Source organism: Methylomonas lenta, assembly GCF_001644015.1.
GTDB lineage: Bacteria > Pseudomonadota > Gammaproteobacteria > Methylococcales > Methylomonadaceae > Methylomonas > Methylomonas lenta.
Map to the genome: position 1 here is coordinate 1 of NZ_LUUI01000117.1, position 57,671 is coordinate 57,671.

Annotated in this window: 56 protein-coding genes (1 of these 56 running past the window's edge); 24 read left to right on the top strand and 32 right to left on the bottom strand. The window is 45.8% G+C overall.

Annotated elements, in window-relative coordinates; all coding sequences use genetic code 11:
* Positions 1–574 precede the first annotated feature (574 nt).
* The 6 genes from A1359_RS13715 to A1359_RS13740 form a co-directional block, all read right to left on the bottom strand.
* Positions 575–1,018, bottom strand: coding sequence for a YccF domain-containing protein (locus tag A1359_RS13715; protein ID WP_066983986.1), 444 nt, complete (start codon positions 1,016–1,018; stop codon positions 575–577).
* A 504-nt stretch (positions 1,019–1,522) separates the two neighbouring features.
* Positions 1,523–2,056, bottom strand: a complete 534-nt coding sequence (locus tag A1359_RS13720; protein ID WP_066983989.1) for a hypothetical protein — start codon at positions 2,054–2,056, stop codon at positions 1,523–1,525.
* 206 nt (positions 2,057–2,262) lie between these two features.
* Complete coding sequence (locus A1359_RS13725) at positions 2,263–3,771, bottom strand: hypothetical protein (protein ID WP_066983992.1); 1,509 nt, start codon at positions 3,769–3,771, stop codon at positions 2,263–2,265.
* A gap of 90 nt (positions 3,772–3,861) precedes the next feature.
* The gene (locus A1359_RS13730; RefSeq protein ID WP_066983995.1) at positions 3,862–4,785 is read right to left on the bottom strand and encodes a 5'-nucleotidase; all 924 of its coding nucleotides are present in this window, start codon (positions 4,783–4,785) and stop codon (positions 3,862–3,864) included.
* A gap of 16 nt (positions 4,786–4,801) precedes the next feature.
* The gene (locus A1359_RS13735; protein ID WP_066983998.1) at positions 4,802–5,305 is read right to left on the bottom strand and encodes a YgjP-like metallopeptidase domain-containing protein; all 504 of its coding nucleotides are present in this window, start codon (positions 5,303–5,305) and stop codon (positions 4,802–4,804) included.
* A 1-nt stretch (position 5,306) separates the two neighbouring features.
* A complete protein-coding gene (locus tag A1359_RS13740) occupies positions 5,307–5,507 on the bottom strand; it encodes a hypothetical protein (protein ID WP_066984001.1) in 201 nt (66 codons plus the stop codon).
* 413 nt (positions 5,508–5,920) lie between these two features.
* On the opposite strand from A1359_RS13740, the gene A1359_RS13745 reads away from it, so the two are divergent.
* Positions 5,921–7,543: a mechanosensitive ion channel family protein gene (locus A1359_RS13745; protein ID WP_083960640.1), complete on the top strand. Its 1,623-nt coding sequence runs from the start codon at positions 5,921–5,923 to the stop codon at positions 7,541–7,543.
* A 574-nt stretch (positions 7,544–8,117) separates the two neighbouring features.
* Here A1359_RS13745 and galU read toward each other — a convergent pair.
* Positions 8,118–8,999, bottom strand: coding sequence for a UTP--glucose-1-phosphate uridylyltransferase GalU (gene galU, locus A1359_RS13755; RefSeq protein WP_066984011.1), 882 nt, complete (start codon positions 8,997–8,999; stop codon positions 8,118–8,120).
* Positions 9,000–9,104: 105 nt separating this feature from the next.
* On the opposite strand from galU, the gene A1359_RS13760 reads away from it, so the two are divergent.
* Both A1359_RS13760 and A1359_RS13765 read left to right on the top strand, forming a co-directional pair.
* The gene (locus A1359_RS13760) at positions 9,105–10,457 is read left to right on the top strand and encodes a TolC family outer membrane protein (protein WP_083960641.1); all 1,353 of its coding nucleotides are present in this window, start codon (positions 9,105–9,107) and stop codon (positions 10,455–10,457) included.
* A 48-nt stretch (positions 10,458–10,505) separates the two neighbouring features.
* Entirely contained in the window at positions 10,506–10,904 is a 399-nt protein-coding gene (locus A1359_RS13765) for a hypothetical protein (RefSeq protein ID WP_066984014.1), read from the top strand.
* A 52-nt stretch (positions 10,905–10,956) separates the two neighbouring features.
* Here A1359_RS13765 and A1359_RS13770 read toward each other — a convergent pair whose 3' ends face one another.
* From A1359_RS13770 to tusD, 8 genes are all read right to left on the bottom strand, one after another.
* On the bottom strand, positions 10,957–12,135 hold the full coding sequence (locus tag A1359_RS13770) for a flagella assembly protein FlgT middle domain-containing protein (RefSeq protein ID WP_066984017.1): 1,179 nt from the start codon (positions 12,133–12,135) through the stop codon (positions 10,957–10,959).
* The gene (locus A1359_RS13775; RefSeq protein ID WP_066984020.1) at positions 12,125–12,805 is read right to left on the bottom strand and encodes a hypothetical protein; all 681 of its coding nucleotides are present in this window, start codon (positions 12,803–12,805) and stop codon (positions 12,125–12,127) included. The genes A1359_RS13770 and A1359_RS13775 overlap by 11 nt, the downstream gene beginning before the upstream one ends.
* Positions 12,806–12,999: 194 nt before the next feature.
* Positions 13,000–13,848, bottom strand: a complete 849-nt coding sequence (locus A1359_RS13780; protein WP_066984023.1) for a hypothetical protein — start codon at positions 13,846–13,848, stop codon at positions 13,000–13,002.
* Positions 13,845–14,585 (bottom strand): type III pantothenate kinase, encoded by a 741-nt coding sequence (locus tag A1359_RS13785; RefSeq protein ID WP_066984027.1) that lies wholly within the window; start codon positions 14,583–14,585, stop codon positions 13,845–13,847. The genes A1359_RS13780 and A1359_RS13785 overlap by 4 nt, the downstream gene beginning before the upstream one ends.
* Positions 14,582–15,574, bottom strand: a complete 993-nt coding sequence (gene birA / locus A1359_RS13790) for a bifunctional biotin--[acetyl-CoA-carboxylase] ligase/biotin operon repressor BirA (protein ID WP_066984030.1) — start codon at positions 15,572–15,574, stop codon at positions 14,582–14,584. Before birA ends, A1359_RS13785 begins: the two co-directional genes overlap by 4 nt.
* Positions 15,575–15,613: 39 nt before the next feature.
* Positions 15,614–16,198 carry a pilus assembly protein PilZ gene (locus A1359_RS13795; protein ID WP_066984033.1) on the bottom strand — a complete coding sequence of 195 codons (585 nt, stop codon included), beginning with the start codon at positions 16,196–16,198 and terminating at the stop codon, positions 15,614–15,616.
* A gap of 76 nt (positions 16,199–16,274) precedes the next feature.
* A complete protein-coding gene (gene tusC / locus A1359_RS13800) occupies positions 16,275–16,631 on the bottom strand; it encodes a sulfurtransferase complex subunit TusC (protein ID WP_066984036.1) in 357 nt (118 codons plus the stop codon).
* 4 nt (positions 16,632–16,635) lie between these two features.
* Positions 16,636–17,025, bottom strand: coding sequence for a sulfurtransferase complex subunit TusD (gene tusD / locus A1359_RS13805; protein WP_066984039.1), 390 nt, complete (start codon positions 17,023–17,025; stop codon positions 16,636–16,638).
* Positions 17,026–17,154: 129 nt separating this feature from the next.
* Here tusD and A1359_RS13810 point away from each other — a divergent pair, with 129 nt between their 5' ends.
* The 5 genes from A1359_RS13810 (at position 17,155) to recG (ending at position 24,028) form a co-directional block, all read left to right on the top strand.
* A complete protein-coding gene (locus A1359_RS13810) occupies positions 17,155–18,606 on the top strand; it encodes a M48 family metalloprotease (RefSeq protein ID WP_066984042.1) in 1,452 nt (483 codons plus the stop codon).
* A 450-nt stretch (positions 18,607–19,056) separates the two neighbouring features.
* Positions 19,057–19,296 carry a DNA-directed RNA polymerase subunit omega gene (gene rpoZ / locus A1359_RS13815; RefSeq protein WP_066984045.1) on the top strand — a complete coding sequence of 80 codons (240 nt, stop codon included), beginning with the start codon at positions 19,057–19,059 and terminating at the stop codon, positions 19,294–19,296.
* A gap of 8 nt (positions 19,297–19,304) precedes the next feature.
* Positions 19,305–21,485: a RelA/SpoT family protein gene (locus A1359_RS13820; protein ID WP_066984048.1), complete on the top strand. Its 2,181-nt coding sequence runs from the start codon at positions 19,305–19,307 to the stop codon at positions 21,483–21,485.
* A complete protein-coding gene (locus tag A1359_RS13825; protein ID WP_066984051.1) occupies positions 21,482–21,877 on the top strand; it encodes a RidA family protein in 396 nt (131 codons plus the stop codon). Before A1359_RS13820 ends, A1359_RS13825 begins: the two co-directional genes overlap by 4 nt.
* A 30-nt stretch (positions 21,878–21,907) precedes the next feature.
* A complete protein-coding gene (gene recG / locus A1359_RS13830; protein WP_066984195.1) occupies positions 21,908–24,028 on the top strand; it encodes an ATP-dependent DNA helicase RecG in 2,121 nt (706 codons plus the stop codon).
* A 75-nt stretch (positions 24,029–24,103) separates the two neighbouring features.
* Here the strand turns inward: recG and A1359_RS13835 are convergent, their stop codons facing one another.
* The 3 genes from A1359_RS13835 to A1359_RS13845 form a co-directional block, all read right to left on the bottom strand.
* A complete protein-coding gene (locus A1359_RS13835; protein ID WP_066984054.1) occupies positions 24,104–24,439 on the bottom strand; it encodes a DUF2956 domain-containing protein in 336 nt (111 codons plus the stop codon).
* A 164-nt stretch (positions 24,440–24,603) separates the two neighbouring features.
* The gene (locus A1359_RS13840; protein WP_066984057.1) at positions 24,604–25,857 is read right to left on the bottom strand and encodes a glutamate-5-semialdehyde dehydrogenase; all 1,254 of its coding nucleotides are present in this window, start codon (positions 25,855–25,857) and stop codon (positions 24,604–24,606) included.
* A gap of 214 nt (positions 25,858–26,071) precedes the next feature.
* Positions 26,072–26,263, bottom strand: coding sequence for a hypothetical protein (locus A1359_RS13845; RefSeq protein WP_066984060.1), 192 nt, complete (start codon positions 26,261–26,263; stop codon positions 26,072–26,074).
* A gap of 752 nt (positions 26,264–27,015) precedes the next feature.
* Between A1359_RS13845 and A1359_RS13850 the strand changes: the two genes are divergently transcribed.
* Positions 27,016–27,423 (top strand): thiol-disulfide oxidoreductase DCC family protein, encoded by a 408-nt coding sequence (locus A1359_RS13850; protein WP_066984198.1) that lies wholly within the window; start codon positions 27,016–27,018, stop codon positions 27,421–27,423.
* 258 nt (positions 27,424–27,681) lie between these two features.
* Here A1359_RS13850 and A1359_RS13855 read toward each other — a convergent pair whose 3' ends face one another.
* From A1359_RS13855 to A1359_RS13880, 5 genes are all read right to left on the bottom strand, one after another.
* Positions 27,682–28,134 (bottom strand): hypothetical protein, encoded by a 453-nt coding sequence (locus A1359_RS13855; RefSeq protein ID WP_066984063.1) that lies wholly within the window; start codon positions 28,132–28,134, stop codon positions 27,682–27,684.
* Positions 28,135–28,454: 320 nt separating this feature from the next.
* The gene (locus A1359_RS13865) at positions 28,455–29,093 is read right to left on the bottom strand and encodes a hypothetical protein (RefSeq protein ID WP_066984068.1); all 639 of its coding nucleotides are present in this window, start codon (positions 29,091–29,093) and stop codon (positions 28,455–28,457) included.
* A gap of 331 nt (positions 29,094–29,424) precedes the next feature.
* Complete coding sequence (locus A1359_RS13870; RefSeq protein WP_066984071.1) at positions 29,425–30,552, bottom strand: sodium ion-translocating decarboxylase subunit beta; 1,128 nt, start codon at positions 30,550–30,552, stop codon at positions 29,425–29,427.
* Between the two features lie 62 nt (positions 30,553–30,614).
* The gene (gene oadA, locus A1359_RS13875; RefSeq protein WP_066984074.1) at positions 30,615–32,423 is read right to left on the bottom strand and encodes a sodium-extruding oxaloacetate decarboxylase subunit alpha; all 1,809 of its coding nucleotides are present in this window, start codon (positions 32,421–32,423) and stop codon (positions 30,615–30,617) included.
* 90 nt (positions 32,424–32,513) lie between these two features.
* A complete protein-coding gene (locus tag A1359_RS13880; RefSeq protein ID WP_066984202.1) occupies positions 32,514–32,753 on the bottom strand; it encodes an OadG family protein in 240 nt (79 codons plus the stop codon).
* A gap of 182 nt (positions 32,754–32,935) precedes the next feature.
* Between A1359_RS13880 and A1359_RS13885 the strand changes: the two genes are divergently transcribed.
* Positions 32,936–33,841: a carbohydrate kinase family protein gene (locus tag A1359_RS13885; protein WP_066984076.1), complete on the top strand. Its 906-nt coding sequence runs from the start codon at positions 32,936–32,938 to the stop codon at positions 33,839–33,841.
* A gap of 10 nt (positions 33,842–33,851) precedes the next feature.
* Here A1359_RS13885 and A1359_RS13890 read toward each other — a convergent pair whose 3' ends face one another.
* Positions 33,852–34,736: a LysR family transcriptional regulator gene (locus A1359_RS13890; RefSeq protein WP_066984079.1), complete on the bottom strand. Its 885-nt coding sequence runs from the start codon at positions 34,734–34,736 to the stop codon at positions 33,852–33,854.
* A 265-nt stretch (positions 34,737–35,001) separates the two neighbouring features.
* Positions 35,002–37,302: a penicillin-binding protein 1C gene (pbpC, locus tag A1359_RS13895; protein ID WP_066984082.1), complete on the bottom strand. Its 2,301-nt coding sequence runs from the start codon at positions 37,300–37,302 to the stop codon at positions 35,002–35,004.
* Between the two features lie 254 nt (positions 37,303–37,556).
* Here pbpC and infA point away from each other — a divergent pair, with 254 nt between their 5' ends.
* Positions 37,557–37,775: a translation initiation factor IF-1 gene (infA, locus tag A1359_RS13900; RefSeq protein WP_013819653.1), complete on the top strand. Its 219-nt coding sequence runs from the start codon at positions 37,557–37,559 to the stop codon at positions 37,773–37,775.
* Positions 37,776–37,812: 37 nt separating this feature from the next.
* Here the strand turns inward: infA and clpA are convergent, their stop codons facing one another.
* Together clpA and clpS are read right to left on the bottom strand one after the other, a co-directional pair.
* On the bottom strand, positions 37,813–40,092 hold the full coding sequence (clpA, locus tag A1359_RS13905; RefSeq protein WP_066984085.1) for an ATP-dependent Clp protease ATP-binding subunit ClpA: 2,280 nt from the start codon (positions 40,090–40,092) through the stop codon (positions 37,813–37,815).
* Positions 40,093–40,102: 10 nt separating this feature from the next.
* Complete coding sequence (gene clpS / locus A1359_RS13910; RefSeq protein WP_066984089.1) at positions 40,103–40,426, bottom strand: ATP-dependent Clp protease adapter ClpS; 324 nt, start codon at positions 40,424–40,426, stop codon at positions 40,103–40,105.
* A 125-nt stretch (positions 40,427–40,551) separates the two neighbouring features.
* Here clpS and A1359_RS13915 point away from each other — a divergent pair, with 125 nt between their 5' ends.
* The 6 genes from A1359_RS13915 to mtaB all read left to right on the top strand — a co-directional run bounded on the left by A1359_RS13915 (position 40,552) and on the right by mtaB (position 46,792).
* On the top strand, positions 40,552–41,007 hold the full coding sequence (locus A1359_RS13915; RefSeq protein WP_066984092.1) for an NUDIX hydrolase: 456 nt from the start codon (positions 40,552–40,554) through the stop codon (positions 41,005–41,007).
* A complete protein-coding gene (mnmA, locus tag A1359_RS13920) occupies positions 41,004–42,098 on the top strand; it encodes a tRNA 2-thiouridine(34) synthase MnmA (protein ID WP_066984095.1) in 1,095 nt (364 codons plus the stop codon). The genes A1359_RS13915 and mnmA overlap by 4 nt, the downstream gene beginning before the upstream one ends.
* A 32-nt stretch (positions 42,099–42,130) precedes the next feature.
* Positions 42,131–42,772, top strand: a complete 642-nt coding sequence (locus A1359_RS13925; RefSeq protein ID WP_066984098.1) for a GIY-YIG nuclease family protein — start codon at positions 42,131–42,133, stop codon at positions 42,770–42,772.
* A gap of 60 nt (positions 42,773–42,832) precedes the next feature.
* Positions 42,833–44,194 (top strand): adenylosuccinate lyase, encoded by a 1,362-nt coding sequence (gene purB, locus A1359_RS13930; protein ID WP_066984102.1) that lies wholly within the window; start codon positions 42,833–42,835, stop codon positions 44,192–44,194.
* A 17-nt stretch (positions 44,195–44,211) separates the two neighbouring features.
* A complete protein-coding gene (locus A1359_RS13935) occupies positions 44,212–45,441 on the top strand; it encodes a nucleoside recognition domain-containing protein (RefSeq protein WP_066984206.1) in 1,230 nt (409 codons plus the stop codon).
* A 61-nt stretch (positions 45,442–45,502) separates the two neighbouring features.
* Positions 45,503–46,792, top strand: a complete 1,290-nt coding sequence (gene mtaB, locus A1359_RS13940; RefSeq protein ID WP_066984209.1) for a tRNA (N(6)-L-threonylcarbamoyladenosine(37)-C(2))-methylthiotransferase MtaB — start codon at positions 45,503–45,505, stop codon at positions 46,790–46,792.
* Positions 46,793–46,907: 115 nt separating this feature from the next.
* Here mtaB and A1359_RS13945 read toward each other — a convergent pair whose 3' ends face one another.
* Positions 46,908–47,693, bottom strand: coding sequence for an MlaA family lipoprotein (locus A1359_RS13945; RefSeq protein WP_066984105.1), 786 nt, complete (start codon positions 47,691–47,693; stop codon positions 46,908–46,910).
* A gap of 94 nt (positions 47,694–47,787) precedes the next feature.
* Between A1359_RS13945 and rnt the strand changes: the two genes are divergently transcribed.
* On the top strand, positions 47,788–48,414 hold the full coding sequence (gene rnt / locus A1359_RS13950; RefSeq protein WP_066984108.1) for a ribonuclease T: 627 nt from the start codon (positions 47,788–47,790) through the stop codon (positions 48,412–48,414).
* Between the two features lie 108 nt (positions 48,415–48,522).
* Here rnt and grxD read toward each other — a convergent pair whose 3' ends face one another.
* From grxD to leuS, 4 genes are all read right to left on the bottom strand, one after another.
* Positions 48,523–48,831, bottom strand: a complete 309-nt coding sequence (gene grxD / locus A1359_RS13955; protein WP_066984110.1) for a Grx4 family monothiol glutaredoxin — start codon at positions 48,829–48,831, stop codon at positions 48,523–48,525.
* An 87-nt stretch (positions 48,832–48,918) separates the two neighbouring features.
* Positions 48,919–49,932 carry a DNA polymerase III subunit delta gene (holA, locus tag A1359_RS13960; protein WP_066984113.1) on the bottom strand — a complete coding sequence of 338 codons (1,014 nt, stop codon included), beginning with the start codon at positions 49,930–49,932 and terminating at the stop codon, positions 48,919–48,921.
* 2 nt (positions 49,933–49,934) lie between these two features.
* Positions 49,935–50,435: an LPS-assembly lipoprotein LptE gene (locus A1359_RS13965; RefSeq protein WP_066984116.1), complete on the bottom strand. Its 501-nt coding sequence runs from the start codon at positions 50,433–50,435 to the stop codon at positions 49,935–49,937.
* Between the two features lie 25 nt (positions 50,436–50,460).
* On the bottom strand, positions 50,461–53,097 hold the full coding sequence (gene leuS / locus A1359_RS13970) for a leucine--tRNA ligase (protein ID WP_066984119.1): 2,637 nt from the start codon (positions 53,095–53,097) through the stop codon (positions 50,461–50,463).
* A 90-nt stretch (positions 53,098–53,187) separates the two neighbouring features.
* On the opposite strand from leuS, the gene A1359_RS13975 reads away from it, so the two are divergent.
* From A1359_RS13975 to A1359_RS14000, 6 genes are all read left to right on the top strand, one after another.
* Positions 53,188–53,676 carry a zinc ribbon-containing protein gene (locus tag A1359_RS13975; RefSeq protein ID WP_066984122.1) on the top strand — a complete coding sequence of 163 codons (489 nt, stop codon included), beginning with the start codon at positions 53,188–53,190 and terminating at the stop codon, positions 53,674–53,676.
* A 58-nt stretch (positions 53,677–53,734) separates the two neighbouring features.
* Positions 53,735–54,508 (top strand): ParA family protein, encoded by a 774-nt coding sequence (locus tag A1359_RS13980; RefSeq protein ID WP_066984125.1) that lies wholly within the window; start codon positions 53,735–53,737, stop codon positions 54,506–54,508.
* Positions 54,509–54,726: 218 nt separating this feature from the next.
* Positions 54,727–56,259: a tetratricopeptide repeat-containing sulfotransferase family protein gene (locus A1359_RS13985; RefSeq protein WP_232322250.1), complete on the top strand. Its 1,533-nt coding sequence runs from the start codon at positions 54,727–54,729 to the stop codon at positions 56,257–56,259.
* Between the two features lie 100 nt (positions 56,260–56,359).
* A complete protein-coding gene (locus A1359_RS13990; protein ID WP_083960642.1) occupies positions 56,360–56,761 on the top strand; it encodes a TraX family protein in 402 nt (133 codons plus the stop codon).
* Between the two features lie 46 nt (positions 56,762–56,807).
* Positions 56,808–57,203, top strand: a complete 396-nt coding sequence (locus tag A1359_RS13995) for a hypothetical protein (RefSeq protein ID WP_066984134.1) — start codon at positions 56,808–56,810, stop codon at positions 57,201–57,203.
* Positions 57,204–57,452: 249 nt separating this feature from the next.
* On the top strand, positions 57,453–57,671 hold the 5' portion of the coding sequence (locus tag A1359_RS14000; RefSeq protein WP_066984137.1) for a CopG family ribbon-helix-helix protein. 24 nt of this gene lie beyond the right edge of the window; 219 of the gene's 243 nt are visible here — the first part of the coding sequence; it begins with the start codon at positions 57,453–57,455; its stop codon lies off the right edge, out of view.

Here is a 57,671-nt window from a genome sequence, read left to right on the forward strand (position 1 = left end):
ACTTAATGGCAGTGATGCGAAGCTTAGGAACGATGCGCTTGGATTTCGGGATGTTATTTCCAACCATATCCTAAGCATCTGTTGTTAATCAGACCCTTAAATGCATACTTTTACACAAAAGCAGTAAAGTCTTTATAAATAAATGATGTTTCCGGTAGCAACAATGTTGATTCCATTGGATTTTTCTGACTCATGTATCAGTGTTGCGAGCTAAACGCATGCCTGAAACAGAGTTTATGCAATGGCATTTAGTCTGCTGTAAGTAAGCATGCCAACTAAGGAGCAACTATTTGTGCTTGATGCGAACAGAGACAATCAGATGGCTTAAACCATTCAGATTCAACCTATCATCACGCAGTAGATAGAAACACTTCACGAAATCTATTTTGCCGATCAGAATCGACAGCATTGTTCTAACGAATCTACTCTGCTACAGACTTCAGCCTTCCAAAATAAACATCCCAAAGACGTTTTACAAATTTGAGGTTGACATAAAATTAAGGCGTCAAAGTAAGCCACCACCTAGTTTTACCAATCAATACGCTGGCTTTCCCACCAACCAATCCAAAGTCATCTACCAACCACCTCTTCCGCGATTTGCACTTCGTGTAATAACTGCCGCTTCAGAGCTCACAATAGTCATCCCTATAGGTGCGAGTGCAACTACTGCTAATTTCAAATGCTGAATCCCAAACGGTATCCCAATAATCGTTACAAAACAGGCCAATGCAGACATGATATGTCCAATCGCTAACCATATGCCGGCAAATACGAACCAGATGACATTACCTATCGTACCCAATAAACCAGTACCGATATCATCTTCTTGATGAAGTTCTTTCCTACTTATGGCTTCCTTTCCGAATGGAAAGAAAGAAAACTGGCCAATCACAAAACAAGCTTTAGCCCATGGAATGCCGACAATGGTTAAAAAGGCAATCAGACCAGCAAGCCACCAAGCTAGTCCCATGACCACCCCACCTAAAATAAACCAAAAAAAATTACCAATTGTTCTCATACTGAAATTCGTTATTGAGTCTAGAATTCATTTTATAGAGTTTTCTAACCAAACGCATGCCTTATATCCAACATGGTTTACGCCTATGATGTTATCCCCAATTCTTGTGGATAAGTTTGTGACAAAACAGTGACAACTAGCTATAAGTTACTGTCACACATCAGAAAAACTTAACTTGTCTAAAAACTGGCCAACACAAAATATAACCACGTCAAATAAACCGGAAATACATAGTAGCCGCGCTCGGCCAACCGTTCGGATGGTTGGGATCGATCTCACTCAATAGCTTCGAAACAGTGGCAATACCGCCACGACCTAGTTTGGTCGATTTTATGCCTGCATAGCGGTTTATCCTTTTCCGATAGCGTGCTAAACCGTCGCTGCATTTTGATTTCAACAGCTTGCTCGTAACCGATCACTTGTTTCTAATCTTGCGCTGGTTAAAGCGCTTGATTATCGTCGATTCTCTTTGTTAATTCGCGGCAGTTGTGTTTAGCGACATCCTTAACGTTTCTTCCGTTCCACTTCCAGTGCTTCATGACGTAGATCAATATAATTGCTGCCAACCAGTTTCCAAAACATGGCCGCTGACTCCGGGTCGCTGCTTAAAAGCTTGACGGCTATTGCTCCATTGTCGCTGATGTCGGTGATTTCTGCTTCCACATCGACGCTGTCTTTGTTTTTAACTATACGTTTATCAGCTTCAAAGCGCATGGTCACCGTTTCCCCTTTACGAAATACCATGGGGCTTTTCAGGCCGCCAAAAAACGCCAGTTTATACTCAGGTACGGACAGATAGGGAATGACGAATTCTGCATGCCAGCGAAAAGGTGGGCAGTTAATCGGGCCGCTTTTTTTCGGAAAATGGATGGTGTACCCATCGTCAACTTGAGTTTTGACGTTGCCTTTAGTGTAAATCTGATGGCAGTTGGTTAATACCGTATCGCCGGGTTCGAATTGATACTTGCCGGCTGCTTGAGCGGATGCGTTAATTAGGCAGAAAATACTCAGAACAAAAAACAAATAAGTCAGTCTCATGGCACACCTCTTTATTGTAGTTATGACATCGGAGTCTGGACGGGCCGCTGGCTATTGTCAAGACTGACGCATGTCTGCAGTCAATTTAAATAGTTTGGGGGTAGGAGGATTCCAGCTTCAATGATTTTATGCGTTGATGATGCATATCTCGACTAGTCACAAAGCCCCATTTTTGTTGGTAATTTGACAGTCGATCTCCTGTTTTATCATGAAAAGCTGAATTTAAACCGGGCGAAAAAGTTATTGCTCTCAATGCAGGCGATCAAATGCAGCGACTTGCCTATCGTCAGAGGAATTTTGCTATCGATGACGTATTTGCCAGCGGCTAAAAAAACCTGCGGGTTGTCGCTGTTTTCGCCTACTAAGAGGGCGTTTGTATCGATGGAGCTGTTAACAATACTATAGATATTACAGCTGCCGGAGAGATGTTCCAGCAAAAAATGATTGGCATTCGAGAGCTCGCTGAAACTTTGTTGACGAATGATGGCTAAAGATACCGGGTGCTGTTCCTTGTAAAGCAGAACAATATCACCAGTCCAACATTCCAGGCCACGGCTTTCGGCAATTAAGTAAGATTTATTGGGAGTTTTTAGCAAATTAACCCCTTTACCCAGATTTTGTTGCTTGGTGAATGGTCTGCGGTCAGCATCAAAAACATTGCGTTGATGTTCCAAGGGGACCAATGATAAGTTGAAATCATGGTTTGAGGTTTCTGGTAGCTGGGAACTCAACTGACTAATTTTTGATAACTTGTTTTGCTCTTGTAGATAGGCGCAGATACTATTAAAGCCTGCAATCAGCTTTGAGCTAGACGGTAAACCCGGGATGATCGAGCCAAAGACTTGACGATAACCACTTAACATCAATGCCAGTTTGTTTTGTGTGCTGGGACTAAGCTGGGTGGAAATTGTCCCCAGCTGTAATTCATGGCTGATACGTGTAGTGTTTAGTGCCATGAAGTTCTCGGGTAAAGATCGATAGTTTTTCTTGGCTGGACAGGGCGGTATATCGCTTTTTAGGTCCCAGTAAAAGCCGAAGTCATGTGTGTCGCGATTGACAGAAATTTCCAATAAATGGGCGGAATCGTTAGCGAGCTGAAAAAAATGGCTGATTTCATCAGTTTTAAACAGCGTGGGCGCCAAAATAGTGAATAATAAATTGCGTTTGAGGACTGATTCTATGGTTAATTGGGCTTTGAACTCAGCTAATTTTGTGGTTTGCGGCTGAGCCAAACAGTCGTTTTCTACTGCAAGTTTGTAAAGGCTGGCGGATTTCTTCCATAAGCTGGTAGAAGGCATTTCATAAAACAGGTTGTAGCAGCGCAAACTATAACCCATCAATTGAAAGGCGTAATAAATGCAAGTCTGTAATACACCGGCTGCAAGCCCTTTACTTTCAACCAACTGACAAAACAACAAAGCTAATTGTCTTGGCAGTTGCATTGACAATTTAGCGAGTTTGAAAACCTTATCCGAATGCTGCGTGTCGCTGGATAGTATTGAGGAAAGGCTGGTGGAAAAATGTAAAGTCAACGGTGTTAAATTGATCAAAACCGGAAAAAGTTCGCTCGCTGGGTATTTTTGTTCTTTTAACTGCTTCAAGGCCTGACCCAATTGATGCGCTGCCTGTGTGTTTGGCAGGGAGCTTAAACTCTGTAGCCAATCATTCAGAGCATCGGTGGTCATTTCAAAAGGTAAGTTGTTGTCGGTTGCCATCGGATTTTGTATTTGTTTGGTATTTCCCTACGAGTTTAGCCGAAATTGGCTCGGTATTGAAAAATTAGGCTACAGCCCAGTGATCGCTTGTTAATCATTGGCAATCCCAAATGGAATATGCACCATCGGGATGTCACCGGCTTCAGATGCCAGATGACTTTTTTGGTCATCGAAATAGATATGTGGCCGCAATATCGACAGGATGCGCTCTTTTTGCATGCCGCCCAAGAAAAATGTTTCATTGGCGCTGACCCCCCAATGTTCAAGCGTTGTGATGACGCGTTCATGTGAAGGCGCGCTACGAGCCGTGACAATGGCTGTCCGAATGATGCGTTGATAATCCCGGTTTTTCGCTTGCTCTTGGTCTTCCAGAGCTTGCAAATAGGATAATTTTTTAAACAAGTCGGCCAAAGGACCGGGGTTATGTGGAATGTGGGAATTGGCAGCTTCGTAGTGACGGAACTCCGGCAAATCAGCGTTTTTGTAGATGGTTTCGGATTCGTCATCGGCAATAACCCCATCAAAATCAAATGCAATCACTAGTTCTTCGTTAGCAGATTGATCAACGACTTTGCTCGGCAAAACAGTGCCGGCCGGATAGCCTGAGGCGATGGCTTTTTTAACATCATCCTCATTAGCTGTCAGAAAAAGTGAGGCATTGAATGCGGGGATATATTTGTAAGGCGACTTGCCTTCGGTAAATGCCGCCCTGGAAATAGTAAGCCCGTAATGGGCGATAGAGCGAAAAACCCGCTGACCGGTTGCCGCCGAATTTCTAGACAGCAAGACGACTTCAACCGGGGATTGGGCCGTAAAATGGCTGTTAATGTTTAGAAATCGACGAATAAACGGGAAGGCAACGCCTTTTCCGAGTACTTGATTCAGATGTTCGGTTTGAAAGGCCTTGTAGGCTACCGGCCCCTGTTTCATGAATACTGCTTGCGATTCAGTAAGATCGAAAAGAGCGCTGGATGAAACCGCAATTACTAGTTTTTGTTCAATGGGATAAGACATGGTAAGGTCGATTTACTCAATATAAGGGGCCGACACGATCCAAATAGGTCATGTAAATCCGGGTATCCAATTCCAGCTGATGATAGTTGGGCTCCATGTATACGCATAATTTATAGAATGCCTTGTTATGCTGCTTTTCCCGCAAATGTGCCAATTCATGTGCAGCGATCATGCTTAAAAATTCAAGCGGTACTGTTTTAAATACCGAGCCGATGCGAATTTCATTTTTTGCCTTCAGATTACTGCCTTGAACTCTGGATACAAAAGAGTGCAGACCTAAGGCTTGATGGAGTAGGTCGATTTTATCATCGTAGACGATTTTGCTAATTGGGCTCGATTGACGCAGATATTGGTTCTTCATGTCCATGATAAAAGCATAGAGCGCTTTATCGGTCTTAACCTGATGGGGTGCTGGATATTTTTTTAACAGCATCTCGCCCAATTTTTCATGATCAATCAGCCGTTGAATTTGATCGGTTAGAGTTGCCGGATAACCCGTCAGGTATTTTAATGTGTGCATCTTACTGATAATGCTGAGTCATCTTGCCAAATGTAATGGCTTGAGGGCAGAGGTTGTGTGGGCGCGCATGATGCCTGTGCATGATGGCCGAACTTTGCTTGATAGCTTGAACTTGTTCCATTTTACTGCCATTGAATGTGGAGACGACAAAGCTAGGCGCCGGGGTAAAATCCAAAAGTTGTCGCAATGACAATAAAGTCATCAGTGACTCTCCTTAAAGTTGTTGTATTGTTAGCTCTATATCAGCATAGGCAAAGTAATGTTATTTACGTCAGTTTGCCTAGCTGTGGATTGCATGCTTTTCCATTCAGGTTAGGCTAGATTTAGATTTGTTTTCGCCTCTGATTGTTGTGATTGTCTTGCTATATTGCAGCAGTTAGCAACCGATATTCCGCGATAAATGGTTGAATATAAATTTTAGCGATACTTTTGTGCAACATCTTTTATCAAATAAGGTGATTTATGAATAATGCGTTTAAAGGATTAAATAATCACGGATTACCAAGCGTGATTAATCAGCCCATTTTTTGCATGAACGCACAAGATGCTTTTTTAGCTGACCAAATATTATCCGACAAGAAGCTATCCCGGTTAGCGTAAATTCCATTATTACTGTTGCTCTGCTTACTGATTGGCGCAATCTGGACAATACCGGTTTCTGCTGAAGAGAATCAAGCGACCGATCTGAGTATTATTTCCGCCCAATCCAAACAAGATTTGCCTGAGACATTTCCGCTTGAATTCATGAATCGGCATATCTTTACAATTCGCTCAGATGTCGCGGGTTTTAGTCAACAAGAACAAGCCACAAGCATTTTGAACCGCATTAAATTGGCCATGGAAAAAGGCGGTGACGATAAAATATCAACGCATCCTGCACCTAAAGGCGGGCGATTTATCGAGCTGAACGGCTTGCGAGTATTCCAAATAAAACCCGACGATACGGATATTATTACAGGTGAATCCGTAGATGAAGTAGCCAAAAATGCTGCGGAGAATCTGCAGACGGCTGTGCATGATGCCAGAGAGCAAAGCAGCAAACAGTTCATGATTAAAGGCGCCGGATTTGCCCTACTCGCCAGCTTGGTTTTCTATCTGGTTTGCCGGATTATTTATTGGGGTGAAAGAAAGCTCATTAGCCGTTTCCAAAAATGGATTCAAGCCTGGGCAGACAAGCTGGCGGTTGCCATTCATCCTGAGCAAGCCATGAACTCATTAATTTTCCTGGTTAATCTTGCAAAGTGGGCCTTGGTTAGCATGGCAGGTTACCAGTGGGCAACCATTAGCTTGAGTCAGTTTCCTTATACCAGGCCATGGGGTGAAAAACTGCATAGCTACTTAATTGACACCGTAACTGAAATCTTGTTGGCTATCGTAAATGCCTTGCCTGGCCTGGTGGTGATTTTCATTATTGTTCTACTCACCCGTTTCGCATCGCAGTTGATAAAAGCATTCTTTGCCAGAATTGAGTCCGGAGAGACTAGCGTACCCTGGATGGCTGAAGAGACTGCCAAACCAACCCGTAAAATTTCTCAGGGCTTACTTTGGTTATTTGCTTTTGCTATGGCTTACCCCTATTTGCCGGGTAGTGAAACCGAAGCATTTAGGGGCTTGAGTGTATTAGTCGGCATCATGCTTTCTATCGGGGGGTCCGGGCTTGTAGGCCAGGCGGCAAGTGGTTTAATTATGATTTATTCTCGCGTATTACGCGAAGATGAATATGTCAAAATAGGCGAAACCGAAGGCGTGGTTACCACAGTTGGCGTTTTTTCAACCAAGATCAGAACAGCTAGCGGTGAAGAGGTTAACGTGCCCAATTCCATGATAGGTAACGCTATAACGGTGAATTCATCCCGTTTGATCGAGGGTGATGGCTTGGTTGCACACACTTGCGTAACGATAGGTTATGACACCCCCTGGCGTCAGGTTCATGGCATGCTGCTGCAGGCCGCAAAAAACACCCCCGGTCTCCGCTCTGAACCCAAGCCATTTGAAGCGCAAACTGCACTGTCTGACTACTATGTTGAATACCGATTGACCGCGCAGGTAGAGCGTCCCGAAATTCGTAGAATCACAATGACAACGCTGCATGCCAATATTCAGGATGTGTTTAACGAGTATGGCGTACAGATCATGTCACCGCATTATAAGGGCGATCCTTTAGAAAAAATCTGGGTTCCGAAAGAGCAGTGGTTTGAAGCGCCTGCGGCAGAGGCCGTGGAAGCTAAATCAATTTAGGCCATTTTTAACACTTATTTCACAAAGCCAGACAACCTTGAATTAGCGGCACTCACGATCACCAAGCATCCAACACGGCTTGAGTTGCCATTATTTGGGTCAACAATTCCGACCGCCACGTTCTTTGAGCTTTACAAGGTCATTCAATGATCAAATGTTATCCATTACGGCGATATGCGGGTAGTTGACCAGCCTCTAGAAGCCAAATCAGACTCGATTGTGATAGCAGTAGTAATCGGCTCATCGACAAGAATGACGAGGGTGCTTGGTGAATGTCGGATAATCCTGACTATCCCCCTGCAAATCAAAGATGAAATGGAACTGCATGTCTGGGTTGACCTAGCGCGTGTCATTCATTTGTTTCAGCCATAATTGTTTGCCATTGCAGACTACAACAATTTTTACGTTTCATGTGAGAGAGTCTCCCAGACACATTTGAATGATAAACCGATAAAACTTGAGCGGATAAAACCAACTGATTGCATCATTAGTCCCGTTAGAATTTTAGCGCTTGCTTGGACCAGGATGCCCAAGCAAGCCTTGCAAAAATAGCGTCTAACTGACTAAATAAAGCTTAAATATTATTAACGCGATTTTTTAGATAATCGGCAAAATCATCTTTGATTTCCGGGTGCAATAAACCGTATTCCACATTAGCCAGCAAAAATCCAAATTTGGAACCGCAATCGTAACGATTGCCAGCAAATTCATAAGAAAATACTGCCTCATCCTGCATCAAAGCTGCAATTGCATCCGTCAATTGGATTTCTCCACCTGCACCACGACCTGTATTTTCAATTTTGTCGAAAATAGCCGGTGTCAGGATATATCGTCCGACCACAGCAATGTTGGAAGGCGCCACTTCTGGTTTGGGTTTTTCGACGATAGATTTTAAGCGTCCCACACCTGGCGCGGTTTCGCTGTGCTCAACAATACCGTATTTATGAGTTTCCTTAGGGTCGACGCGCTCAACCCCCAAAATACTGCTTTGTTCCCGATTAAACAAATCCACCATTTGCTTCATGCAACCCCGCTGACCATCTTCAATCAAATCATCTGGCAGAATTACAGCAAATGGTTCATCACCAACGATAGGCTTGGCACAATGCACTGCGTGACCTAAACCTAAGGCCTCGGCCTGGCGCACAAATACGCAAGACACATGCGGCGGCAACAAATCGCGCAACATTTTTAATAGTTCGGTTTTACCGCTTTTTTCCAGCTCTTTTTCCAGCTCGTAAGATTTATCGAAATGATTGGGTATAGAGTCCTTATTACGCCCGGTGACGAAAATCATAGTATCAATACCAGCAGCAATAGCTTCTTCCACTGCATACTGAATCAGTGGTTTATCTACTACAGGCAACATTTCTTTCGCAACCGCTTTAGTTGCTGGAAGAGAGCGGGTACCAAGACCTGCAACAGGGAAAACCGCTTTGGTAACTTTTTTACTCATAATTGCTCTTTAGTTTAGGTTTTAATTTTGACGAATCGATAATGAGGGCCTAACCTTATACAAAACTTAAATTAAGCTGCAGAAGTAGCTGTATATTAGGCCATAATGCCTATTAATTTTGACACTATCGTACGAGAATTTACAATGATAAAACTGTTGGCGACGCTCTGGCTAGGGTTAGCTCCACTTCAATCAGCGTTTGCAGACGATTTAATAGAGATATATCAACTGGCTAAACAAAATGATCCCGAGTACAAAATCAGCGATATAAACCAGCTAGCCTCTACAGAAATCAGATCTCAAAGTATTGCGCAAATGTTGCCCAGCCTTAGTATGACTGCTGGCAGCAACCGTAATCGCTTAGAGAATACAAAATCAGGCTTCAGCATATCTGGACAAGGCCTTCAACATTACTGGGACAGTGCACTAGCTTTCAACTTAAACCAACCCGTTTTCAACTGGAGCCACTGGGTACAATTGGACCAGTCCGACAACAAAATTGCCCAGGCTGAAGCTGAATTTCAAGCTAAGCAACAAGCCTTGATGACGCGTACATCCGAAGCTTACTTTAATGTGCTAGCTTCTCAGGACAATTTAACTTTCATTGTAGCGGAAAAAAATGCCATCGAAAAACAGCTGGAGCAAGCCAAACAACGTTTTGAAGTAGGCATCATAGCCATCACTGACGTTTACGAAGCTCAGGCTGCTTTCGATCGAGCCCATGCAGCAGTCATTGAAGCCGAAAAATTATTAGACAATAGCAAAGAAGCCCTCAGGGAAATTATTGGCGACAATCCAGTCGATTTAAAAATACTTGCTGGCGAAGTCCCTCTGACCTCACCTATGCCCGAGGATATATCTGCTTGGGCCAATACCGCAGAAAATAACAATTTTTCGATAGTCGCTCAATTCAATCAGGCTGAATACGTGCGGAAAAACATCGAACTGCAAGAATCCCAACACTTGCCAACCCTCGATATTGTGGCCCAATACAGGCAGGCTGATAACGGCAACTCGTTCGGGTTTCGCGGTAACAACGAAAGCGTTGGCTTGCAATTCAATCTGCCGATTTACGAAGGTGGCGGCATAATGTCACGTACCCGTCAGGCACAATATGAATACGAAGCCGCCAAAGAAGAATTAATCAGAGTCAAACGCGCCGTCATTCGTCAAGTTAAAGATGCCTATCGTGGCGTGATTTCCAGCACCAACGAGGTGAAAGCACTCAAATCAACCGAGCAATCCGGTGAATTAGCTGTCGAAGCAGCGGAGGCCGGCCTGGAAGTCGGTACTCGCACCATGGTTGATGTACTGGCTATTCAACGTAATCTCTACAGGGCTAAAAGTGAGTACGCACGCTCTCGCTATAACTACTTGATCAACGGCATTAAGCTCAAAGAAGCCGCTGGCAGCTTGAACGAGGAAGACTTGCAACTGGTTAACCAATACTTGCAATAATAACTCTCAATCCAATGACCAAATTAACAACTCTTTTTGGAGATACACATGCTTAAAGTTTTAGTTTCCAGCCTACTGTGTTTGCCACTTGTTGCATCTGCCCAAAATGCCGGCGACATGCAAATAGATGAAGCAAAAATGCAGCAAATGATGCAACAAATGCAAGGCGTGCAAGACTGCATGGCAAACATAGACCCAGTAGAACTGGAGACTTTTCAGAAACAAGCCGAAGATATGGATGCCGAAGTTAAAGCACTTTGCGCCACCGGAAAACGTGATGAGGCCATGAGCCGAGCTATGACATTCGGTAAAGAAGTGGTAAGCAGTAAAGTCATGCAAGACATGAAAAAATGCGGAGAAAGCATGAAAAATATGATGCAAAACCTACCTAAAGTGGCTCAATCTCAGGATGAAAATGGCACACCACGACATATTTGTGACGAATAACTGCTGACTTAATTCTGAAAAACCTTGTTTTAGCAGAATACAGCTATTGAGTTCACCCACCCGGCAGGCGAGAGTTGGTAACAGAAAAACTGCGCACCCAATCGCCTGCGCGTACTCGGCTTTGACCGGTTAAATCTTGCAAATTACCGGATGACATCGACGGACCGACTTCAGAAACCACCAGCACGCCAATCGAATCGGTAAAGCCCATGCCGGCACTGCCTGCTGAATAGACCATAAATTGATCACCAACCCTGACCTTATCCTGCGCACCTGCCGCTATCACAATCCGGTTGTTATCAACTTTTACCACACGTGCAGCAAAGGGATGGCAGGAAAATAATTGCTGAATATCATCGCTGGCTTGATGAATGATTTGACTAATTGCATGCCCGGCAGAACTTGATTCGAACCTTTCGCTACCCACGTTATATCCAGAGGGTAATGATACATCTCCCAGAATTGAATCGGTATAACGTTGCTGAAATATCAAAGCCCCCGTAAACCCATCATAGACGTATACATCGATACCAATACTGCGCCTAGCGATGAAATCACGCATAGATGATTTCAACTGAGCCAACACGCCGGAGCCGCGGACATATTCAGTCGATTCAATTGTAAAATCGCGTATCACACCGGACAATACCAATTGCGCATCGCCACGTTTGGCAATATCCAATAACATGGAACCCGAATAACCGTTAATAGCAGTAATTTCCGGCGCTAAATCCGGACGACTATAGAGCACAGTTGAGGTCATGTTGCGGGCAATAAAATCGCCAGTTTCCATTAATTGATTACTAATTTCTCTAGGAATGCCACTAAATAAATCCTGGCTTTCCGAGCCACTAATCTGCCCAGAAGTCATCAAAGGAAAACCTGTGGCAACAATTTTCTTGCGATAGTTCGATAGGCAGGACTTCTGCTCGGAACGAACAGTCAAAACCTGAACATAATAGGTATTGCCATCCTGCCATTCGTCGACCACTTTAATATCGCCTATCTGAATAGGGCCGGAATTGCTGGATTTAAGCTGCAGAGAGGCGTTGGCAATGGCGTCATCAATTGCCATCTGCCGTGCCCTATCAACACCCTCTGTTGCGATTGGAGCACTCCCTTGAACCGTCGTTTGTCTGCTGGAAATAGCTGACGGGTTAACTGAGTCTGTATTCGCGCAAGCTGACAATAACCCTATCAGCAATAGCCAAAGCCCATTTTTATAAGGCATTAATAAATCCATTGATTAACAGATAGTTGAAAAGTGTACGGGCACCGGTATTCACCGTCCATTGCACATCATATAATCCAGCCTCCAGTAAAAAACCATCTACTGGATTAGATTCTTTAGAGAATCCACTAACATAAAATTGGTCACTGCAATCTACTCTATCACAAGCCAGATTGGCAGTTGTCTTGGCAGCGGTTTTATACCCCAAACGGGTAAATGCCAATTTATCCTCTTCTTGAATACATTGACTAGCCAAGGTCACGTCGCCACTCATACACTGATAAAACCGGGGCGTCAGAGTTAATTCTAAAGTGGTTTTTAAATTGTTCTGAGCCGTACGATAATCAGTGGCTCGCGCACCTCGTAAATAGATATCTAGATACACCCGATAAACTTCATGACTAATAACCTGTGAACCTACGGTTTTATTCCCGCCCAAGGGCTCGTAATACAACTGATCGGCTAAGCCGCGATAGGCATTCAGTTTAGCCAATTGCTGAGCAGACAACCAACGATTATTGACACTGAGCTGACCAGAGTTATTAAACTGACTATCTCCGCTAGCGACTAATGTTTTACTAGTGCCGACCTGTTCATGAACATTTACACTGGCACAACCTGACAATGCCAGCATTAGTAGCACAATTTTAAACCCAGTCGTCCCATTCATAACCACCCCCTGCTCATAATAAAATAGTCATCGACTGCTTAGGCGTTTTCTTGAACGCTAAAAACTAAAAACACTATGGCAATCAACTATTTTTGTAACTACTGCTTGAATTCACGCCCCTGGGTTCTAACCTAACAAGCCCGATAGGTGGCGTGGGGTGAAACCTGCTTATGGCGATTTTCTACGAAAAACAATCAATTGACTGAGCAAACAGACCAAGCATTGCCTGCTGCTTCCAGCTTTTTAAGACTAGCTTTATCCAGCATGACACTGACAAACCATTGCGTTTGAGTCCGTTTACGTTGCAGAATTTCAGCCTGAATGCCACGCGCAGCTAATTGAGCTTTGAAAACGGTAGCACGCTGCTTTTCTTTAAAAACACCCAACGAAATCCCCCCTTTATTTTCGCCAGCAGAAATCAACCAAACATCTTGCAAACCTTTATCGATGAGCATCAGTTTGTTATTACGTGCCTGTTCAGACGATTTGGCGGCCGGATAATAAACCTGAAAATCGCTAGGTGTTGCTACTTCTGTTTGAAAAATTTGGTTACTAATAATACCGTTACTAGCCAACCATTTTTTAACGACAATTTGATCTGAAAAGGGTCCAATATCGTAACACTTACGCTGCACGGCAGGCGTAACCGGCTTTTCTATCTCTTTGGATTTTTCAGAAGATTGCAATGCAAGCTTTTTGCTATCTGAGCTTTTTTCTGCCGATGATTTTGCTTCTGTTAACTTGGCAATCTGCGGCTTTTCAAGCTGAACAACCACTGGAGTTGGCAATGGCTTCATCTGCCATTCCACCTGATGCACTTTATCTAAGTATCGATCTGTTGCTTGCTGTTGCAAATGGTTGATTGGCTGATCGATAACACCTGATATGACGGCACCTCGTTGTGCCCGGGCAGACTCGCTAACTAGTAATATAGATGACTGCGTAATTGGTTTGGATGCTATGGGATTAAATTTCCCTGTGTGGAATTGCCAAAATAAAAACCCCAGATTCAACAAACACAACAAATAAAAAAAAGCTTTCATGCCGTTTGCGCTCCCTGACAAAAAACTGACAGCCCTTTCAGCACTAAGTTTTGATCGAGTAAAACAGATCCGGATACAGCCTCAGCAACCGTCATTGCATCGCCGCCGGTAAAAATCAGCTGGTAGGAATCATCCAACTGCCGTATTGCCGCTTCAACCAAACCCGTCGCCGCTAATAAAACTCCGTTGGCAATTGCCGGCTTGGTTGCTATTGCCAGATTCGTTTGGTATGGCTCAGCATTGAAGGTTAAATCTGCGGTATTGCTGGCTAAAGCCTGTTTCATTAGATTTAAGCCGGGGCATATTAAGCCACCTAAATGCTTGCCGCTAGCCTGCAAAGCATCGATAGTAATAGCTGTACCGCAATCAACCACACACTTATCACCCGGATAGTGAACATGTGCTGCAATCATTGCCAGCCAACGATCAACGCCCAATTTTTCCGCTTGGATATAAGCATTTTTTACCCCATAAGCGCATTGGGTTGACTTTGGAACCAAAGTTTTCGCCTGTGGCCACAGACTTTGACAGAGCGTAAGCAAACCACTGAATACGCCCAGTTCGGAAACCGAGGCAATAGCAACTGTATTGGGAGATTCAACCAGCTGCCAAAGCAAATTAATATGATGCATAAAATCGGCCTGCCGATAATCCATCTGTGTAACCGGCCCTATCTGAGCATCGATTTCAATCGCCCATTTCAGGCGTGAATTACCTAGATCAATCAACAAATTCATACGGTTCTGAAACTAACCTCGCCAGAAGCAAAAGCACGCAGTTGACCGGTGGCATCTGCCAACAATAACAAGCCTTGATCATCAATGCCTTTGACGACGCCATCAAAGCGTTGCTGACCAATAAAAATCGTCACCTGTTTACCCAACATGCAATCAAAACTGCGCCATTCCTGTAAATACTCCGGCAAACTTTGGTTTTCAAAATCGGCAATCACCGGTAGCAATTGATTCAGCAATGCTGCTACCCACAGATTACGTTGCAGCATCACTTGCTCACCCAATATTTGCTGCAAATCTACCCAAGCCTGATCAATGACTTCAGCTTGTTGCGGCGGTAAATACAGATTCATGCCTAAGCCTATCACCGCATGACAAGGCCCACTACTTTCGCCGGATACTTCGATCAGAATACCGGCTAATTTACGCTCCTTCCAATAAATATCATTCGGCCATTTCAAGCCTACATCGTCCACACCCATTTGCTGTAAAGCTCGCACGACCGCCACACCCACCGCCAAACTCAAACCGGCAATGGCTGCTGGCCCGTCCTGATAACACCAGAGTATGGATAAGTAAATATTGTGTCCGAAAGGCGACACCCAAGTGCGGCCCCGACGACCTTTGCCCGCAGTTTGATATTCCGCCAGACAAACCCAGCCACTGACTTGAGTTTTTTTAGCCAGGTCCAGCAAATAAGTATTCGTAGAGCTAATGACAGAATGTATTTCAATCTGATGCAGCAATGCGCGGGCTGCAGGTGTTAGGTTGGCTTCTATTTGTGACTGATCGAGCAGTTGCAAAGGCTGTTCTAATTTATAACCTTTGCCGCTAACAGCGTTGAATTCCAGCCCCAGTTCAGCCAATGACTGCAACTGCTTCCATACCGCAGAGCGACTGACATTTAATAATTGTGCCAAGGCTGTACCGGAATGAAACCGACCATCGGCTAACACAGATAGCAGCATGTGCAAATTTTCTGAAATCAGCATGTTGACGATATAACCTGATAAAAAATCAAATTAAGCGGTTCAATTGGCGTTTTTGTCACGCAGCTGCTGCATTTGCTTTTTGATGACATGCTTGATCAACAATTCTCGATCCTCTTCATTCATATTGATATATTCCGCACTGATCACAAATGGAAAAGCCGCATTATCTTGGCTAATATCCTTGCACTGCATCACGCGGGCAAAAGCCACAATCACCGCTAGGCAAGAAGTTAGTAACATTCTTAACTCCAACAATGTACCCACTGGTAGCGCTATTTCATTAGTAAAAGCCACGCCAGCGGCGCTCAAACTAACCTCGTGCATGTCGTGCTCGGAAAACGCCTCCTCACGAGGATTTAATGCCGAAGCAATCAAGTTGATTTTATTATCAATGATTTTTAGGTATTCCAACACTTCTGGGTCGCGGCGCTCCAGACGTGATGAGACAGCTGCCGCCTCCTGGTTTAATACCTCCAACGCTGCCGACAAGCTACAACTACTCAGCACATCCATAGAAACATGACTTCGTTGGCTTACCTTACTTTCATCCACCACCCTGAGAAGCAGATTAATCTTGTCGTTTACCCGAAAATAACGTCGTTTTTCTTCAAAGTCCTCTGCCATAATCCCATTCCTAACAGGTGTTGCACTGAGTCGATTTTAGCTTATGCACGACCAAAACCAGCAAAAATAAAATATCTCAATCCGGTATCAATACATCATGTTGCTGCATCAAGGCATTCACATCTGCGCGATTGATGATTTTAACCGGCAATATCAAATCTGATTCCTGCAACCCTTTGGCAGATAATGATTCGGCTTCTACATACAGATCATTAATATCGTAAACATCCAAAACCTGAAAAATGGCGGCGGTATTTTTTAAAAGCCTACCTTCAGCGTTTTGTTGTGACTTTAATTGACAAACCCCATCATCAACAAACAATAACGATACTTTCTGATCGAAAGCGGCTGTAGTTAATAATTGATCAAGGGTTTCTTGCACATGACTACTGAAATGCGGGAAATGTCGCATGACAAACAAATAGGTTTTCATAGGCTTAACCAAATACCATGCAACGATCAGCAATCAGGGTTGCTTGCAACCATTGCCCCAAGCCGGCAATCCGAAATCCATCGGCCAGATCATCATCTTCTGCGCCTTGCCGCCTGGCTTCATCACCACAAAGCAATCCGCGTCGTTGTGCTGCAGAGATACAGACCACTAAATCGATACCCTGCTCACGCGCCAAAGCTGACCATTGCTGGGGTAAGTTAATTTCATCATCGGGTGGTAATGCATATCTCATGGCATTTTGAATGCCTTCCTGATAAAAAAACACCTGTAAAACCTGATGATTAGCTTGTAAGGCTGCCAGGATAAATTGATAGGCCACCCAACTAACATTGGACACATAGGGACTGGCATTGATTTGAATAGCATATTTCATGATGCGGAGAAGTACAGTTGGTAAATATCTTATAATTGGATCATTCTAATATCTGTACAGCATGCTGTCCCGGTTTTCCTTGTCGCAGACTGTCTGAAACCAAATTGCCCCATCACTGTCCGATACGCCATGAAACTTAAAACATTATCAATTGCTATTGCCTTGAGTTTATTGCCTGTAATGCCTAAGGCAATCGAGATTGATAAACTGCAATTGCCAGACATGGGTGATTCCTCCGGAGCATTAATTTCTCCCGCTGAAGAAAAAGAATTTGGCGCAGCTTTTTTTCGAAACTTACATTCTCAAACTGAAATCAGCCAGGATTTGGAAATTCAGCAGTATATTCAGTCTATAGGCCGGCAATTAGCCACCAACAGTGATAACCCCTCTACCCCATTTTACTTTTTTGTCGTCATGGATCCGGACATTAATGCGTTTGCCGGCCCAGGTGGCTACATAGGCGTCAACTCCGGCTTAATATTGCTAACAGAAGCAGAAAGCGAACTGGCATCGGTCATGGCGCATGAGATTGGCCACGTCACCCAACGCCACCTTTACCGCCAAATCGAAGCGGCCAGCAAAATGTCCATTCCCATCGTTGCGGCAACCCTGGCGGCAATTTTGATCGGCACCCAGTCGCCGCAAATGGGTCAGGCGGCGTTGATGGCTGTACAAGCCGGTAGCGTACAATTTCAGATTAATTTCACCCGCGACAATGAAAAAGAAGCTGACCGGGTGGGCATGCAAACCTTAGCCAATTCCAGCTTCGACCCTCGTAGTATGCCAACTTTCTTTGAACGCTTACAGCAATCTACTCGCTATTACGGCAAAGGCGTGCCTGAGTTTTTAAGAACTCACCCGGTTTCGGAAAGCCGTATCGCCGACACCCGCGGTCGAGCAGAAACCTTTCCATACCGTCAATATCCGGACTCCATGGGCTATTTGCTGACAAAAGCAAAATTGTATGTTCTAGCCACCGCCAATAAGGATGCCGCTATCAAACATTTTTCCACGCTGGAACAGCAAGGCACGGACGAACAACGCGCTATCGCCCGTTATGGCATGGGATTGATCTATTTGCAAAATTTACAATATCCAGCAGCCAGTGAGATCTTTCAAAAACTGCTCGAGAAATACCCCAACCAACCTCAATACATTGCTGCTCTGGCTCGTACAGCCATGGAAAGTCGAGACTACAACAAAGCCAATCAATTGTTTGCCCGCGCAGCACAAAGCTTTCCAAGCAACGATGCCATCAAAATCGAATACACCCGCTGCTTATTAAAAAGTGGCAAACCGGAACAAGCCAAACAGGTACTACTTGGATTGCCGAACGATCAAAAAGAGCGGGCATTTTATTTTCAATTGTTGGCGCAAATTTATGCCGACCTGAATCAAGCTGGCGAGTCTCATCGCTATATGGCGGAGTATTACTATGCCAGCGGTCAAACAGAAGATGCCATTATGCAAATCCGTCTGGCTACGCAGGAAAAAAATCTCAGCTATCAGCTTCAGGCTATTTTGGGTGAACGTTTAAATTTCTTTCTAAGCGAAGAAGAAGAAAGACAGAAAAATAGATAGCCAAACATTAGAAATTACCCATATTGCCAAGTTTTTGATTCAGAAGATTAATTTCGGCCCGAAACTACTTTTGCAAAAAAAACCTACTTTTTTGATGGACATCACATTTTATTTTACTTAGACTGTACCCACCTTATTAGGAGTGCACTCGGTCATTAGACCAAGGCTTTGAGGGGAGGGAAGCGGCCTGTAGCTATGGCGCATAACAACAATAATAACAGTAACTGCTTGACTAAATTGCCTTAACCGGCAAGCGTCCAACATAAAATAACAATAACAGGACGAGCCCGCTTCATGCGGGCTTTTTATTTTGTATTATTTTCTGCAGCATTTCCAAGTCGCTTAAGTGGCTAACACAGCCATTTTTCAATTATAATAGCGACTTACCGTTGTTAGCTATTGCAGCTAACGCAGCATGACTTACCCATCCACCCCACAAAAGGCTCAAAAATGGCACGTGTTACCGTTGAAGATTGTTTAGAGAATGTTGAAAACCGTTTCAAACTGGTTTTATTAGCTGGCAAACGCGCCAGACAATTGGAAAAAGGTGCTGACGAGTTTTTGCCGCGCGGCAGGGATAAAGACACTGTCTTGGCATTACGTGAGATTGCCGCAGGTTTTGTCAACGAAGGAAACATAGACCAACTTCATCGTGGCGGCAACGTATCTGACAGCTTTCTGGAAATTTAAACTTCCTTATGGTCGAAATAGCTGCTTCAGCCCCATTACCTGATGTAGAACATCCTGAAGAAAAGCTGCTTCATCAGCTTTGCGGCATTCTTAGCAGCTATCTCGACCAAGACAACATCAATAATATTGTCCGCGCTTATCATTTTAGCGCGGGCGCTCATTCCGGCCAATTTCGCAAAAGTGGCGAAGCCTACATTTGCCATCCGGTTTCAGTCGCCATTTCATTGGCAAGCATGCACATGGATGCACACGGCATCATGGCCGCCATCCTGCATGATGTTATTGAAGACACACCTATCAGCAAGGAAGAATTAGCTGAACAATTTGGTCCGGAAGTCGCTGTATTGGTCGACGGCGTGACCAAACTCTCCAAAATCGACAGCCGCACTCGAGCCGAAGCACAAGCCGAAAATGTCAGGAAAATGTTCCTGGCCATGGCCCAAGACTTACGCGTCATCGTGGTAAAACTGGCCGACCGTTTACATAATATGCAAACCTTGGGCAATATGCCCAGCGACAAAAAACGCCGCATTGCCAAAGAAACCTTAGAAATTTACGCCCCTATTGCCAATCGTCTGGGCATGAACGATATCCGCCATCAACTGGAATCTTTAGGCTTCAAAGCGCTGTATCCAAACCGCTATACTGCTATCAGTAATGCCGTAAAAAAATCCCGTGGCAACCGCAAGGAAATTGTCGATACAATTTTAAGTACCGTCCAAAATCGTTTATTGGAAAACGGCATGGACTGTACGGTCGCAGGCCGCGAGAAAAACATCGCCAGCATTTATCAAAAAATGCTGAGCAAAAAAATCTCGTTTACCGATGTGTTTGATGTCTACGCTTTCCGAATTTACTGTATTCAGGTGGATGATTGCTATCGAGCCTTGGGTTGCATGCATAATTTGTTCAAACCCATTCCCGGTCGCTTCAAAGATTACATAGCCTTACCCAAGGCTAATGGCTATCAATCCCTGCACACTATTTTGATTGGCCCTTATGGCGTGCCTATTGAGGTTCAGATACGCACCCACGAAATGCATCGTTTGTCGGAATCGGGCATTGCTGCTCACTGGCTGTATAAGTCCGATCACGAAAAAAGCGAGACCATACAAGCCCGCGCCAATGAATGGCTGCGCGATTTGCTGGAGATTCAAAAATCCGCTGGTGACTCACTGGAGTTTATCGACAACCTTAAAGTGGATTTATTTCCGCAGGAAGTGTTTGTATTCACCCCCAAGGGCAAAATCATCAAGCTGCCACGCGGCGCCACCATTGTCGATTTTGCTTATTTAGTGCATACCGACGTTGGCAACGCCTGCATTTCAGCCCGTATCGATAAAAAACTGGTACCTTTGCAGACCAAGCTGGAAAACGGCATGACAGTAGAAGTCATTACCGCCAGCTGGGCACGACCAAACCCGCTCTGGCTGAATTACGTGGTAACGGCTAAAGCCCGCAGTTGTATTCGTGCCTATTTGAAAAACTTTAACCAGCTGGAAGCCATCAACCTGGGCCGCCGCCTGCTGGAAAAAGAATTACTCAGTCTGAACATTCAGCTTGATCAAATTGACGATAGTCAATTCGTGCATGTTTTACATGCTCTGAAAAAACATTCGCTGAATGATTTAATGGAAGACATTGGCCTGGGTAATCTGATGCCGTTTTTGGTGGCCAAACGCATCAACCAGACCGACATCAATGCCGCCGTTAAGCTGGACGATAACGAACAACAACATCACAAAAGCCCACTGATTATCAAAGGCACCGAAGGCATGGTCGTCAGCCTGGCAAAATGCTGCCACCCCATTCCGGGCGATCACATCATAGGTTTTTTCAATCCGGGCAAAGGCATCGTGGTGCATCATCATGAATGTCGAAATAGTAACGACGTCAGAAAAAAACAAACCTCTTGGCTGGATGTGGAATGGAGCCCGGAAGCCGTCGGCGAATTCTCTGCCGAAATCCGTATCGAACTGCTAAACCAACGCGGCTCACTCGCCACTATCGCCTCTACCATTTCTCACATGGATTCGAACATTGAGAATATTCATGTTGTCAGTCAGGATGATCGAGTCTCGGTGGATTTATTGACACTTGCAGTACGCAATCGCGTGCACTTAGCCAGCGTGATCCGTAAACTGAAAAAACTTTCTCTTGTTTTAAAAATCACTCGTATCAAAGCATGAAAAAAATCATTATCTCTACTCCCTTGGCTCCACAAGCCATTGGTACATACTCTCAAGCCGTCAAAATTGACAATACAGTCTATTTGTCCGGTCAAATCGCGCTTAACCCGGAAACCATGGAAGTGGTGGCTGGCGATATTTCAGTGCAAATTCGCCGCGTGTTTGACAACCTGAAAGCAGTTGCCGAAGCTGCCGGCGGCAATTTCTCCGATATCGTCAAACTCAATGTATTTTTAACCGATCTGAGCAACTTCCCTATCGTCAATGAAATCATGGCCGAATATTTCACACAGCCCTACCCTGCCCGCGCCGCTATCGGCGTAGCTGCTTTACCCAAAGACGTCGGCGTCGAAATGGACGCAGTGATGGTGATAGAAGAGCCTTACTACTGAACTCTCACACACTTCTAGTGCGATATGCCGATGGCAATATCAACTGAAGACCCGCAAAACCTGCCTGTCACCAAACTGACAGGCATTGGCGCTCAAACCGCCGTCCGCTTACAAAAACTGGGCATACAAAGCCTGCAAGACCTGCTATTCCACTTACCGCAACGCTATCAAGATCGAACCCGCACACATCCCATCGGCAACCTAATCCCCGGCTTGTCCGCCTTGGTTTGCGGTACGGTTGAATTTACAGATGCCTCACAACGCGGTCGCAACAGCGTGATTTGTCGCATCAGCGACCACAGTGGATTATTGTCGTTACGCTTTTTCCATTTTTCCGTACAACAAATGCAACAACTGAAGCCTGGCGTACATCTCAGTTGTTTCGGGGAAATTCGACAAGGCTACAATGGTTTGGAGATGATTCACCCCGAATACCATATCATCCAGCCTGGCGAAACCCCAACCGAAGCCACCTTGACCCCAGTGTACCCACTTACAGAAGGCTTAGCCCAATCAACCTTGCGTCGGGCTATAAAGCAGGCGTTGACACTCTGTTTGAACCACCCCAACTCACTCAGCGAGTTTTTACCTGAAAACATCCGCCTGGCCTTGCACTACCCATCAATCGCAGAGGCCTTGGAAACCTTACACAACCCACCCGCCCACATCTCAACAGAGACTTTGTTAAATGGCGATTTACCGGCATTGAAACGCCTGGCTTTTGAAGAACTTCTAGCGCATCACCTAACGTTATTACTGGGCAAACAACATTATAAAACCTGGCAAGCACCGAGCTTTGACCTCGATTTAAAGGCAAAACAAAGCTTTATTGCGCAACTACCGTTCCAACTCACTAAAGCACAACTACGGGTGATTTCAGAAATCGAAGCCGATTGCAGTAAACCTCAACCCATGCTGAGACTGGTCCAAGGTGATGTCGGCTCGGGTAAAACCCTGGTAGCCGCCATATCAGCCTTAGCGGCGTTAAGCTCCGGTTTTCAGGTAGCTTTGATGGCACCTACCGAATTACTCGCCGAACAACATTTTCGTAATTTTAGCCAGTGGTTTGCCCACACCGACAGCCAGATAGCGTTTCTGACCGGCCAATTAAAAGGCAAAGCCCGTGCAAACACGCTGCAAGCTTTGGCCGATGGCAATGCCGGCTTGGTCATCGGCACCCATGCTTTGTTTCAAGATAGCGTCAACTTTCAAAACCTGGGGCTAGTCATCATAGACGAACAACATCGCTTTGGTGTTCAGCAACGCCTGGCTTTGCGCGCCAAAGGTCAAAACCAAGGACTGGTGCCGCATCAACTGGTTATGACTGCTACGCCGATTCCGCGAACTCTGGCCATGTTGCAATATTCTGATTTGGATATTTCTATCATCGACGAACTGCCGCCCGGCCGTAAACCGGTCACCACCAGCGTGATTCCTTCCGAACGACGCGAAGAAATCATCAGTCGCATCAGTCACTGGGTAGCTCAAAAGCGACAAGCGTATTGGGTCTGCACCCTGATTGAAGAATCGGAACAACTGCAATGCGAAGCAGCCGAAAACACCGCAACTTACTTACAACAAACCTTGCCGGATGTGCGTATTGGTCTGGTGCATGGCCGCATGAAAGCCAGCGATAAAGACGCAGTCATGCAGGCCTTTAAACAAGGCGAATGCGATTTACTGGTAGCCACTACCGTGATTGAAGTTGGCGTCGACGTTGCCAATGCCGGCTTGATGATCATCGAAAACCCGGAACGGCTGGGACTATCGCAATTACACCAATTACGCGGCCGTGTGGGTCGCGGCAGTATCGAAAGTTACTGTCTATTGTTGTACCAGTCACCGCTATCGCAAACCGGCAAACAACGTTTGGCTATTTTGCGCGAAAGCAACGACGGCTTTGTGATTGCCGAAAAAGACCTGGAATTGCGCGGCCCCGGCGAGATTATCGGTAACCGGCAAACCGGACAAATTCAATTCAAAATTGCCGATTTAGTCCGCGACCGCGCGTTATTGGAGCAAGTACCGTCAGTAGCCCAAACAATTTGCCATCAACACCCGCAGGTTGTGCATGCTTTGATTCGTCGCTGGCCGGGCGGCGCGGCCCTGCAAAAACTGGATGACCTGTTTCACACAGTTTACAGCCCTTAAGCCGCCGGGCCTGGACCTATTTTCAACCGTGCCAACAACTCAATCTTTATAGCGAATATTACAGTTTTTTCTCGCTTATTGGGTGAACCAATAAACCCCCATACCCAACCAAGTAAGCAATAGCAACAACCACGGCAATCCGTGTTGTCGATACACAATGTGTGTTTCTATTTCCTGATCATCAGATTCAACCAATTCCGATTTTTGACTGGATACTTTCTTAAGTTTTTTATTTAACGCTCTAGCTTTTTCCTTTTGCTGTTTTTTGTAAATATCTATACCCTGTTGTATGCCTTGTGCAATCAACTTGGTTTGTTCTTTCGTTTGGGCCGGACGTTGTATGCTTTTGGCTATTTTTAACGCGTCTTCTTGGGTTTGTGGCGATGGCTTTTGATAGCGATTATTTGTCATAGTGGTCGATTTCTAATATGAAATAGGCTCAATACGCATCTTCAATCAAATGTCTTTAATCCGTATTGTTCCGAGTTATAGTACCGTAAAGCATATTATCTGCGCTGGGCAGGCAAAAAAACCTTGCCAAGCCTATCGGATAACAGAATATATACCACTGTATTCTAAGCCCTTAAATGGCCATCCCCATAAGCCACCCATTTATAGGTGGTTAGTTCGTCAGGCCCGACAGGACCACGGACATGAAGTTTATCTGTGCTAATACCGACTACCGAGCCCAAACCATAATCGCCACCACCGGACAATCTTGTTGAGGCATTAATCATGACGGATGCCGAATCAACTTGCTCTTCAAATTGTTGAGCCAATTTCAGGCTTTGCGTCACAATACCGTCGGTATGGCCCGATCCATAGTGGTTGATATGATCAATGGCCAGTTCAATACCATTGACGACTTTTACCGAAAGAATCGGTGCCAGATATTCGGTATGCCAGTCTTCTTCTGTCGCCGGCGGAATATTGGGCAATAGCTTTCGCGTCTGTTCGCAGCCGCGCAGTTCGATTTTATTTGCAACAAATGCCGCTTGCAGCAACGGCAAAAGCTGTTCGGCACATTGTTGATCGACTAACAAGCTTTCTAGTGCGTTACAGACCTGAACGCTTTGGCATTTCGAATTTATTGCGATGCCGACAGCCTGTTCCGAATTGGCATCGGCGGCGATATACAGGTGGCAAATACCATCGTAATGTTTAATGACGGGAATTCGGGTACCTTCGGCAATGCGCTTGATTAGGTCTTTGCCGCCGCGCGGGATTAACACATCGATATAGCCGTCCATCTTCAGCAGCTCACCCACCGCTTCGTGCCCTGGGATACGAATAATCTGAATCGCATGTTGCGGTAGCCCAGCGTTAACAGCCCCTTCAATCATGGCATCGGTGAGTAATGCGTTGGTTTGCAGGGCTTCCGATCCGCCGCGCAAGATCACGGCATTACCGCTTTTGATGCACACCCCCGCTGCATCGGTGGTGACGTTGGGGCGCGACTCATAAATAATGCCGATTACGCCGAGAGGTACCGATTTTTTGTAGACCCTTAGCCCCGCCGGATTGGTGTGGCCTGCCAGTATTCGATTTAATGGGTCCGGCAACTGCGCCACTTTCTTTAAGCGGGACAGCATGTACTGAAAGGTTTTGTCATCAATCGTCAGACGCTTGATCATGGCATCCGATTGCCCTTCATCGCGGGCTTTGATGATTTCTTGGGTATTAATGTCCAGCAGCTGTTGTTTAACCGACTCCAGCGCCTCAGCCATTTTAATCAGGGCAAGGTTACGTATCGACTCGGGGGCTGATGATAATTGGCGTGCCGCAAGACGACTTTGTTGGGCAATAACTTTGACAGCACTAGTGCTCATATAATTTGGGGTCGCTTGTTAAAGGGAATTAGAGTGGCAGAATGCGTTGCACGAATAAATAACCATACACCTAAAACCGCATAGATCCGCTAATTTCTTTTAGCTTGGATGGGTTCAAAACTGCTGAGAGACTATGCAAGCTGCCGATAATAAAGACCAAAGCCTATATAAAACTAGTGGCGGATTTTTCACAGCCCGATTCAGTTTCTAAGCTTCAACCTTTAGAAAGCCATTCATCGCGCATTTCATCCATCCGTTCAATCATTTTGTTTAATGCTTGCACAGATTCTTTATGTAATGGGTGCGCGCGATTATGAACAGGGTGTTGAGTGTCTTGCAAAAGATCTTCAATGAAACGTTCTGCGTCCATGATTTCTTGTGGAAGTGGGTCGGATCTTTCGGCCATTTGAATAACAAATTAGTTTAGAAAATCAGGCAATAAAAAGCCCACCTAAGTGGGCTTCGTCCGGTTTTATTATTTTTAGTGTTGGACGCCCGTCACTGCAGTGGCAGGTTGAATGCTTTCGCTCTTATTATTGTTGTACCGTAATCACGGTCGCTTTGGTTCCTCCTCAAAATACGCATCTTGCGATTCGTACCACCCTGAATCAAGGTGCGGGCATTCTATTGGACAAGTTGCTCGGTGTCCAGAAAAAATATGGCAAATAATCACAACCATGTTTGGTAGTGAATTAACCTGTGATAGCTGCAGTTTTTACTACAAATATATGCAGAAAAACCCGCCAGTCCGGCAGATAAGAATCACAATGGCGAGTTACAAACTTCAGCAGCTTGTTTATCAGCAATCAGCTGGTATATTCCCACTGCAGTTTGAAAATACAATGCTGTATTTTCAGCAGCCGTGTTCAAGTCCAACCTCACATAGGTGAATCTTCACTATCCCCGTCAACTCAAGAAGTCAGCAAATTTTGCGCTACGAGTTGAATGGGGCTTTTTAAAGCGTCATAACAATAAGAGGCAAATATGTCCGCAAGCACAAAACCTCAAACGCCACCACCATCAACCCATAAGGGCTGGAATTACGATAGTTATTTCCAGGCGCTCATGAAACATAAGAGCACTAATCAAACCAACGGCTAGCTAAAGCGATGCAGGTTTTTTTAGCAAATTGATTTTTACAACATGGTTTGCATCAAAATGACGAATAGCACCGATATTCCGCATGAATTTGTTTTGTTTTATGACGGTCAATGTCCGATCTGCCAAAAAGAAGTCGCTTGGTTGCGTTGGAAAAACAACCAACACAAACTAGGGTTTCAGGATATTAACCAAGCAGATTTTGATGCCAGTGTTTATGGTAAAACCCATGACGAGCTGATGGCAGAAATCCACGGAGTCTACGCTGACGGTCGTCTGATCAAAGGCGTAGAAGTCTTCTACGCAGCTTATGCCGCGGTTGGACTGGGCTGGATAATGGCACCGACGCGCTGGCCACTGCTGAAACCATTGTTTAATGCGTTATATAGTATATTTGCACGCAACCGCTTGAGTCTGGGGCGGTTGCTATCTAAAAAATCCTGTGAAAAAGGCAATTGTCGAATCTAACTTATTGCTTATCCTTGTCAGAAATAAGAAACTTCAACAACCATTGACTTATATCAGCGAATTTATCCTCGTGGAAGCAATTAAAATTCAAAAATCAGCCTTCGAGATTGGTTTTCTGAAATTAGAGAATTCACAGTTCCAATCATGAAGCGACAATCAGAAATTTTAATGCACGTCAGTTTCAGGCTTGAAAACTGCCGTTGAACACCAGCTATAACAGCTAAAAAACTCGGGGCGAAGCTTTTAACAACGGCACTGTTAGATTTTTTTAATATCAAATAGAAACAGAATTAATGGTAACAAGAAGAGCACCAAATAAGGCAACCAAAAGATGATTCTCTTAAGTGCTAATAACTTGATTAAGCCACTCCAACTTGGTGTATCAACGTCAGTGCCAATCGTTTCGGGGAACCTGGGGTGTTCATCGTTTGCGATGAAATCATTTAAAGTGCGCTCGATGGCTATAGACTTATCAATGTACTGGTCCTGCAGTCTGCGATATCCAGACTCGAGAACAAAGAAAAGTACGCAAAGAAGAACCGTAAGTAAATATAATATCGGTGATGATGAATTGTAAGTGTAAGCAATTAATCCAGCTGCAGTTGCGAAAAATGTCGATCTGATTTTCCACGCACTTTCGCCCATTCCTTTGGCTAGGCCTTGATATACTTCCCATGCCTTTAATGCAATATCCTTATTGTTTTCAGTCACCGCGAAACGCTCCTATAAGGTGAGCCAAATCGTTGGTTAGGAACTTCTTTATTTCTCCGGCATGATCTCGGTAGTCCTTGCAAAATAGCAGATCTTGATTTTTAAGCATGTTTTTTAAACGCATTACAACCGGTGAACTACTAGTACTTGAGTTAACTTTCTGCCTAAAGACCATCCTATTGGTACAAGGCTCATCAAAAAGCTTAACACTCAATTCGTCTAGCAACTTATCGTAAGTTGCTTGCAACTGAAGTCGTTTTGCGCCCGAGCAGTACGAATCTGGATCATTGATTGCGGTTATAAGCCTTGATTTTGTGTCTTTAGATATCATTAGCCAGCCTTGCGATTTGTCCATTTAATCGACGATTCCATTCATTGGCGGATTTCTCAAATTCTGTCATTAGCTGAAGCGAAATTGGCATTGATCGTTCGTATACGGCATTTGCAAGAATCAATGTGTGTGCATCAGTACTTGTCAATCCGCACCCAGCCTCTAATGCCACCATTTTTTCAAAATCATACTGCTTCCGGGAAGCCAGCTGAAATATACCTATGTTCTTTAGACACTTGAAAATATTAGAAAGATATGGAACAAAAGACAACTCATAACCAGGATAACTGTCAATATATTCTAATACCTCGAGGTATTCGTTAATAGGGGCTATGAAGTTGTCTGAAACCACGAAGTTTTCTCTTAATTTATTCCATTGATCGCTATCACCGTCGAGAAGTCTTCCTTCGAAAAAAGCATGATAAAGGAAAAGAGAACCTGCATCATACAACTTAAAAAACGAATTTAAATCATAGTCTACGTATGACAAGGGAAGATGCTGATTTATATTTGCCGGCTTCATAACAGACATTGTGTGACCAATTCGAAGCATATCGATATCACTATTAAGGTCTCCGGTACCTCTGGCAAACGAACCGATTAATAATGTGTATTTTGTATTGACCATTTCAGAAATCTAGCTAGTGCCGTAGGCGGTGTAGAGCAACGCGAAACCCAGCATATGCTTTGAAATATCCGAGCTTATCAGCTTCGAAGACGTGTTTCATTATCATTCAACCCAGCCTACTTCTGCATACTAGAGAATTGCAGACATCTAAAAATATGAATTGTGAATGCCTTTTATGGGGCAAACTTGGCATTTCCCTGTCTAATTTAATAAAAAATCCCCATTACCGTTATTAATAATGGGGACTATGCCTGCTTTGTGTCAGCTAGCCACACTTTAAGCTAATGACTTGGGGTTAACACCAGCTTTTTTAGTTCGTTAGTCTAAACAGCTATTTGATCAAGCTCAACAACACCCCTGCCGCAACCGCAGAACCAATAACACCAGCCACATTCGGCCCCATGGCATGCATCAATAAAAAATTATACGGATTACTTTCCTGGCCCACTTTATTGGCCACTCGGGCGGCCATCGGTACGGCTGAAACTCCTGCTGCTCCAATTAAGGGGTTAATAGGCGTGCTGCTAAAGCGGTTCATGACTTTAGCCATTAACACGCCACTGGCAGTTCCAATTGAAAAAGCAATCGCACCCAAGCCCAATATTCCCAGGGTTTCCATTTTCAAAAATGCTTCGGCACTGAGTTTTGAACCCACAGCCAAGCCTAAGAAAATGGTGACAATGTTAATTAATTCGTTTTGTGCCGTTTTGCTGATTCTGTCGACCACGCCCGACGCATTCATCAAATTACCAAAGCTGAACATGCCTACCAAAGGTGCAGCAGAAGGCAGCAACAACGCCGTCAGAGTTATCAACATCAAAGGAAAAACAATTTTTTCGGTCTTACTGACAACTCTGAGTTGCTGCATTTCGATTTTTCGTTCAGCTTCCGTGGTGAGCGCCCGCATGATAGGCGGCTGTATCAAAGGCACCAATGCCATATAAGAGTATGCAGCTACCGCAATAGCGCCCAATAATTCCGGCGCCAACTTAGAGGCTACGTAAATAGCCGTCGGTCCATCGGCACCACCGATAATGGCAATCGCAGCAGCCTGTTTTAAGTCAAAATTCATGCCCGGCACGACGTTTAAGGCCAACGCACCGAACAAAGTTGCGAAAATACCAAATTGTGCTGCAGCACCTAAAAACAGGGTTTTGGGGTTAGCCAACATAGGACCAAAATCCGTCATCGCTCCCACCCCCATAAAAATTAATAGCGGGAACACGCCGGATTTAATGCCGCCATACAAATAATAAAGTATGCCGCCTTCATCGATCATACCCGCTACCGGGATGTTACTCAGAATAGCGCCAAAACCAATCGGCAATAACAACAAGGGTTCAAAACCCTTTTTAATGGCAAGAAACAGCAGCAGAAACCCCACCGCCATCATGATGGCTTGTGGCCCGGTAATGTTGTACAGGCCGGTACTTTCCCACAACAGTGTTAAATTTTCCATGAATGTTTTTTGATTATTTCAGATCAAACCGCGGGGCTTTAAGGCCCCGCAGCATGTTATTGTTACAGGGTGACCAACACGTCGCCTACCGAAACGCTATCGCCTTGCTGGACATTGACAGCCGTGACGATACCGCCGACTTTGGCGCGAATTTCAGTTTCCATTTTCATGGCTTCCATCACCAAAACAACATCGCCTTCTGCAATATGCGCCCCGATATTGACATTGACCTTCAGTACCACACCTGCCAACGGTGATACGACCACACCATGACCACTGACAATAGGCGGCGTAATCACCAAATCCGGTCCTACCTGCATCCGGGGGGCCGCTTGTAACGTTACATTGGAGCCAGCAGGACCCACGGCAACGTTGTAATTGCGCCCATCGACATTGACGGTATACATTTCTGTTGGGCTATCCGCAACTGCAGCGCTTTGACTAGCCGCCGGCGCTACAGCGCTTGCTGCTTCTGGATTAGGTGCGGGTTCAAATGCAGCTGGATTGCCACGATTTTGCAAAAACTTCCAGCCCACCTGAGCAAACATGCCATCAATCAGCGCATCTTCTTCGATAAACTCTGACAATTTCAGGCCTTCTTCATCGGCTTTGCGTTTAGTTTCGGCGATCAATTTGTCCATTTCCGCTTCAAGCAAATCGGCCGGACGGCAGGTGATCGGTTCGGCACCATTTAGTACTTTTGCCTGCAATTCTTTATTAACCGGAGCGGGGGCTGCGCCGTATTCGCCCTTCAAAATACCAGCTGTTTCCTTACTAATGGTTTTATAACGTTCGCCAGCGAGTACGTTCAACACGGCTTGAGTGCCAACAATTTGCGAAGTTGGTGTCACTAATGGAATAAAGCCCAAATCTTCACGTACACGTGGGATCTCCAGCAATACTTCATCAAATTTATCTGCTGCCCCCTGCTCTCTCAGCTGGCTTTCCATATTAGTCAGCATGCCACCAGGTACCTGCGACACCAGAATACGACCATCAACCCCTTTCAGGCTGCCTTCAAACTGGGCGTATTTTTTACGGACATCTCGGAAGTAAGCAGCGATTTTTTCCAACTTGACCAAATCTAAGCCGGTATCATTAGGTTGGTCTTGCAAACTGGCTACGATGGTTTCAGTGGGGCTATGACCATAGGTCATACTTAACGATGAAATCGCAGTATCTGCGTTATCCAGTCCTGCTTCTATGGCTTTTATATAAGTGCCTACACTTAAGCCGGTAGTGGCATGACATTGCATGTGTATTGGAATTGAAACGGCTTTTTTCAGTTTGCTGATCAATTCGTAAGCATCGTAAGGTCGCAATAAACCTGCCATGTCTTTAATACAGATAGAGTGCGCACCCATGTCTTCAATGATGCGGCCTTGCTCGACCCATTTAGCAATTGTATGCACCGGGCTGGTCGTATAGGAAATAGTCCCTTGGGCATGTGCATCGGTGTTTAACACGGCTTTAACGGCTCGCTCGATATTGCGCATATCGTTCATAGCATCGAAAACACGGAATACATCAATACCGTTAACCACGCAACGCTCGACAAACTTATCCACTACATCATCAGCATAATGACGATAGCCAAGGATATTCTGACCGCGAAACAGCATTTGCTGAGGGGTATTGGGCATAGCTTTTTTCAAAAGACGCAAGCGCTCCCAGGGATCTTCGCCCAGATAACGAATACAAGCGTCAAAGGTGGCTCCACCCCAGGATTCAATGGACCAGTAACCTATTTGATCCAGTTGTTCACAAATCGGCAGCATATCTTCAATGCGTAACCGGGTTGCCAGGATGGATTGATGAGCGTCGCGTAATACGACTTCTGTAATTCCTAAAGGTTTTTTTACCTTTGCCACTCTTGTTTCTCCTAATAGTGCCTTGTGGGTCGGTTTACGAGTACCTTGTGGGTAATGATGCGTTGTACCTAAATAACGATAACAACAAGCTTAGTCTTTTTTGCGATGTTTCAAACGATATTGATGTACGGCTGCACTGATAGCTGCGATGGTACCGAGATCATCGCCGTGATGGCTACCAGCGTTCTGAGCGCCCGACATATCCGGGAAAAAACGTAATATGGTCGATGACATGACCTTGATGGCGACAATCAGCATCGCCAGGAAACTGAATACCATGCCCATACCGATCAGCATCAGCTCAATTCCAGAGGTAATGAGTTCATTCATTTTGTTACAACCGTAATGACAAGTAAGCTGCATTATCTCCAAAAGCTTATGATTAAACAATCTTGCAAGGCCTTAGGTATACGAAGTATTGCGCAGAAAATGGTCAGCAAAGAGCAAAATAAACTCAAATCTGCTTACAATTACAACCCAACAAACAAAATCCTTCAGCGAAATCTCTCCTCATGCCATTACTAACTGCAAGTTTTGATGTACTTTGCCTTGGCCATGCCAGTTACGATCTGGTTTTCTCTGTTCCACACCATCCTAATGCAGATGAAAAACTGTTTGCCGATAGCTTACTGGGTTGCGGCGGCGGGCCGGCGGCTAATGCGGCAGTCACTGTTGCCAAACTGGGTTTTAAAGCCGCTTTTGCCGGCTATTTGGGGCGGGACGCATACGGCGACAACCATCTAAAAGAACTACAAATCGCTGGTGTCAGCACGGATTGGGTAATCCGTGGCGATTCCCCCACCCCGCTATCTGTCATTATGGTAAAGCCGGACGGCAAACGCGCATTGATCAATTACAAAGGTAATACAAAAGCTTTACCAGCTGACAGCATTGATTTTTCTGAAGTCAGCGCAAAAACCATTTTATTCGATGGCCACGAACCACAACTTTCCTTGGCTTTATTGGAAAAATTTAATCATAAAACCATTCACAGCATACTCGACGCCGGCTCTTTACACGACGGCACTCGGGCTTTAATGGACAAAGTTAGCTATTTGGTGTGTTCGGAAAAATTTGCATTGGAATTTGCAAAAGATACCAAATCCGCCTTATCGCAACTTGCAGCTTTATCGCCCAATGTAGTCATCACGCTGGGAGAACAGGGCCTAATTTGGCAGCGCGGACAGGAAAGTGGTCAGTTAGCTGCTCCGCCGGTAACTGCAGTCGATACCACTGGTGCCGGCGATGCTTTTCACGGCGCTTTTGCTGCCGCTATTGCAGCCAAGTTGGATTGGCTAGAAGTATTGCGTTACGCCAGTGTCGCCGGCGCCTTATGCTGCACGAAAATGGGCGCACGTCTCGGGTTGCCCAGTTTGCAGCAACACAGCCAGTTGATGTCGAGCTGGCAACCCACTTAAGCACGCACGATTAACGTTCAAAATACGCTAATAAAAAATCCACGAATGTCGTCAACTTGGCCGGATAAAATCGACGCTGTAGATAGGTGGCGTATACCGCCAACGCCGGTCGACGATATTCTTGCAAAATCTCTACTAATTCACCGCTTTGCAGATAAGACACCACCGACAAGCGCGGAGCTTGCACTATCCCCATACCCAATGCCGCAGCTTGACACAATGCCCGACCATTATTAGAGGCTAAAACCCAATCAGTTTTGATTTTTTTCTGTGCACCGTCGACGTTGAACAACCAATATTCACCATGCGGCGTATCAACATAATGCAGACATTGATGCTGCGTTAAATCATCGATAGTTTTAGGACAGCCTTTTGCGGCAAAATAGTCCGGCGATGCGTAAGTGCAAAGCTCGGTTTCGGCTATTTTGCGCGCTACCACACCCGGATCGAGCTTATTCGTCACCAGTAACGAAATATCGAAACGGCCATCGCGTAAATTAGGCGGTTTGTTATCCAGCGACATCAAAATTTTGATCTCAGGATAAGTTCGCAGAAACTGTTCTATGGCGGGCACCATATAAATACCGCCAAAATCGATAGGTGCACTGATTTTGATCTGACCTTTAACACGCTCCCCAAGCAATGTAGTGGAAGCTTCTAATTCACTAAGATCCTCCAGCAATTGTTTACTACGGTTGTAATAGGCTTCACCGGCACTGGTCAGATTCAGACTGCGGGTAGTGCGATTCAGTAATACCACACCTAGCGATGCTTCCAATTGCGCCATGTATTTGCTGATCATCATTGTCGAAAGCTTCATTTCCTTGGCTACAGCGGAAAAAGTACCCAGCTCGACTATCCGGCAAAACACCTGCATGTTGTTGAATTTATCCATAGCGACCTACTATAAACCTAAAGTTTATATTTTCAGTACGCCAAACAGGAATATCTGCCGCATAACTTCAAAAACTATTGACATTTATTGAGCCGGTTACACTTTGGATAGGCGCATAAATAATGTCCCGAATCTCCGGCAACTTTCCCTACGCTACGCACTGCTATTAAAAGCTGACACCGGAGTACAAACCTAGGTTTGCACTCCAAAATAGTAGTTTGATTTAGGCAGCAAGAAAAATTTTGTGGGCAGAATTTTTAGCACATTATTTCGCCACCTCCGCCGTCAATTCAACATTTGCAGACCTACCCTGCCCATCGACCACTAAAACTTGAAATCTTCCCGATTTGGCAGGCCACAGCACGGTGCTACCTTCGCCGACAAAATGATCATCGACAAACCAGAATAAACGACTTTTACCGGCAGATGATACTGCGCTAAATTCTATGCTGCCCGTTAGGCTGGACCGCACTGGATAGCTAACCCCGGCTTGCGGAGATACAATTTTGGGTGGTTTGGACGCCGTCTCGCTTGCTTCGATTTGAACACAGGGCCGCTCAAATGCCGGTGGAATATCCCGTCTAACACCGGCCTGTCGAAAAGCCTCCAATTCGTCGCTGTCCCAAAATTCAGCCACTCGGGTTTCTGCAGGACTGTCATCCTCCGGACACTGCCGTAATCCGTTGGCAGGATTGATCCGAATCGGCCGATGCAGCGTACAGGCCTGTATCGACGATACACCCGGGATAATCCAGCCGGTTTTACTGTGTGGACACCAATTCGACACCGGCTGACCGGACAAGGTACAAACTTCGATGCGTTTTAAGCCGCTAGGCGGCGCATCGGCGACGGCGACCGGGCGTTCGATGGCTATGGCATCCAGGACATCGAACAACAACGGCCCGACCAAATCACGCCCGACCAAATGACTGTTAGGGCTACCGTCAAAATTGCCGGCCCACACCCCGACTAACCAATCACCCATCATGCCGAAAGCCCAAGCATCCTTCAGACCGGACGAAGTACCGGTTTTCCAGGCTACAGCTTGTTGTTGGCCATAACCACGACCACCGAAACTGCGTTGCGGTCGCGGATTGTTTTCCAGCATTTCCCGGACTAAAAAGGCCGCTTCCGGCATCATCAACGGCTCGCCAGCAACTTGCTCGGCATCCCGCAGCCAGAGTAAATTATGTAGCCGACCACGATTTACCAGCAAACCATACAGACGTAACAAATCCTCCATGGAAATCTCGGCACTTCCAATCGCCAAACTCAAACCATAATTGGCAGCCTGCTTAGGGATAGCAATGCCGGCCTGCAGCAAAAATTCATGAAAAGTCGGCTGCTGTAATTGCGCTAGCAAACTGATAGCTGGAATATTACGACTACGTACCAACGCATCGGTGGCCGACAACGGCCCATAGAAATTTCGCTCGAAATTTTCCGGCTGATAATAGCCCATCCGCAGCGGCGTATCTTTGACCCGACTATCCGGCGTAATTAAACCTTGAGCAATCGCCTGTGCATAAATGAAAGGTTTTAAAGTCGAACCGGGCGAGCGCGGTGCTTTCAGGCCGTTGACGAAACCGTGAATCTGCCGATTGAAATAATCCGCCGAACCCACATAAGCTTTTACCGCCATGCTGGGCGCATGCACCACCATCACAGTTGCATTGGTAATGCCTTGCAAACGATGCTGGCGTAGAAAGCCGGCCAGCAATGCTTCGCTAAGTGATTGCACGGTGCCATCCAAGGTTGACACCAGTGTCGAAGCATCCGGATACAAACCGTGCAGACGTTCGGCAAAATGCGGTGCCCGAAACGGCAACTCGCTACGTTGCCGAAACCATAAGCGTTCGAAACCGGGATCGTTGCCATAGGCTGTTTTCCAAGCTTGCAGTAAGTGCTGCCGGGCTGTTTGATTCATCGGTGCCCGGGCGCTGGGATTTTGCGGAATCAAAGCCAAGGCCCGAGCTTCATCCAAATTCAATTCGCCAGCTGGCTTGTGAAAATAAATCCAGGCCGCAGCCCCAACACCTTCGATATTGGCCCCGTATGGAGCTAAATTTAAATAAGCTTCCAGCAATTCGTCTTTACTGAACCGCCACTCCAGCCAAAGCGCATAAGCCATTTGCTGCAACTTGCCAGATAGATTGGAAGTCTTCAGTCGCCAGCGTTGCCTCGCCAACTGCATGGTCAGCGTCGAGGCTCCGATCCAGCGTTCCCGAACAATCAAACTACTCCAAACTGCCCTTAGCAGTGACACTGGATTAATGCCGGGGTGCTGGTAAAACCAGCGATCTTCGTAATGCAAAGTCGCATCCCGCAAAGTTTGCGGTAGTTCCGCCAGTGGCGTCCAAAGCCGATACTTCTCATCGGAAGTTAGGCTCAGTCGCAGTAAACGCCCATTGCTATCGGTGACTGCATAAGAACCGTTGGCGCGATTAACCAACAGTGGTTGTGAGGTAATGCTTAGTCTCGACCCAGCGCATAACACCAGCAAAATTACTCCTAACAATATGAGTTTCGCTGGCGATAATTTCAACGCGTTGACGGTCAATTTCATTGATTCAGGGATGCGTTGTAAAAGTCGTTACTCAGCTGTAAATGTTACAACCAGTATTACTTTTCTGCTCACCATTTAGCCCCCTTTTATCGGCAACATTACTGCATTTCAGGCTTGGGAAACCTAAAGCACTGTATTGTCCGATCAACCGGAAAAAATTTCTGTCCGCTTAAAACAGTAAATTTCAGGGCAACAGCATCATAATAAAACAGATCCATGCTAAGATAGCGGTTTTTTATCTACTAGGTGAAGTTATGGCAAAAGAAGATCAGATTGAAATGGATGGCAAGGTTATCGACACCCTACCAAACACCATGTTTCGCGTCGAACTAGAAAACGGGCATATTGTGACTGCTCACATTTCCGGCAAAATGCGCAAACATTACATCCGCATCCTGACCGGCGACAAAGTTAGAGTAGAAATGACGCCTTACGACCTCACTAAAGGCCGCATCACTTTCCGTAACCGCTAATCCCGTTTTTTTAGGCGTTAGCGGTTACGGACATCTATTAAACCATCTGATTCATTTCCGAAACTACTAGCTGTTTACTTTCGATACTAAAAGCCAACTGGTCGTTTTCAACAAAGATTCTGACATGCCCGCCATTCACCAGCCGACCAAATAACAAGTCTTCTGCCAATGGTTTTTTGACTTTTTCTTGAATCAGACGCGCCATGGGTCTTGCACCCATTTTTTCATCATATCCACGTTCTGCCAGCCAGGTTCTAGCATCCGCTCCCAAGGCTAAAGTGACGTTTTTATCTGCCAACACAGCCTCCAGTTCAAAAATAAACTTGTCGACTACACTACTGACTACACTGATATTCAAAGGCTTAAATTGCACAACGGCATCCAGTCGGTTTCTGAACTCCGGTGAAAACCCGCGCTCAATCACTTTCATGCTATCGGTTGCGTGATCTTGATGGGTAAAACCGATTGAAGCCCGACTACCTTCTTCTGCACCAGCATTAGTTGTCATAATCAGGATAACATTACGAAAATCAGCTTTGCGGCCATTATTATCTGTTAGGGTACCGTGATCCATTACCTGCAACAGCAGGTTAAACACATCGGGATGGGCTTTTTCCAATTCATCTAGTAACAGTACCGCATGCGGGTGCCTAGTCACGGCTTCAGTCAACAAGCCACCTTGATCAAACCCCACATAGCCTGGAGGAGCACCTATCAATCGCGATACTGTATGTCGCTCCATGTATTCGGACATATCAAACCGGATCAGCTCTATATCCAATACTTTTGCCAACTGGCGAGTAACCTCTGTCTTACCAACGCCGGTAGGCCCTGCAAACAGAAAAGAACCGATGGTTTTGGTCGTATCTCGCAAACCGGCACGAGATAATTTGATAGCTGATGCCAACTCGGAAATCGCTTCATCCTGCCCGAACACCAGCATTTTCAGATTTTTCTCCAGATTAGAAAGCTTATCCTTATCGCTGGAAGATACCGACTGCGCAGGTACTCTGGCAATTTTAGCGATGATTTCTTCGATATCGACCGCATCAAGCGTCTCTTTACGCTCGCTTTCAATAAACAAGCGCTGCCTAGCACCCGCTTCATCTATCACATCAATTGCCTTGTCCGGTAAATGCCGATCAGTGATGTAGCGCACCGACAATTCCACCGCCGCACGCAAGGCTTCCTGGGTATATTTAAGACCGTGATGCTCTTCGAAACGCGATTTGAGACCTTTTAAAATCTGCACGGTATCTTCTATCGTTGGCTCGACAACATCAATTTTCTGGAACCGACGCGCCAAGGCATGATCTTTTTCGAAAATGCCACGATATTCCTGATAGGTAGTAGAACCAATACAGCGCAACTGGCCTGAGGCCAAAACCGGCTTGATCAGGTTGGATGCATCCATCACGCCACCGGAAGCCGAACCGGCCCCAATAATGGTGTGAATTTCATCGATAAATAATATTGAAAGCGGCTCTTTTTTAAGCTGGGCCACTAAGGATTTCAGGCGTTTTTCAAAATCCCCGCGATATTTAGTGCCGGCAACCAATGCGCCCATATCCAGTGAATAAATCACATTATTCAACAAAATATCCGGCACTTGTTCTTCGACTATACGCTTTGCCAAACCTTCAGCAATAGCCGTTTTACCAACCCCGGCTTCGCCTACCAAAAGAGGATTATTTTTACGCCTGCGACACAACACCTGGATGGTTCTTTCCACCTCTAAATCACGACCGATAAGAGGATCAATATTGCCTTTTATAGCCTCTTCATTGAGGTTGGTGGCGTATTTTTCCAGAGGACTGGCGGTTGCGTCATTAATGCCGCGCTCGCTTTCTGTCTCTTCAATATTATCGGGCTTATGTTGATGTTCGATTTTAGAAACGCCGTGCGCCAGATAATTCACCGCATCCAGCCGAGTAATATCTTGTCGATTCAAAAGATAAACCGCATGAGAATCTTGTTCACTAAACAAAGCTACAAACAAGTTCGCGCCGGTAACTTCTTTTTTGTCGGATGCCTGTACATGAAACACTGCACGTTGCAAAACCCGTTGAAAACCCAAAGTGGGCTGAGTTTCTCGCTGTATGCCATCAGGAATCAGGGAAATAGTTTCATCAATAAACTTGGTCAACTCGCCACGCAAGGCATTGACGTTACAACCACAGGCAATCAGGATTGGAACAGTGCTAACGTTATCCAATAACGCCAACAACAGATGCTCGACCGTTATAAACTCATGCCGTTTAGCGTGCGCATTTGTAAACGCGGCATTTAATGTCACTTCAAGTTCTTTACTTAACATGGCTTACCTCTCACGCTTCTTCCATTGCACACATCAAGGGGTGATGATGCTCTCTGGAATACTCATTGACAATATGTACTTTGGTTTCGGCCACATCTTTAGTGTAGGTGCCGCACACTCCAACGCCTTTCGTATGCACTTGCAGCATGACTTGCGTGGCTTTCTCCTGACTCATATGAAAAAACTCAGTGAGGATTTCGACCACGAAATCCATCGGGGTAAAATCATCATTAAGCAAAATAACCTTATACATAGGCGGCCTTTTTAGCTGCGGTTTTGCTTGCTTTACAGCTATATCGCCATCGGAATCTTTCAAGGGATCAAAATCAGTCATGGTCCAGGTTTGCCTATTAATCACAGTGCTTTAAAGTAGCGTCTAAATCGACAAATTTCAATCTTTACCCACATAAAAAACAATTCGCGTAAAATGTGCAACCTTTATCACATAGTTTGCCCATCATGGTTTGGAAGCCTCATGTCACCGTTGCAGCAGTCATTGAAAATAATGCACATTTTTTACTGGTTGAAGAGACAACAGATAACGGCATTGCGTTCAATCAACCGGCCGGACATCTTGAAGCTGGCGAAGATTTGATCACAGCCGTCAAACGCGAAGTAGCGGAAGAAACCGCTTGGCAATTTGAACCGGAAGCTGTGGTTGCGATACAGCTTTGGCGCAGAACGCCTGATTTTCCCAGTTTTATGCGTTTTTGTTTTACAGGAAAGGTGCATAGCTACGACCCAAATCAAAAACTCGATGATGACATCATAGCGGCACATTGGTTAAGCCGTGATGATATTTTGCAAAAACAACACCAATTACGCAGCCCATTGGTTTTGCTAACAGTGGATGAATACCTTAAAGGCCAACGCCACCCGCTTTCAATATTACAGTCTTTTCTTGATTTAGCATGAGCAAACACATCATCGTCGGCATGTCCGGCGGCGTCGATTCTTCAGTAACAGCACTCACCCTGCAGGAACAAGGCCACAAAGTCACCGGTTTATTCATGAAAAACTGGGAAGAAGACGACGGCACCGAATACTGCACGGCTATGGACGATCTGGCCGATGCACAGCAGGTTTGCGACACATTGGGCATAGAATTAAAGACCGTCAACTTCGCCGCCGAATACTGGGACGAGGTATTCGAAGTCTTTTTGTCGGAGTTTAAAGCCGGCCGTACGCCGAATCCCGACATTCTTTGTAACAAACACGTCAAATTCAAGGCCTTTTTGAATTATGCCATCGAAGACCTGGGGGCAGAATACATCGCTACCGGCCATTATGCTCGCGTCCGCGAACAAGACGGCGAATTTCAGTTACTAAAAGGTTTGGACCCCAACAAGGAACAAAGCTATTTTTTATATGCCATGGGCCAAAAAGCCTTATCAAAAACCCTGTTTCCAATCGGCCATTTACATAAACCGGAAATCCGCGCCATGGCCGACAGAGCCGGTTTTGCAAACAGTCGCAAAAAAGACAGCACCGGCATTTGTTTCATAGGCGAACGCAAGTTCAAGGAATTTCTGCAACGCTATTTGCCCCACCAACCCGGTGAAATGCGTACACCAGAAGGTGTTTACATCGGCCAGCATCACGGCTTGATGTATTACACGCTAGGCCAACGCCAAGGTTTAGGCATAGGCGGGGTTAAAGATGCACCGGACGAACCCTGGTTCGTATTGGAGAAAGACCTGGATAACAACATACTAATTGTCGGCCAAGGCCACGACCATCCGCTGATGCTGCATAATACCCTGGAAGCCGGACAACTGGACTGGTGCGGCAGCCAACCTTTGACCGAAACCTTGCGCCGTGCAGCCAAAACCCGCTACCGCCAGCCGGACCAAGACTGCATCGTCGAACCACTGGATGGCGGTCTGCGGGTAAAAGTCCGTTTCGATCAAGCGCAACGAGCGATTACGCCAGGCCAGTCGGTAGTGTTTTACCTGGGCGAAGTTTGTTTGGGTGGCGGGATTATCGAATCCAAATATAACCAATAGCGGCTTTTCGAGATGATTTACAGAAATTGATTATGGCAGACAATGAAAATCAAATTGTCTATGTCCTGACTAATCCTGCGATGCCAGGTTTGGTTAAAATTGGCAAAACCACACAATTAGAAGTTGAAAGTCGCATGAAACAGTTGTACGGCACTGGAGTTCCAGTTCCATTTGACTGTGTTTTCGCATGCCAAGTCAAAGATGCAACCGAAGTCGAAGATGCACTTCACATTGCATTTGGCACACATAGAATCAATCCAAATCGGGAGTTCTTTAAAATTGAGCCAGAAAGAGTTGTTGCAGTACTCAAACTTTTGAAAGTTGATGACATTACCGAGCAAGTCGAGCATACAATCGAATCGGATATACCCCCTGCCGACAAGCAGTCTGCTCAAACATTGAAGGAATCACCGCGCCCCAGAATGAATTTCCATCAACTTGGCATTCCAAATGGTTCAATCCTAATCTCAAGAGATGGCAAACATCAGACAGAAGTCAGTGGAGAAAAGAAAGTCACCTATGAAGATACTGTCTGTTCATTAACTTCGGCCACAAGAAAAATACTTGGTCTACCGGATAATTATCCGCTTCAACCATCTCCTCACTGGACTTTTAATGGACGCACCATTAAAGAAATCTATGAAGAATTTCACTCAACTGATGGAGATGATTGAGCAGTCTATCTCTCAAGAATTATTAAGCTATTTACAAAATTTATAGGCAGAAAAAGCATTATGACAACACTCACCGCCATCTCCCCTATCGACGGCCGCTATGCCGGCAAAGTTGACGCCTTACGCCCTATTTTCAGCGAATACGGTTTGATCCGTTATCGGGTCGAAGTGGAAGTGCGCTGGCTGCAAGCCTTGTCTGCGGAAGCGAAAATCGCTGAAGTGCCTACACTGTCGAGTGTAGCCAATGCTGTACTGAACGACATTGTCAGCCATTTCTCGGAAGCCGACGCTCAAGCGGTGAAAAACATCGAGAAAACCACTAACCACGATGTCAAGGCAGTCGAGTATCTGCTTAAACAAAAAATACAAGATAACGCCGAACTGCAGGCTGTGAATGAATTCATCCACTTCGCCTGCACCTCCGAGGACATCAATAACCTGTCTTATGCCTTGATGCTGAAGGAAGGCCGTGGCCTGATACTGGCAGAAATCGACGCCACTATCGCGGCCATCAAGCAACTAGCTTTGGATTGTGCGGAGCAACCCATGCTGTCGCGCACCCACGGCCAATCCGCCACTCCGACCACAGTCGGCAAGGAATTCGCCAACGTGGTGGCCCGCATGCAACGTCAACGCCAGCAACTGGCGGCCGTCGAGTTACAGGGTAAGATCAACGGCGCGGTCGGCAATTACAATGCCCATAGCGTGGCTTATCCAGATGTGGATTGGGCGCAGTTTGCGCAAAACTTCGTCGAATCACTCGGATTGAGCTTCAACCCCTATACCATACAGATCGAGCCGCACGATTACATAGCCGAATTTTTCCACGCCCTATCGCGCTTCAACACCATTCTGCTGGATTTCGACCGCGACGTCTGGGGCTATATCTCGCTGGGTTATTTCAAACAAAGAACTATTGCCGGCGAAGTGGGTTCTTCGACCATGCCGCATAAAGTCAATCCGATTGATTTTGAAAACTCCGAAGGTAACCTGGGATTGGCGAATGCGATTTTCGGCTTTTTGGCCGACAAACTGCCAGTCTCGCGCTGGCAACGTGATTTGACCGACTCCACCGTATTGCGCAACATCGGTGTCGGCATTGCTCATACCAGCATTGCCATTCAATCGACATTAAAAGGTATTTCAAAACTGGAACTCAACCCTGCCCTGCTGAATCAGGATCTGGATAATAACTGGGAAGTCTTGGCCGAGCCGATTCAAACAGTGATGCGCCGCTACGGCATCGAAAAGCCGTATGAAAAACTGAAAGAACTGACCCGCGGTCAGCGCGTGACTGGCGAAGGCATGCGGGCTTTCGTGGAAAAATTGGAAATTCCGGCGGCGGCCAAAGCCGAATTAATGGCGCTGACACCGCACAGCTATACCGGTTATGCGGCGCAATTAGCCAAGAAAATCAGTTAAAAATTCGGACCCGGTTGTTGCTGAACTTCATCTGGATTTTCCTGTTCCTGAGCGCCTTCGTTACTGCTAGTTTTAAACTACTGGTGCTGGGCGATACACAGGTATTTTCCGAACTGATGAATGCCATGTTCAGCTTGTCTAAAACCGCGTTTGAGATTTCGCTGGGGTTAAGCGGGGTGTTGGCACTCTGGATGGGTATCATGAAAATTGGTGAGCACAGCGGATTTATCGCACTGCTCACCCGTGCGTTAAATCCGTTATTTAATCGCTTGATGCCAGACATCCCGCAAAACCACCCGGCACTCGGAGCGATAACCATGAACATTGCTGCCAACATGCTGGGACTGGATAATGCCGCTACACCGATGGGGATAAAAGCCATGCAGGAAATGCAGAGCATCAATCCGCATCCGGATCGTGCCAGCAATGCGCAAATTCTGTTTCTGGTTTTGAATACCTCATCGGTGACCTTGTTTCCGGTCACCATATTCGCTTACCGAGCGCAACTGGGAGCCACCAACCCAACCGATGTCTTCATTCCAATTTTGATTGCCACCTATGTATCCACCCTGTCCGGCCTGCTGGCGGTGGCATTTGTGCAAAAAATCAATTTGCTGGACAAGGTTGTACTGGCTTATCTGGGCGGGCTTACAGCGCTGATTATTGGCCTGTTAAGCTATTTTTCCAGCCTGGATCAGGTCATCATGTTGCAGCAATCGGCCCTGCTCAGCAATCTGGTTTTGTTTAGCTTGGTGGCTGCCTTTATTGCCGCCGCCGCTTATCAAGGCCTGAATGCTTATGAGTTATTCATAGATGGCGCCAAACAGGGCTTTCATACCGCTGTCGGCATCATTCCTTATTTGGTTGCCATGCTGGTGGCTTTTGGGGTGTTTCGTGCCAGTGGCGCCTTGGAACTCATCTTGCAGGCCACTCGTTTGGTTGTGGATTTTTTTCAGCTGGACAATCGCTTTGTCGATGGCCTGCCGACGGCATTGATGAAACCGTTTAGCGGCAGCGGTGCACGAGCCATGATGATCGATACCATGCAAAGCCATGGCGCCGACTCATTTGCCGGTCGTTTGGCTTCGGTGGTACAAGGCAGCACAGAAACCACCTTTTATGTATTGGCGGTATATTTCGGTGCAGTCAATATTACGCATATACGGCATGCGGCGACCTGCGGTTTAATTGCGGATTTTGCAGGCATAATGGCCGCCATTTTTATCACTTATTGGTTTTTTGGTTAATTATTTTGATTAAAGGTACATGGCGCTACGCTTATGCACCCTACATTTTTTAAACATATACATGCAAATACATTTAAAAACCCTGGGCTGCCGCCTGAACGAAGCCGAACTGGAAACCTGGGCGCAAGCTTTTCAAGCCCAAGGTCACAGCATTACCCGCCAGCTGGATGACGCCCAAATGGTGGTGATTAATTCCTGCGCGGTCACCCAGGATGCGGTCAAAAAATCCAAACAACTGATCCGTCGTATCCATCGCGACAATCCGCAAGCCAAATTGGTGGTCAGCGGATGTTACGCCACCTTAAATGAAACTGAAGCCGCCCAGTTGATGGGGGTGGATTTGATCGTCGGCAACCAAGACAAAAATCAGTTAGTCGAAAAAGCCTTAACCGAACTCAATCTGGACAGCATGCCGGCCATGTCGACCGAACCCGGCGAAGTATCCTTGTTTAGCCGTGGCCGGCAACGTGCCTTCGTTAAAGTGCAAGACGGCTGCCGTTATCGCTGCACCTTCTGTATCGTTACCGTGGCGCGCGGCGAGGAGCATAGCCGCGCTATCGATGATGTAATCGCTGAAATCAATAGCCTGCACAGCCAAGGCATTAACGAGGCTATCATCACCGGCGTACACCTGGGCGGTTATGGCAGCGACATCAATAGCCATTTAGTCGAGTTGATTGAAACGATACTGGAAAAAACCCAAATCCCCCGCCTGCGCCTAGGCTCTCTGGAACCTTGGGAATTACCGCCGGGCTTTTTTGAATTATTTAAAAACCCGCGCCTGATGCCACATCTGCATTTGCCTTTACAAAGCGGCAGTGACAGCGTGTTACGGCGCATGGCCAGACGCTGTAAAACCGAAGAATTTGCCGAGATGGTGCAACAAGCCCGCGCCTTGATTCCAAACTTTAACATCACCACCGACATCATCGTCGGCTTCCCTGGTGAAACCGAGCAGGAATGGCAGGAAAGCTACGATTACATCCAAAAACTGGGCTTTGGGCATATTCATATTTTCAGTTATTCGCCGCGCGAGGGTACCAAGGCTGCAGGCCTGCCGGATCAAATCAGCCAGGCGCTTAAAAAACAGCGTAGCAAACAACTACATGAACTCGCCGAAACCTTAAAACAGGAATTCGTCGCCGAAAATCTCAGCTCATCTGCTAACGTGCTTTGGGAAGGCCAGACTGAAATACTGGATAACGGCAAAATCCGTTATTTTGGTTATACACCGAATTACTTAAGGGTGGCCTGTGATGTAGACTCAGCCATCAAACTTGAAAACCAGATCCTGCCGGCAAAACTATCGGATGTTGCTGAAACCAAATTCGTCGCAGTAGAACTGATTTGAGCTTATTTCAGCCGCCTGTATGATCCTTATAATTTCCTTACATATCACTTAAGCCCCATAAAAAAGGCCGCAAAACTTAACTCGAATTGCGGCCTTAAGTTTGAGAGCTTATGGCTTAATAGGGCCTAGGATGTAACGGACCAAAACCGTCATCTTTAAATTCATCAAATTTCAGTACATCGTCTTCCGGAACATTACCATCGTTAACCAGATAATTCCGACGTGACAGATAGGCATTTTTAAAGAAGTCATAACGATCAAGAGCTGCTTCGCTGGCTACTTTTTCCATACCTAACAAATCCGAACGCATATCGACGACTCTTAATGCGCCTGCACCTACAGATACTGCGGCACCGATCCAGTCGGGGTTTAGGTAAAAACCAGCATAGGTGAAGGGGTTCATGGCAGCGTCGCCAACTAAACCAAACACACCCCGCGGCGAACTAGGGCCAAAGAAAGGCAACACCAAATATGGTCCGGTCGGCACACCCCAGACACCTAAAGTTTGATCAAAATCTTCATTATGTTTGGGTAGATCAATCATACTACCAACATCAATGAATCCTCCCACACCTGCAGTGGTATTAACCAATAATCGCGCTATATCCTTGCTGGAATCTAAAAACTTACCCTGCAATGCGTTATTGGCAAGCACATTGATATCATCGATATTACTAAAGAAGTTGGTAATACCTACATCAACAAAATCCGGCGTAATCCATTTATAGCCTTTGGCAACCGGTTTCATGACATAATCATCCAAGCCATCGTTGAATGACTGCGCTTCTCGGTTCCAGCCCTCCCAAGGATCCGTAGGGTTAGGGGTTTCAACGGTTGCACAGCCACTTAACATAGCTATCAAACTGATGCTTATTAACGCGCTGGTTTTCTTGTCCTGCATAAGTTTCTCCTGGTCACCCTATAATATTGTTTATAACTGTCTAAAAACTCACGTAACATAGCATAAAAACGACTTATCAAGCCATAATAGACCCATGGAAATCAGCCAAAATCCGCTCAGCAATCGCTTTAGAGGTTATTTACCCGTTATCGTTGACATTGAAACTGCAGGCTTTAACGCAAAAAAAAACCCGTTACTGGAAATCGCCGCCATCATCGTTGAACAAGATCAGGATGGCTGGCTGGGGATTACGGAGAAACATCACTGTAATATTATCCCCTTTAAAAACTCCGAACTGGACCAAGCCGCTTTAAAATTTACCGGAATAGACCCCTATCACCCATTCCGGATGTCTATTGATGAAAAAGCTGCGCTGACGCAATTGTTTGCCCCGATCAGGGCAGCCGTAAAACGTAACGAATGTAAGCGGGCTATTTTAGTCGGACACAACCCTGCATTTGACATCAACTTCCTCAATGCCGCTATCGAGCGCACCCAACAAAAAAGAAGTCCTTTTCACCCCTTTAGCACTTTTGATACTGCAACATTAGGCGGCTTGGTGTTTGGTCAAACCGTGTTAGCAAAAATTGCCGAAGCAGCAGGAATGGAGTGGGATAATCAACGTGCCCATTCAGCCTTATATGATGCCGAACAAACTGCCGAATTATTTTGCATTATTTATAATCGCTGGAAAAAATTACTAGCCTTTGAGGCGGCATAAACTTGATGCCAAAGGCTACCATTCTTAGCGTTTTTGCCAGACATGGCAGATAGCTATTTTACAAGATCAACGGCTCGCAACAACGAGCCGCCGACTCAAGAAACTTGTTTAGTTGGCAGTAAGCATGTTTTGCAGCTCACCTTTATTGAACAAATCGATCACGATATCACAGCCGCCTACCAATTCACCGTTGACATACAACTGTGGATAGGTCGGCCAATGAGAATATTCTTTTAACGCTTCACGCAACTCCGGGTCTTCAAAAATATTTACCGCTCTATATTGCGCTTTACAGGCCTGTAAAATCTGTACGACTTGCCCGGAAAAACCACATTGCGGAAAATCCGGCGTACCTTTCATATATAAAACTACGGGCTGGCTGCCCAACTGCTCTTGAATTCTTTCGATCACATTCATAACGACTACTCAATCCTAATTAAAAAACCAAGCAATTTTATCAAGAATAACGCATTTTTAAATACAACAATTTTTACTATCCTATCCTCAAACCAGTTCCGGTTTGCAAAATCGGATACATATTTCAAACAAACTATCCCAACCGTCGCCGGCCAATTGGCCTTTTATTTGCTGATCTGCTTTAGCACTGATCAGTAATAAAGACTGCATTTGAGCGATACTCAAGCGCTGCAGCGCATCATGCATGGCATGCTTACGCTTGTCCCAAATTTGATACTTTTTGAATACTGCTTCCTGATGCGCTCCCTGCTTAAGCTCTAACTTTACATTAATTAAAGCTCTAGCTTCACGACTGAGCGCCCAAAGCACAACTGGCGCGGCAATACCTTCTGCTTTCAGGCCATTTAAAATTTTAACCACTCGATTTAACTTACCCACTAATAACGCATCGGTTAGCTTGAAAACATCAAAGCGAGCACTGTCTGCTACCGCATTTTCAATCATGCCCCTACTTATGGCAGATGGCCCATGCAAAACAAACAATTTCTCGATTTCCTGAGCGGCAGCCAGTAAATTCCCTTCGATGCGTGCAGCCAAGATCTTAGCCGCATCGCTATCCAGACGCATAGACTTATTTTCGGCCCTACGCTGCAACCAATGTAATAACTCCTGGCCCTGCAAAGGCCAAACCTGCACAGTCACACCGACTTTTTCAATGGCTTGAAACCATTGTGTCTTTTGTGAAGCAGAATCGAGCTTCCCAGCAGTGATCAGCAACACAGTATCCGTCGGCAGATTTTGACAATAGGCGATTAATGTTTTGCTACCATCGCTACCCGGTTTGGCCGAAGGTAAACGCAGGTCGATCAGTTTTTTTTCAGCAAATATAGATAAAGAATCGGCTTCCACCGTCAATTGCGGCCACTCATTTCCTTGATCAACGCTGATAACTTCGCGCACGGAGTAACCCGCTTGCCTGGCGGCCACCCGCACCAAATCAGCGGCCTCACCCAATTGCAACGGCTCATCACCGCTAATAAAATAAACTGGAAGCAAGGATTTTTGCAACCCAGCCTTTAATTGCTCAGGCTTTAGTCGCATGCTTACTTTTTAATGCTTTCAGCCGCAATTTTTGCACGTGACATTACCATTCGGGCAACTTGCCGATACATTTCCTTTAAAATTGTCTGTTCTTCGTTTTCTTTAGCCAAAATAGCGGTTTGGTCATTGAAAAACTCTCTATTTAATTCGATAGTCTGTTCGTCTAGTAAGGGATTTTCCTGGTTGTCGTAAAACTGAAACCTCAAGTAATAGGTGAGTTCTATTTCACTGGATTTACCTGAAGAGCCCACCGAAACGACTCGTCGTCTTAAATCTTCTTTTAATACTTTAAGCACAACCCCTGCCTCATTAGGCGAAGTCGCCACTTTGGCATCGGCAGCTTTCAAAAGCGACTTTAACTCGGCATTCAACGAACCGGAAACACCGAAAAAATACATGCTCCTCAGTTCCTCGGGTAAAGCAATCGAACCGCGCAGATGGTAGCCACAAGCAGACAAAAAAACCAAGACCAACGTCAAGATGAGTTTAGTAGCTATTTTCATAGACCCATTAACCTGATGTGACTGACTAAACAACGATATTGACCAGTTTTTGCGGCACCACAATGATCTTCTTCACCGGCTTACCTTCTATATGACGCTGGACGTGTTCATCAGCCAGCACCATCGCTTCAATTTCAACTTTAGAGGCGGTGGTAGCCACCAAAAATTTGCCGCGTAATTTACCGTTAACCTGAACCACCATTTCAATAGCGTCTTGCTTTAAAGCAGATTCATCGATTTTTGGCCAGGCAACCAAGACGATATCATCCAGGTGCCCCAGCTCTTGCCATAACTGTTGAGATACGTGCGGAATAATAGGCGCCAACATCAACACAATGGCTTCCAGTGCCTCCTGACGCACAGCGCCAGCGTTTTCACCATCATCCTCAAATTTATTTAAGGCGTTGAGCAATTCCATATTGGCCGCTATTGCGGTATTGAAAGTATGCCGACGCCCCATATCGTCTGTGACTTTTTGTAAAGCCTGATGCAATTGACGTCGCAGATTTTTTTCAGCATCTGTCAATGTAGCGACATTAAAATGCTTAACCGGCAGACCGGACTCGACATGCAGATAGACTTGCCGCCACAAACGCTTCAAAAACCGAAATGCACCTTCCACACCGGCATCGTTCCATTCCAGCGATTGGTCGGGTGGCGAAGTGAACATGGTGTACAAGCGCACGGTATCGGCACCGTATTGATCAATCAATATTTGCGGATCGACGCCATTGTTTTTGGATTTGGACATTTTCTCGATAGCGCCAACTGTAACCGTCGAGCCATCTTCCAGCAATTTAGCACCTATAATTTTGCCCTTGGCATCGCGTTCAACTTCAATCTGGGTCAAGTTGTAATAGCGTTTATGTCCGTGCTCGTCGAATTGGTAGAAAGTCTCGGCAACCACCATGCCTTGCGTCAGCAGATTTTTAAACGGCTCATCACAAACGATAAGTCCTTCATCCCGCAGTAATTTGGTGTAAAAACGTGCATACAGCAAATGTAAAATCGCATGTTCGATACCGCCAATATAGTAATCAACCGGCAGCCAATAATTGGCCCTTTGATCCAGCATCATGCTGTCGGCATCCTGACAGGTATAGCGGGCAAAATACCAGGACGACTCCATAAAAGTATCGAAGGTATCGGTTTCCCGTCGCGCCGCTTTGCCACATTGTGGACAGGTGGTGTGTGCAAAAGTCGGATGCGCAGCCAACGGCGCTTGCGAGCCATCCAGCACCACATCACGCGGCAATGTCACTGGTAATTGATTATCCGGTACAGGTACGGTACCGCAATCATCGCAGTAAATTACAGGTACCGGCGCGCCCCAATAACGTTGACGGGAGACTCCCCAATCGCGCAGGCGGAAGTTGGTCTTGCGCTCGCCTTTATTTTGCGCAACCAGTTTTGCCGCTATGGCATCAAAGGCTTGTGCAGAGCTCAAGCCATCAAACTCACCTGAGTTTTTCAAAACGCCTTTATCTGTAAAGGCATGCTCGCTGATATCGTCATTTTCACCATCGGCAGCTGCAACGACTTGTTTGATAGCTATAGCGTACTTTTTGGCAAACTCATAATCACGCTGGTCGTGACCGGGTACCGACATCACAGCACCGGTGCCATAACTCATCAACACGAAATTAGCTATCCACACCGGCACTTGTTCCCCCGTCAAGGGATGTACTGCCATGTAACCGGAGTCTATACCGCGTTTTTCCATGGTTTCCATAGCGGCTTCCGATGTTTCCATCTGTTTGCAAGATTCGATAAAATCAGCTACATCAGTATTGGATTCTGCCGCCTTTTTAGCGATAGGATGTTCGGCGGCCACGGCAAGATAAGTTACCCCCATCAGGGTATCCGGACGAGTCGTGTAAATACGGATCACCGAATCAAAACCGTCCTCGGCGCTAGTTCCGGATAGCGCGCTAGCTTCTGCATCCATGCTGTCGACGGCAAAATCCATTTCCACGCCTTCGGAACGACCTATCCAGTTGGCTTGCATGGTTCTGACCTGTTCAGGCCAGCCTGGCAAGTTTTCCAATGACGTTAACAACTCATCGGCATACTCGGTGATTTTTAAGAACCATTGCGAAATCTCTTTTTTCTCGACTTGTGTATCACAGCGCCAGCAACAACCATCAATAACCTGCTCATTAGCCAAAACGGTTTGATCATGAGGACACCAGTTTACCGGTGCGGTTTTTTTGTAAACCAGATCTTTTTCCAACAGACGCAAAAAGAACCACTGTTCCCAACGATAGTATTCCGGATCGCAAGTCGCCAGTTCGCGACTCCAATCATATCCAAAGCCCAAGCGTTTTAACTGATCACGCATGTAGTCTATGTTGGAATAGGTCCAGTCAGCCGGATGTACTTTATTTTGCATAGCCGCATTTTCCGCCGGCAAGCCAAATGCATCCCAACCCATGGGCTGTAACACATGTTTGCCCTGCATACGCTGAAAACGGCTGATTACGTCGCCGATGGTGTAATTGCGTACATGACCCATGTGCAATTTGCCACTGGGATACGGAAACATCGACAAACAATAGTATTTTTCCTTACCGGTATTTTCGCTGGCGATGAACACGCCGGATTTTTCCCAGTCAGCTTGTACCTTTTGCTCAATTGGCAATGGTTGGTAATGCTCTTCCATCCTATTCGTCTTTTGGTGTAAAAAGGCGCTAGAATACCTCACAGACGCTTAAATCTAAAGCGTGAAATCATTAAACCACCAGGAGTAACCATGGGCGAAAACAAACTAATCAAAGCTTACGACGATCTGATGGGCCATCTTTACGAAGCATTAGACGACACATTGCACTCAGTTGCAGATGCTTTGGAAATCGCCAAAGAAAAAACCAGCGCACTCGGCGGACATACCCAAGAAGAAATTAACAAAATCTCCGATTACGTGATGCGCGATGTTGAGCATGTCGCCACCTCAGCTTCCCAACAACAAGATAACGATTCCCTATCAGAATGGTTAAAGTTCGACATCGACTTGATTGAAAATTTTGCCTTGGATGCCTTCATGGACATCGCCGACAAAACCAAAGTCAAACTCGCAGCGCTGGAAATGGAAGCCAAGCAATATCACCCGTATCAAAGTGGCGAAGCAACCAGCCCCGGTACTTTTACTTGCGATGCCTGTGGCAAACAAATCGCCTTTAAATCAACCAGTATTATCCCCAAATGCCCAGCCTGCAATGGTGACAACTTTACACGCTGTTGATATTGCAAGCATTAACCTTATAATGAAGGCTTTTATTTTTTAAACTATCGAGGCGATTATGCGCAGGGTGATTTTTAATCAAAAAGGCGGTGTCGGTAAATCCACCATTACTTGCAATCTGGCAGCCATCAGCGCCATAGAAGGCAAAAAAACCCTGGTAATCGACCTGGATGTACAAGGCAATTCCACTCAATATCTCTTGGGTGGAAAAATTTCAGACTCCGAAAAAACCATTGCCCACTTCTTTAAAGACAGCCTGGGTGTAGGCTTATTTGGTGGTGGCAGAGAGGGGCTGGAATCAGCCATTCATGCAACGCCGTTTCCTAACTTATTTGTATTACCCTCGCATCCTGATTTAGAAGGCCTACAAAGTCGGCTGGAATCGCGTCACAAAATCTACAAATTAAAAGAGGCATTGGAAAAGCTCGAAGGTTTCGAATATATCTATATTGATACGCCACCCATTCTAAATTTTTACAGCCTGTCAGCTTTAATCGCGGCAGAAAAATGCCTGATTCCATTCGACTGCGATACCTTTGCCCGTGAAGCCTTATATACACTGATGCGCTCGATTGCAGAAGTAAAAGCCGATCACAATCCTAACCTGGAAGTTGAAGGCGTCGTAGTCAATCAATATCAAAAACAGGCCAACCTACCTCGTCAGCTGGTTGATGAATTAATTGCAGAAGGTTTGCCGGTTTTAGAAACAAAAATATCCACATCGGTAAAAGTCAGGGAATCTCACACTGACGCAAAACCTTTAGTGCATTACGCGCCTACGCACAAATTAACTGAGGAATATCGCGCCTTGCATTTGGAAATACATCAATAGTTTCAGTTAAAAGACTGATAGCTTTCAGTCTTTTTATTCCAAACCTTAATTGGCTTTATCGACATTTATTAGCATGTTTGCTCAGCAGATTTAATCACGTCAGCACAATACTCTGCCTGAACGGCCTAAAAATCACTTCCGATTAAGTGGTTACAGCCAGACCCTGACAACCTTACGTATAATTGACAGAAATTCTTTGGACTACTGAGTAAAACCACATGAGTGATTCCATGCGCCTAGGACAGGCGGCAATTCAGAACAAAAACCTCCCCGAAGCGATTATCTATTTTAGCCAGGCACTAAAAGAAAGCCCTAAAGACCCGCAAATACTGGCTTGCCTGGGACAAGCCTTTTGCTGGCAAGGCAATCTTGATGAAGGCCTGGTTTATCTGCGCCAATCCGGACAAGTGTTGGCCAAAAAAGCCCGTAAAAGTCGTGACGTCAAACTGGTAGTGGATTTGGCAGATCAATTGCAGCATTGGAACGACTATCCGGGTTCCGCAGAATTATGTAAACAGGCCACACAAATCAACCCGCAGTATGCCCGTGGCTTTCAGCTGCTGGCTTTATCGCATTTGCGTTTGAATCAAAAAAAACCGGCATTGGCCGCAGGTAAACAGGCTTTAAAGCTGGCACCGGACAGTGCCATGCTGAACATTCTGGTCGCCACCCTGGAAATCACCAACGGCCAATCGGAAAGCGCCCGGCAAAAGCTGGAAAAAGCCTTGCAAAACCCCTTACTGACCCCGGAAGAGAAATTTCGCGCCCACAAAGAACTCGCGCGGGTGCTGGATAAATTGGGGCTATACGAACAAGTATTCAGCCATTTGCATGCTGCTGGCGAAGTATCGCCGCGATTACCTGAAGTCCAGCGGCAAGATGTAGCAATGGTACCCGGCATGTTGGAAACTTACAAAGCTGAGTTCGACAGCGAATTACTGGGCCGCTGGGCCAATACGACATTTCCGGCCGACCAACCAGCACCGGTGTTTTTGCTAGGGTTCATGCGCACCGGCACCACGCTAACACAAGAGGTTTTAGCTGCTCATCCTACAGTATTTGTAGCCGACGAGACCGATCTGATCATGTCGGTCGTGCAAGAATTAAAGCGCATGTTCAATCAGCGGGGTAGCGTACCCGATATGCTTAGGCAACTGGATTTGGATGGCGTACTGCACTTGCGGACCTTCTATTGGCAACGGACCAAGGCTTTATTCGGCGATAAAATTGCCGGCAAACTGTTTTTGGACAAAACCACCATGAACAGCATCGATATCGGCCTGATCAACTGCTTGTTTCCGGATGCCAAACTGGTGTTTTTGTTGCGAGACCCACGGGATGTGTGTTTGAGCTGTTTCATGCAAACCATGATACCGACACCCTCTACCGTGCATTTATTAACCTGGCAAAACACCGCCAGGTTTTATGCTCAAATCATGGACTGGTGGGCGGTCGTTAAACCCAAACTCAACATGCAGTTTATCGAGTTTCGCTACGAAGATGCGGTTTTCGAATTTGAACCGGCGTTTCGCAAAGTATTCGATTTCCTGGGATTAACCTGGGATCCCAAGGTAGCCGATTTTCACAAAAACGTCGCCGGTAAAGTCATCGCCAGCCCAAGCTTTAGTCAAGTTGCGCAGCCTTTGTATTCATCATCGGTAGGCCGTTGGCAACATTATGCACAGGAGTACGAGGCAATAGCAGAGACGCTTAAACCCTATTTAGACGCTTACGGCTATCAAAATAGTTAGCTATAAGATTTATTCAGCCTAGGTAGCCCGGATGAAGCATAGCGGAATCCGGGATTTGCAAACCCACCTCAAGCATACGCAATAACCACTCGCTCTCCATATGAGTCATTTGCCGCACGTTATGTTTGCCTTATTGTTTATGACACTCACCGTTTATATGTTGGATCGCCGGACAATCGACGGATACATCATTGCCGGTATGGTGTTCATTGTCGCAGGCTCATCAGTCGAGTTCTGGTGGCCGGGCCTCGCTATCGGGATCGCAGCCTGGTCATACTGCAAAACACCCAGCCTAAGCGCTATCTTTATTGCCATAGCGGCTCTTGCCGCTATGCGAATCATTAATGGGAATGACTGGGCATTAACCGTTATTCCCATAGCCTTGCTTGGCTGTTTCGTGACCGTACCAATGCCACGATACCAATGGGCGTTTTATATTTTCTATCCACTCCATTTATCCGTGCTATGGGCGATTACCAAGGCAGGAACCGCCACCATTTAATCTACCAAGGAGAACAGATTATGTGTAAAACACGCCTATTAACGCCATGAATAAAGATCAAAAAACCATACAGCCAGAAAGCGTGACTCACCAACAACAGTCAATAGAGCTAATGCAGTCGCAATTGATATTGTCCTTATTTCCGGGTATCGATCTGTTGGGCAAAGGATTTGAGTATGTTGTTTTTGCGGCCTATGGCAAACTTCCCAATATTTTCATGTTCCAAAGGGGAAGCAAAACAACCGATCAATTAGGCAAAAAGCTTCTAATGAATTATCAGGGAGAAAGTAAGATTCCGGCAGTAATCTATCGGGATATTGTCACTACGTGCGCCCAATGCTGCACAGATCCATTGTTAAATCGAAAATTAATGCTTGAATTCGGTGGACGACATAAACAATACTTCGGGGAAATGGGAAAGGAGTTTCGCACATGGCGATAAATACCCGGAAGTTGCGGGGGAATGAGTTAATGGCCGCTGTTTCGGCGCGGTATTAACGGTTTCATTTGGGCCCCAATACCCCAAAAACTTTAGTTGTAACGGGTCGAGTAGCACAAGGGAATTACACACCAGGCAGTGATAATGGGGTTTATCACTCACCAGAAAACCGGCTAAAATGCACCGGACTCGACATGTTTAATCAAAAAGATTATATTCGATTGGTCATGATTAAATTAGAAAGGAATTGCCATGAGCAACCGTGTCGTCACCGCCCATATTCCCAACGAACTTGCTGAGCAAGTGGATCAATTAGCGGCGCGGCTTGATCGCCCTAAAGGCTGGATCATCCGACAGGCTTTAACGTCTTGGGTTGAGCTAGAAGCTAAACGCCATCAATTAACACTGGATGGTCTGGCAGATGTTGATGTAGGTCGGGTGATTGATCACGCATCCGTTGCAGCCTGGGCA

Bases quoted from the DNA above. Each gene is read 5' to 3' on its own strand.
- A1359_RS13715 (WP_066983986.1), bottom strand. From the start codon at position 1,018: ATGAGAACAATTGGTAATTTTTTTTGGTTTATTTTAGGTGGGGTGGTC.
- A1359_RS13720 (WP_066983989.1), bottom strand. From the start codon at position 2,056: ATGAGACTGACTTATTTGTTTTTTGTTCTGAGTATTTTCTGCCTAATT.
- A1359_RS13725 (WP_066983992.1), bottom strand. From the start codon at position 3,771: ATGGCAACCGACAACAACTTACCTTTTGAAATGACCACCGATGCTCTG.
- A1359_RS13730 (WP_066983995.1), bottom strand. From the start codon at position 4,785: ATGTCTTATCCCATTGAACAAAAACTAGTAATTGCGGTTTCATCCAGC.
- A1359_RS13735 (WP_066983998.1), bottom strand. From the start codon at position 5,305: ATGCACACATTAAAATACCTGACGGGTTATCCGGCAACTCTAACCGAT.
- A1359_RS13740 (WP_066984001.1), bottom strand. From the start codon at position 5,507: ATGACTTTATTGTCATTGCGACAACTTTTGGATTTTACCCCGGCGCCT.
- galU (WP_066984011.1), bottom strand. From the start codon at position 8,999: ATGAGTAAAAAAGTTACCAAAGCGGTTTTCCCTGTTGCAGGTCTTGGT.
- A1359_RS13760 (WP_083960641.1), top strand. From the start codon at position 9,105: ATGCCTATTAATTTTGACACTATCGTACGAGAATTTACAATGATAAAA.
- A1359_RS13765 (WP_066984014.1), top strand. From the start codon at position 10,506: ATGCTTAAAGTTTTAGTTTCCAGCCTACTGTGTTTGCCACTTGTTGCA.
- A1359_RS13770 (WP_066984017.1), bottom strand. From the start codon at position 12,135: ATGCCTTATAAAAATGGGCTTTGGCTATTGCTGATAGGGTTATTGTCA.
- A1359_RS13775 (WP_066984020.1), bottom strand. From the start codon at position 12,805: ATGAATGGGACGACTGGGTTTAAAATTGTGCTACTAATGCTGGCATTG.
- A1359_RS13780 (WP_066984023.1), bottom strand. From the start codon at position 13,848: ATGAAAGCTTTTTTTTATTTGTTGTGTTTGTTGAATCTGGGGTTTTTA.
- A1359_RS13785 (WP_066984027.1), bottom strand. From the start codon at position 14,585: ATGAATTTGTTGATTGATCTAGGTAATTCACGCCTGAAATGGGCGATT.
- birA (WP_066984030.1), bottom strand. From the start codon at position 15,574: ATGCTGATTTCAGAAAATTTGCACATGCTGCTATCTGTGTTAGCCGAT.
- A1359_RS13795 (WP_066984033.1), bottom strand. From the start codon at position 16,198: ATGGCAGAGGACTTTGAAGAAAAACGACGTTATTTTCGGGTAAACGAC.
- tusC (WP_066984036.1), bottom strand. From the start codon at position 16,631: ATGAAAACCTATTTGTTTGTCATGCGACATTTCCCGCATTTCAGTAGT.
- tusD (WP_066984039.1), bottom strand. From the start codon at position 17,025: ATGAAATATGCTATTCAAATCAATGCCAGTCCCTATGTGTCCAATGTT.
- A1359_RS13810 (WP_066984042.1), top strand. From the start codon at position 17,155: ATGAAACTTAAAACATTATCAATTGCTATTGCCTTGAGTTTATTGCCT.
- rpoZ (WP_066984045.1), top strand. From the start codon at position 19,057: ATGGCACGTGTTACCGTTGAAGATTGTTTAGAGAATGTTGAAAACCGT.
- A1359_RS13820 (WP_066984048.1), top strand. From the start codon at position 19,305: ATGGTCGAAATAGCTGCTTCAGCCCCATTACCTGATGTAGAACATCCT.
- A1359_RS13825 (WP_066984051.1), top strand. From the start codon at position 21,482: ATGAAAAAAATCATTATCTCTACTCCCTTGGCTCCACAAGCCATTGGT.
- recG (WP_066984195.1), top strand. From the start codon at position 21,908: ATGGCAATATCAACTGAAGACCCGCAAAACCTGCCTGTCACCAAACTG.
- A1359_RS13835 (WP_066984054.1), bottom strand. From the start codon at position 24,439: ATGACAAATAATCGCTATCAAAAGCCATCGCCACAAACCCAAGAAGAC.
- A1359_RS13840 (WP_066984057.1), bottom strand. From the start codon at position 25,857: ATGAGCACTAGTGCTGTCAAAGTTATTGCCCAACAAAGTCGTCTTGCG.
- A1359_RS13845 (WP_066984060.1), bottom strand. From the start codon at position 26,263: ATGGCCGAAAGATCCGACCCACTTCCACAAGAAATCATGGACGCAGAA.
- A1359_RS13850 (WP_066984198.1), top strand. From the start codon at position 27,016: ATGACGAATAGCACCGATATTCCGCATGAATTTGTTTTGTTTTATGAC.
- A1359_RS13865 (WP_066984068.1), bottom strand. From the start codon at position 29,093: ATGGTCAATACAAAATACACATTATTAATCGGTTCGTTTGCCAGAGGT.
- A1359_RS13870 (WP_066984071.1), bottom strand. From the start codon at position 30,552: ATGGAAAATTTAACACTGTTGTGGGAAAGTACCGGCCTGTACAACATT.
- A1359_RS13880 (WP_066984202.1), bottom strand. From the start codon at position 32,753: ATGAATGAACTCATTACCTCTGGAATTGAGCTGATGCTGATCGGTATG.
- A1359_RS13885 (WP_066984076.1), top strand. From the start codon at position 32,936: ATGCCATTACTAACTGCAAGTTTTGATGTACTTTGCCTTGGCCATGCC.
- A1359_RS13890 (WP_066984079.1), bottom strand. From the start codon at position 34,736: ATGGATAAATTCAACAACATGCAGGTGTTTTGCCGGATAGTCGAGCTG.
- pbpC (WP_066984082.1), bottom strand. From the start codon at position 37,302: ATGAAATTGACCGTCAACGCGTTGAAATTATCGCCAGCGAAACTCATA.
- infA (WP_013819653.1), top strand. From the start codon at position 37,557: ATGGCAAAAGAAGATCAGATTGAAATGGATGGCAAGGTTATCGACACC.
- clpA (WP_066984085.1), bottom strand. From the start codon at position 40,092: ATGTTAAGTAAAGAACTTGAAGTGACATTAAATGCCGCGTTTACAAAT.
- clpS (WP_066984089.1), bottom strand. From the start codon at position 40,426: ATGACTGATTTTGATCCCTTGAAAGATTCCGATGGCGATATAGCTGTA.
- A1359_RS13915 (WP_066984092.1), top strand. From the start codon at position 40,552: ATGGTTTGGAAGCCTCATGTCACCGTTGCAGCAGTCATTGAAAATAAT.
- mnmA (WP_066984095.1), top strand. From the start codon at position 41,004: ATGAGCAAACACATCATCGTCGGCATGTCCGGCGGCGTCGATTCTTCA.
- A1359_RS13925 (WP_066984098.1), top strand. From the start codon at position 42,131: ATGGCAGACAATGAAAATCAAATTGTCTATGTCCTGACTAATCCTGCG.
- purB (WP_066984102.1), top strand. From the start codon at position 42,833: ATGACAACACTCACCGCCATCTCCCCTATCGACGGCCGCTATGCCGGC.
- mtaB (WP_066984209.1), top strand. From the start codon at position 45,503: ATGCAAATACATTTAAAAACCCTGGGCTGCCGCCTGAACGAAGCCGAA.
- A1359_RS13945 (WP_066984105.1), bottom strand. From the start codon at position 47,693: ATGCAGGACAAGAAAACCAGCGCGTTAATAAGCATCAGTTTGATAGCT.
- rnt (WP_066984108.1), top strand. From the start codon at position 47,788: ATGGAAATCAGCCAAAATCCGCTCAGCAATCGCTTTAGAGGTTATTTA.
- grxD (WP_066984110.1), bottom strand. From the start codon at position 48,831: ATGAATGTGATCGAAAGAATTCAAGAGCAGTTGGGCAGCCAGCCCGTA.
- holA (WP_066984113.1), bottom strand. From the start codon at position 49,932: ATGCGACTAAAGCCTGAGCAATTAAAGGCTGGGTTGCAAAAATCCTTG.
- A1359_RS13965 (WP_066984116.1), bottom strand. From the start codon at position 50,435: ATGAAAATAGCTACTAAACTCATCTTGACGTTGGTCTTGGTTTTTTTG.
- leuS (WP_066984119.1), bottom strand. From the start codon at position 53,097: ATGGAAGAGCATTACCAACCATTGCCAATTGAGCAAAAGGTACAAGCT.
- A1359_RS13975 (WP_066984122.1), top strand. From the start codon at position 53,188: ATGGGCGAAAACAAACTAATCAAAGCTTACGACGATCTGATGGGCCAT.
- A1359_RS13980 (WP_066984125.1), top strand. From the start codon at position 53,735: ATGCGCAGGGTGATTTTTAATCAAAAAGGCGGTGTCGGTAAATCCACC.
- A1359_RS13985 (WP_232322250.1), top strand. From the start codon at position 54,727: ATGAGTGATTCCATGCGCCTAGGACAGGCGGCAATTCAGAACAAAAAC.
- A1359_RS13990 (WP_083960642.1), top strand. From the start codon at position 56,360: ATGAGTCATTTGCCGCACGTTATGTTTGCCTTATTGTTTATGACACTC.
- A1359_RS13995 (WP_066984134.1), top strand. From the start codon at position 56,808: ATGAATAAAGATCAAAAAACCATACAGCCAGAAAGCGTGACTCACCAA.